This is a genomic window from Ruegeria sp. AB8 (assembly GCF_056542605.1).
The window spans coordinates 1-57,671 of the sequence record NZ_JBQGAB010000013.1 but is presented as its reverse complement, the minus strand read 5'-3'; the positions used below and the strand labels follow the sequence as shown (position 1 = coordinate 57,671).

Here is a 57,671-nt window from a genome sequence, read left to right as displayed (position 1 = left end):
GATTGAGGAAGCCAGAAAGGATGGCCTGATCTTCATTGACGAAAAGGTCCACGAACTTGACAGCCGGCGCTCGAAAAATGCGTTGATTCACGATTCACGCAGCGGATTGAAATCGGCCTACCGCTACACGCCCCGACCCGTTGAAAGTGGTGAGGCATTTGGTGGCAAGCCTGTCGTGCACAGCTCGGTCGTCCAAAAAATCCTGACTGGCCGCGATGGCTATGCGCCAGTGATGATGAACGACGATTTCCAGCCGCACGATCAACCACAACAGGTTTCACTGCACCACAACGCGGAAGTTGCCGAGCAGGTCAAGGCACTGGTCTTGTGGCGCAGGATCGCAAATATCTCGTTCATCAGCCTGCTTTTGTTCGCATTGGTCCTGCCATGGGCGGGCGAGCCCGTCCGGGCCATGTTGCAGCCCGGCCGACCGCCGGTCGGGTCAGATGGCGTCGTGCTGCCCGACGCTATATCGTCCGTCGCACCCGGCATCGTTCAGCCCTGGATACAGTCTCTGTGGAAGCATCCAGTGCTTTCGATACCGCTCATCGTGGCAATTGTGGCGCTGTTTCTGTCCGGCGCGGCGCTTCGGGACCGGATAAAGGATACCGCCCGTCAGGCCTGGACCTCGGATCGCAAAACCAATTTGCAAAAACCGGCAGACCGGTTTCTGGTTCGAACGGGCAATTTGCTGCAATCCAGCCGAACGTTGAATGCGGCTTATGCATTTCTGGGTACCAAGCTGGTGCAGGGCGTCTTGGCTGTGTTGATCTTGCTCGGCGTGTTCAAGCTTTTGCATGTCGTCAGCCTGATGTTCACCACCGTCAGCGGCAGTCTGTGCCCAGACACTGACCCCGGACATGTGATCGAACCGGGAAGCACTTTTGTTCTGCAAGATGAGTTCTCGACCCAATCTGTTTGCTGGCCGACTGGTGTCGATCTTGTCGAAGGGCAAACATACTGGATCAGGCTCGAGGAAACAGAGCCATTCACCGACAGAGGCGCACGCGTTCCGATGACCGGGTTCCAGACCAACAAACGGGTGTATGTACTGGGCAGCCTGATACGACGTTCGAGCGCAAACTGGTTTCAACCGGTCGCGCAAATCGGGGCGAAGGGCCAATCGATTTTACCGCTTTTTGACTACACAGACAAAACCACGGCGTTCATTTCGTGCTTTGATGACATGGCCGCCGAAGACGGACACAAATGCGATCCGATTGATGCACCCAAGGCGATGACGGCGCGTATCCGGGCAGAGAGAAGCGGACCGCTGTTTCTGTACGTGAACGACGCGATCATCTGGCCCTTTGACGGTTTCTATGCAAACAACGGTGGCTCCGCCCGTGTCAGCATCCTTGCAGAGAAACCGCCGCTATAACTCGTGATGCAGCGGAACTGTTTCAAAGCTCTGACCGTCAACATGCGCTCCCTCCGCTTTTGCAGAAGTGCAGCAATCAAGACTGTCGCCTAATGCCTGGGTGCAGTGCAATCAGCCGCGAAAGGCAATGTCCCAACTGAGTTACCGAGAACCCATTGCCTTTACAAACTGGTTCTGGCACCAGCCCGACAACTATGACGGAAACGAGCATTTCGGAAGGTTTCGCCAGTTTTCAGACCAACCAGGGATCAAATGGGATGATGCCCGGCATGTCTCGACCGCGCGAGGGTATCTGGTCGAATTCGAAGGTTCCTCGATCCAGAACTGATGAGTTGGAGTTTTTTCAGCAGAAACTGGTTTTCTGTCTCAGGGAACTTTGACGGCATGCACCATATTTCGAGATCGTCGTAGCACACAGAAATGCGCTCCAGAAGCCTAACCATTGGGGCGACTTCAGTTCTGCTACCGCGCCCGTCTTTGAAACCTCAGGCGCGACTTCGCTCGGGAAACGGACGGATGGTTCTCACGGCTGACTTGCCAGTTCTCCCTCTCAACGAAAATCAACAGGCAACACGTCGCATGGTGCGTTCGCATCGGAGTTTCTGGGTCCAGGTCAGATTGCCGAAGAGAAAAAGTTGAGCACGGATCGGTGGCAGTCGATTCTACATCACACAAGCGTAATTTTTTGCATTAAGCTGTCTGGAGGTCTCCGGCCTTTAGCTCTGACTATTTTCGACTGACCCGGGCCGCTGTCACAAGACTGTAGCCAATACCTTGCAGAAGACCTTCGAAACACGAACCCAACAGGTGTCCCATGACTATGAAAAACACAACGGCCCTTTCTCGCCGTCAGTTTCTTGCCACGACCACGGCTGGCGCAGCGCTTGTCGTGCTGCATCCCTACTCGGCAGCGGCAAGTGGAAATCAGGCGCACCTGCGGATTATGGAAACCACGGATATTCACGTCCACGTGTTCCCATATGATTACTATGCCGATAAGCCCCGCGACACGGTGGGTCTGTCGCGCACCGCTTCGATCATCAATCAGATTCGGTCAGAAGCCACGAACTCCCTCCTGGTCGACAACGGCGATTTTCTCCAAGGCAACCCCATGGGCGACTACATCGCCTATGAGCGTGGAATGAACGAGGGCGACAGCCATCCGATCATAACGGCGTTCAACACCGTCGGCTATGACGCGGCCACCTTAGGCAACCACGAATTCAACTACGGCTTGAGCTTTTTAGAGAAAGCACTTGCAGGCGCGGAATTCCCGGTTGTTCTGGCCAACGTGGCCAAGGAAAAGGGTGCCGGCCCGCTCGGGGACAAGACGTTGGTTCAGCCGTACACCATCCTCGACCGCGAGATTGAGATGGGCGACGGCACCAAACACCCGATCAAGATCGGCGTCATCGGCTTTACCCCGCCGCAGATCATGAACTGGGACCGCAAGCATCTGGATGGCAATGTCGAGACGCGCGACATCGTTGAAACCGCCAAAGCCTACGTCCCCGAAATGCAGGAACAGGGCTGCGATCTGATTATCGCCCTATCGCATTCGGGGATTGGCGAAGCCGACCATACAGACGGTATGGAAAACGCCTCGGTCGCACTCGCAGGGGTTGACGGGATCGACGCACTTGTGACCGGGCACAATCACCTGGTCTTCCCGTCACCGACCTTTGCGGATCGCCCCGGTATCGATGTCGAGAAAGGGACGCTGATGGGGAAACCAGCCGTCATGGGCGGATTTTGGGGCTCGCATCTGGGCATTTTGGACCTGCTGCTGGAACGCGACGGATCCGAATGGCGTGTCGTCACCACCACCTCCGAAGCGCGCCCGATCTCGAAGCGGAACGAAGACCGCTCGATTACGGCTCTTGTCGGTGACGATCAGAAAGTGCTGGATTCGGTTGCCGTAGAACATGAAGAGACGCTGGCCTATGTCCGCCGCGCGGTGGGCAAAACCTCAGCTCCGCTGCACAGTTATTTTGCGCTTGTGGCGGATGACCCTTCGGTCCAGATCGTCTCGATCGCGCAGAAATGGTATATTGATCAGATGTTGAGGGGGACCGAGCACGAAGGGCTGCCGATCCTGTCGGCAGCGGCACCTTTCAAGGCCGGGGGTCGGGGTGGACCAGATTACTACACCGATGTCCCGGTTGGTGATGTCGCAATCAAGAACGTGGCAGACCTGTATCTGTACCCCAACACCGTGCGGGCCGTGCGGGTCAACGGGGCGCAGGTGCGCGGTTGGCTGGAACGGTCGGCAGGCATGTTCAATCAGATCGTGCCCGGTTCCAAGGACGCGATCCTGCTGGACCCAAGCTTCCCGTCCTACAACTTCGACGTCATGGACGGTGTGACGTATCAGATCGACCTGTCTCAACCCTCACGCTTTGGCCCCAAGGGGGAAGAGGTCAATCCCGACGCTGCGCGGATTGTGAACCTTCAGTTCAACGGCGAGCCAGTGACAGACGACATGGAGTTCGTCATCGCCACCAACAACTACCGCGCCTCGGGCGGTGGATCCTTCCCGGGCGCCTTGGGGGACACGGTTGTTTTCGAGGCCCCTGATACAAACCGCGATGTGATCGTTCGCTATATCGTCGAGCAGGGAACAATCGACCCCAAGGCGGACGCCAACTGGTCGTTTGCCCCGCTTGAGGGGACCACCGTCCTGTTCGAAACCGGGCCCAAGGCTCGTGATTATATGAACGATGTCAAAGGTGTAAGCATTGAAGACGCCGGCGACGGTGCCGACGGTTTCGCAGCGTTCCGTATCAAGCTTTGATGCGCAAAAGTTCAATCTCAAGGGCGGCCGATGGGTCGCCCTTTGTTTAATCTCGAAGCCTGCTCCGTCTCCTCGGTAACAGCTGCCTGCGTGAGGTCGTGCCTTGACTTCTCTCTACCTACTGATAGGTAGTTGCTTGTTGATTGATCCGCCCAAAGGGACATGCCTCATGAAATTCTATGACGTTGAAGGTTTCCCAAATCCTGCCTGTGCCTGTATCGCGCTTGCTGATAAACGGGCCAAGGACAGGGTTGAATTCGTCCCCGTGGATATGATGGGCGGCGAGCATTACACGAAGGCGTTCAAGGCCAGGAACCCCGAGGCCGTGGTACCCTGCCCGGAACTGGCGGGTGGCACATACATCTCGCAATGCCATGCGATCACCGAATTTATCGGCGCGGCCTTGGCCGATTTTGCAAAGGTTGACATTTCCGAAAGATTGAAAACCTGCAGTCTTGGCGCGCCAAACTTTCGAACTGCCCACCTGTAGCGGGTTAATCCCCGGGTCGTCGGCATCACACATCGCAGAAGGAATCGGACCAATGGAAATAAACTCGGACTTCTCAGATCGCGTTGTAGTTCACTCCGACCAGCTTGCGTGGCAAGCCTCGCCCATGAAGGGTGTAGAGCGCAGGATGCTGGACCGGATCGGAGACGAGGTGGCACGCGCCACCACAATCGTGCGCTATGCGCCGGGCAGTCATTTTTCCGCCCACACTCATACAGGGGGCGAGGAGTTCATCGTTCTTGATGGCGTGTTTCAGGACGAACACGGCGACTTTCCCGAAGGCACCTACGTTCGCAACCCCCCGACCACGCAACATACGCCGGGGTCGGAGCCCGGGTGCACCATCTTTGTCAAACTCTGGCAATTCGACATGGAGGACCGCAACCAGTTCCGCAAGACAATGGCGGATGAGCTGGCCGCGCCGGAAAACGGCGTCGCCACGGCGGTCCTGCACAAAGACAAGCGCGAGGTTGTCACTTATAGCCATCTGGATGCGGGCGCGACGCTGACCTCGGATGCCACAGGAGGCATCGAGGTTCTGATCATCGACGGCTCGGTCACAGAAAGCGGGGATGAACTGGTCAGGAACGACTGGCTGCGCCTGCCCGAAGGTCAAAGCCTGTCAGCCGTTGCAGGGCCTAGTGGTGCCAAAATCTGGATGAAGACCGGTCATCTGCCGTTTGCCCGGCCACCAGCGGTGTAACCGATGACCCGGCAAAAACCCTTGGCACTTGTCGCCGGAGCGGGAGCTGGCCTTGGCCAATCTCTGGTGTCGCGTTTTCAGGCCGAAGGCATGGAGGCGGTTGGTCTTGGCCGTAGCCGTCCGGAAAACCCCGTCGGCGCGTTTCACGAGGTCGATCTGTCCGACCCGGACCTGACCGCACCAATCATTGCAGACCTGATCGCGGAACACGGGCCGCCAAAGATTGTCGTGCACAACACCGCAGAGCTTGTAGTCGCGCCTTTCACAGAAACGTCTCTGGATGACTTTCAGCGCACATGGACCTCGATGGTACAAACCCTGGTCGTGGTGGCGCAATCGGTGATGCAGCCGATGGTCCGTGGTGGCGGCGGTGCCCTGATCGTATCGGGGGCAACCGCCTCGCGGCGCGGCGGGGCCCGTTTTTCGGCCTTTGCCTCGGCCAAGTTTGCCCTGCGCGGACTGACACAATCGCTGGCGCGCGAATACCAGCCGGCGGGTGTTCACGTCGCGCATGTCCTTCTGGACGGCATCATTGATACAGCCCGGTCGCGCGATCGCCACAGTCTGGATCCTACCAAGATGATGAAGCCTGAAGACATCGCGCAGGCCTATTGGCAACTGGCGCAGCAGCCGCGTTCGACCTGGACCCATGAGCTGGACCTGCGCCCCTTGAGTGAGGCGTTCTGAGGCATGCGCACGGATACGCTTATCATTGGTGCAGGGCTTTCGGGTCTCAGCCTGGCGACGCAACTGATGGATCAGGGGCAGGACGTTCTGGTGGCCGAGGCACGCGCCCGTCTGGGCGGGCGCATCCTGACCGAAGCGCAGGGCGACGGTTATTTCGACCTGGGCCCGTCCTGGTTCTGGCCGGGTCAGCCCCGGATTGCCGCGCTGATCGACCAGCTTGGATTGGATCGGTTCGAACAGTTCAGCACCGGCGCGCTGAGTTTCGAGGATGAGCACGGCCGTGTCGAGCGCGGCCGGGGATTTTCATCGATGGAAGGGTCATTTCGCCTGAAAGGCGGCCTTGCCGCCTTGATCGATGCACTGGCAGCCCGAGTGCCTGCCGGACTGATCCACCTGTCCACCCGGATCACCGCGCTGACGCAAACCGAAAACGGAGTGCTGGCCACCACGCAATCGGGTCAGCAGATCAGCGCACAGCGTGCGGTTCTTGCGTTGCCCCCGCGCGTCGCGGTTGAGCTGACTTATTATCCACCTTTACCCAAGCAAACTCGCTCCGCCATGCGCGAGGTCGCGACCTGGATGGCTGGACAGGCAAAGGCGATTGCCGTGTACGACACACCCTTTTGGCGCGAGGCGGGACTGTCGGGCGACGCCATGAGCAGGCGCGGGCCGATGGTGGAAATCCACGACGCTTCGCCCGCCGGAGGCCGTATTTATGCGCTGTTTGGTTTTATTGGCGTTCCACCACACATGCGCGCGGATGAACAGACGTTGCGCCAGCAGGTTCTTGCACAACTGGTGCGCCTGTTTGGCTCAACGGCGGCAAATCCAAATGCGCTTTACATCAAAGATTGGGCATTCGACCCCTTCACCTCTACCGACCTGGACTTGCAACCTCTGTACACGCATCCGCGATACGGATTGCCGCAAGCCATGCGGGGCGTCTGGAGGGATCGAATCATTTTCAGCGGCACGGAAACAGCCGCGCAATTCGGGGGATATCTTGAAGGCGCGCTGGAAGCGGCAGAAACCGCAGCGGCTTTGGTGCGTAGGGAAAGGGTTTAGACGCCATGGAATCAGATACAAAGACGGCTCTGCTGAATTCTGCCGAGCGTGCCGCCCGCAGCAAAGGGTTTGACGGGTTCAGCTACGCTGACCTTGCCAAAGAGGTGGGCATCCGCAAAGCCTCGGTCCATTACCATTTCCCTACCAAAGACGCGCTGACGATTTCGTTGATGGTCCGCTACCACAGCGACCTGTCCGGCCGCTGTGCCGAGATTGAACGGCTGTATGACACGGCGGGCGAGCGGATAAGCGCGTTGATCGCGCTCTATCGCACAGCATTGAATGGCGGAAAAACCCTGTGCCTGTGTGTCTCGTTGATCAGCAGCCGGGAAAGCCTTTCACATGAAGTCACTGATAAAATTCGTGAATTCCGCATCATGATGGTTTCGTGGATCGAAGGGGTCTTTACGTTGGGCAAGGCAGATGGGTCGATCTCGGGCGTTGGTGAACCAGGGGCGGAAGCGCGTGCCGCATTGGCCTTGCTGGAAGGCGCCCATCTGGCCGCGCGGGCCGAGGAAAGCCTGCAAACCTTTGATGACGCAGTGGCAATACTACAGTCGAGATGCTGACACGGGCCTGGTCCTGATCGCACGGGCGCGGCAACGCTTCAATCAAACCATCCAGATGCGGTCGTCCACTGCCGGTGATCCAAACTAGAAACGACGGATTGTTTGGCCCGCGGGCCAAACTAACGCTTGAAACTCAGTCACCATCCGCGACCCCTTCGGCCCGGGCACGCGCGCGGCGGCGGCGGAAGCTAGGCAGCAACACCAGAAGCACGGCAAGAACCAGAAGACCCAAAGTCATCGGCCGCTGCCAGATAAAACTCATGCCATCATAAAGTTGCATCGCGCGCGAAAAGTTGTTCTCAAGCAAGGGTCCAAGAATGAACCCGATCAACAGAGGTGCCAGAGGATAATCGGCAAAGCGCAGGATCGTCGCGCAAACTCCAAAGCCGACCAGGATCAGCAATTCGGTCGCATTGTTCTGCCCGATATATGCCCCCATGAGCGTGAAGAACAAAATGAACGGGATCAGGAAGTTGCGCGGAACGGCCAGTACCTTGGCGATATAAGGGATCAGCGGCAGGTTCAGGATCAGCAGCACCAGATTTCCAAGATACATCGAAATAATGACGGCCCAGAAAATCTGCGGCTCATCGATCATCAGGCGCGGTCCGGGGCTGACATTCAGCGCGATCAGTGCCCCAAGAAGGATCGCTGTGGTACCCGACCCGGGAATGCCCAGCGTCAGAAGCGGTACAAACGACCCGGTACAGGCGGCGTTGTTTGCGCTTTCCGGCGCGGCGATACCCTTGATCTCGCCTTTGCCAAAACGCTCCTGTTCTTCCTTCGGCGCGATGTTGCGTTCCACCGCATAGCCAAGGAAAGAGGCAATCGTCGCCCCCGCCCCCGGGAGAACGCCGATGAAGAACCCTTGAATGGACTGGCGTCCGATGACCGGGGCTATCTTTCTCGCCTCGCTGCGGTCAATTCTCAGGTTCGTGATTTCACCACTATCGCCATCCCCGGTTTTCGACCGGTTGGGGTCCAGAACAAGGTAGATCGCTTCCGGCAAAGCAAACATTGCCATGGCCAGCGTGATGAAACCAAAGCCCGACTGCAGGTCCATGATGCCCATGGTGAAGCGCGGCGCGTTGAACAACACACCTTCGCCCACTGTCGCCATGATCAGACCCAGGAAGGTCATCAACAGCGCTTTGCTGACCTGCCCCGTTCCGGCAAAGGCGGCAATGGCCGAAAGACCGACGACCATCAGCGCGAAATACTCCGAGGAATGAAACAGCAGTGCCACCGAGGCCAGAGCCGGCGCAAAAACCATCAGCAGCACCGCCCCGATCGTGCCCCCGGCAAAGGACGAGATTGCGGCCACGGTCAGCGCCTTGCCAGCCTGCCCTGAACGGGCCAGCGGGTAGCCGTCGAAACTGGTTGCAACTGTCGAGGCCACCCCTGGCGCGTTGATCAGGATCGATGATGTCGATCCTCCGAAGACAGCACCGTAGTAGACGCCAGCCAGCAGGATCAATGCGGCCGACGGGTCGCCGATGGTAATCGCGATCGGGATCATGATCGCAATGATCGACATCGGCCCCAGACCCGGCAGCATGCCAATGAAGGTACCGATCAGACAACCGCCGATCACCATAAGAATGTTTGTGAACGTAAAGGCCGTCGCGAGGCCCATCATGAGTCCTTCAAGCATGTCAGCCTCCGTTTGCCATCGCGTTCAGAAATCCGGGAAACGGGCTGAGGAAAATGCCAAGTATCACTTCCACCAGATACCAGACCACCCCGGCGGCAATGGCACTGACAATGACCATCAGCACGTACCGGCGCTCGCCGAGACTGAAGCTTCCCACCGTGAGAAAGAGGAAGGTCGAGACCAGAAATCCCAGCGGACGCAGCAGCAGCGCATAACCGACCATCAAGGCCACCAGCAGCAACGCCTGACCCAACTTGTATTCATGCAGCTTCGCCAGATTGATGTCCGCCGCATCTTGTTTCTCAGGTGCTTTTTCCAACCCCAGAATAATGGACACCGACATCAGAATAGCACCTATGGCCAACACCTTGGGAAAGCTCGACGGCCAGATTGGGCTGCGCCGCATGATTGGCGGCAACAGGTCGTCCATGGTGAAATAGGCGGTATAGCCATAGGCCAGACAGATCAGAAGAATGACAAGTGCAATCCAGCGATCCAGTGCCATTTCCATCCCCTCCCCTTTTTTTGTTTGAGGTGTCCGGCACACAGCCGGGCACCCGTTTTTCAGGATATCGCAGACCGCGTCAGAGGAAGCCCAGCTTCTTCATCAGGTCGCCGATTTCCTGTTCCTGCTGCTCCAGGAACGTACGGAAATCATCACCGTTGTTGTGGATATCGACCCAACCGTTACGATCTCGGACTTCCACCCATTCCGGCGTGTCGTACATTTTGGTCAACGCATCCTGATACATCGCCAGCTTGTCTTCCGGCAGTCCGGGTGCGGCAAAGAACCCGCGCCAGTTGACGAACGTGGTGTCATTGCCCTGCTCTTTCATGGTCGGAGCATCGGGATAAGCGTCCACACGCTCGTCAGAGGTCACGCCGATTATGCGCACCTCACCGGCCTTGGCCAACTCCACCGCTTCCGAGAAGCCCGTCGAAACGGCCTGTACCTCACCCGACAGCAAACCGGCCATGGTTGCACCGCCGCCGTCATAGGGGACGTATTTCATGGCCACTGGGTCAGCACCGGCCGCCTGAAAAACCATGGCGGCGACCAGATGATCCATACCGCCAGGTACCGAACCACCACCCACGGCAACGCCGTTCGGGTCGGCGTTGAAGGCCTCGATCAACCCGTTCAGGTCCTGAATCGGGCCATCTGCCGCGACCACAAGCGCCGCGTAATCCCCGATGGTCCCGGCCACAAGGGTCAGATCGCGGAAGTTCTGCGGGAAGATGCCCGTTAACGACCGAATCACGATTGGGGTCGAGTTGACCATAAGCGTGCCGTGGTTGCTGTCGGCGTTTTCGATCAGATAACCGATGGCCTTGCCACCGCCGCCGCCTGACATGTTCTCGTAGCTGGCCGATCCGACCAGCCCAGATTCCGTCAGTGCCTCGCCAGTACCACGCGCGGTGCCATCCCAACCGCCGCCGGCACCGCCGGGGATCAGAAAGTGGATACTTTCAACGACTTGTTCCGCGTGCGCCAGCGTTGGCGCGCCAAGTGAAACCGCCGCCACGGCGGCAGCCGCAAATGTCCTGCGGGTTAGATTGAATTTTGCCATGATTTCCTCCCATTGGCTGGCATTTCCTTGTTTTGTTTAAAGTGGTTCCTTCGCAATCAGGATACCGTCTTCATCGCAGTAGATGTAACTTCCGGGCTCGAAGAGCACGCTGCCAAAGGCAACCGGAACGTCTATTGCGCCGATCCCTGTCTTGGCGGACCGAACCGGAGTTACGCCCAGCGCTTTGATGCCAAGGTCGAGCTGCGCCAGACGCTTGCTGTCTCGGACAGCACCATTGATGACGATCCCGGCCCACCCGTTGGCGATCAACCTCTCCGCCATCATGTCCCCCAACATAGCTGTTCGGAGTGACCCACCGCCATCAACTACGATGACACCGCCATTTCCCTGTAAAGTAAAGAGTTTCTCTTGAATCAGACGGGTATCTTCCGCTGTCACAGCAGTATGAATACGCCCCGAAAAGCTGCGTTTTGCACCGTAATCGTTGAACCGTTGCAGTACAGGGCGCACCTTGTCCGGATGGGCATCACTCAGATCCGTCGTAGGTCGGCTGGTCTGGAAACTGGTCAATGCGCTTCCTCCATCAATTCGGATGGGTAAAGGACGGCCCCTTCCATAATTCGCCTCTGCGTGCGGAAAGTACCGGCCGATATTGCCTCGGGTCCCGACGGGCCTGGCCGGACATCCGCGATGGTTGGCAAGTCACCCGATGGGTTTCCAATGCGTAATTCCTGACCCTCAGGTTGCGCGATCCTTTGCACCAGGCTGCCCGGTATCTGGGCTGCAACGGCGGTGCACATGGCCCCCGTCAGAGTAATCGCGCGATGAAAGTTGCCCATCGACACGAGCCGAACATTGATGTCATGGCTGTCCTTTTTGTGCAGGCTGCCATCCAGCGCCGTGAACTCAGCGGGCGCACCGAGCATCGCCACTTTAGGGCTGGATCGTTTTACGCCCTTGCGCGACGGAGCCATTCCCATTGCAACAGCACCAGCAACGCGAATTTCTTCGACCAGAGCCATAAAGTCCGGATCACCATCCAGATCCTGGGGGCGTTCGGTGGCGGTTTTTTGCAGATCAGCAGCGCGGAAAAACACCACCGGATTGGCCGCGTCGATCAGTGAGACCTCCAGCGCTCCGACCCCACGGATCTGTAGCGTATCCAGCGCATTGCCCGTCGGCAGCAGCTTGCCGGTTCCGGCCCCACCGGGTGCAAGGAAATCTATCGTCACTTTCGCCCCGGTTCCCGCCACACCGGGAATTTCAAGCGTGCCCTGTTCGACGGGCTGACCGTCCCGCACCGGAAAGCGCGCGTGATAAACGCCATTGGTATTGGTGCTGAATATGCGGACCAGCGCCTCACTTTGATCCGCTGCAACCTGCACCATGCCTTCCTCAACCGCGAAAGGGCCGACGCAGGAGGACATGTTTCCGCAGGCCGAGCCGTAATCGGCGACCGGTTCGTCCACGGCGATCTGCACGAAGGTATAATCCACGTCCGCATCGTCACGATCCGAAGGCTCGACGATGACCACCTTGGACAAGGACGACAACCCGCCGCCCATCCCGTTCAGCTGGCGCCCGTTGGGGTCGGGGCTTCCCAGGACATGCAGGAAAATGCGATCGCGCGCGGCCCGGTCCCTGGGCAGATCTGCACCGTTGAACACTACAGCCTTGGATGTACCGCCGCGATAAAACGCGGCCCGTAAACGTTCCGCCATCACGCCGCCCCCGCCAGAAATCCGCGGAACGCACGCGGCAGCAGACCGCCCTCGGCAAAGGTCGCACGCTCACCGTCATTGTACAGACGCAAATCCAGCGGCGTGGTATCCGTGCGACCATCCTTTCTGTGGATGGTCAGCTTGGCCTCGGTCAGATCATCGCTGAAGTCGATGTCAAAAGTCTCGGACCCGTCAAGTTGCAGCGTCCTGCGGTTCACGCCCTCCGGGAAACACAGCGGCGCAATCCCCATGTTTACAAGATTCGAGCGGTGGATCCGCTCAAAGCTCTCACAGATCACGGCGCGTATTCCGGCAAGCCAGGGGGCCTTTGCCGCCGTGTCCCGGGAAGAACCGCAGCCATATTCTTTGCCGCCGATCACCACCAGTTTCTGATCCCGGTCCAGATAGGTCTCAATCGCCTTGAAGACCGATGTAACCTCACCTTCAGGCTCGATCCGGGTCCACGAGCCTTCTTTGTCCGGGGTCATCTCGTTGCGCAGACGGTAATTTGCAAAGGTCGAACGAATAACCACATCCGAACATCCCCGGCGGGTCCCGAACGAGTTGAAGTCGCGTTGGGTGACACCCTTTGCCTGAAGGAACTGCCCGGCCTCAGAATCGGTGGTGATGATACCAGACGGCGATATATGGTCGGTCGTGACACTGTCGCCCAGAATGGCCAGCGGACGCAGGCCGCGCAGCGGTTCGATCCCGGCGTTCTCGGGGCGAATGCCTTTCACAAAGGGTGGAAATGAGACATAGGTCGAAGGCACCCATTCATATGTTCCGGTGCCAACCTCCATCGCGTTCCACTGGTAATTCACATCTCCGATTGCAGCGTAGTTGTCGCGAAACTCGTCAGGTGTGACATAAGTCTCGACAATCCGCGCCACCTCATCCGCCGAGGGCCACAGATCATTCAGCATCACCGGCTTGCCGTCCCGGTCCACCCCCAGGGGCTCGGTCGTAATGTCCTTATGGATCGTACCCATCAGCGCATAGGCCACGACCAGCGGCGGCGAGGCAATCATGTTGCGCGAAGCCAGCGGGTGAATGCGCCCGGCAAAGTTCCGGTTCCCGGAAAGGACCGCGATCCCTTTGACATCATTGTCCTTGATCGCCTTTTCGTGATCTGGATGCAGAGGTCCCGACATGCCGTTGCAGGTCGAACAGGAAAATGCCGCAACTTCGAACCCGAGGGCGTCCAAGGGCGCCTGCAGGCCGCTTTCCGCCAGGTATTTAGCCACGACCCGCGAACCCGGAGCCAGCGAAGTTTTGACATGTGGCTTGACAGTCAGGCCGCGCGCCACGGCGTTTCGGGCCACCAGCCCGGCTAGAACCATGTTGCGCGGGTTGGCGGTGTTGGTGCAGCTGGTGATCGCAGCGATGATCACATCGCCGTCACCGATGTCGTGATCGGCATTCGGGACCGGAACCCGACGGTCCGTTTCGCCCTCAAAAGTCAGACGCTCAGCAGCGGCGGACAGGTCAATCCGCTGTTCCGGCCGGGACGGGCCCGAAACGGACCGGCCAACCTTATCGAGGTTCAATTCAATCACCTGCTCGTATTCAATGGCCGCATCCGTACCATCGACCCACAGGTTTTGCGCCTTGCAGTAGCTCTCGGCCAGTGTGGCACTATCACTGCGGCCGGTCTGGCGCAGATACCCGATGGTGCGCTCGTCAACCGGGCAGAACACCATAGTGGAACCATATTCCGGCGCCATGTTTGCAATGGTGGCGCGGTCGGCGACGCTCAGCGCGGAATAACCGGTGCCAAACAGCTCAACAAAGGTGTCGACCACGCCGATGGCGCGCAGTTTCTCGGCGATGACCAGCGCAATGTCAGTGGCGGTGACATCGTCGGACGGGTTGCCCGTTACCTCAAACCCGATGACGCGGGGCACATTGACCGGGGTGGTCTCACCGAACAGCAGCGCTTCGGCCTCTAGCCCCCCAATGCCCCAGCCCATGATCCCCAACGCGTTGATCATCGGCGTGTGGCTGTCAGTGCCAAGGCTGGAGTCCGGGATCAGAACATCAGGGTTCTCGTTGGACGGCAAAACAGTCTGACCGAGATATTCCAGATTGACCTGATGGCAAATCCCACCCCCCGGCGGAATGACCCGTAGCCGTGGGAACCGTGCTTCACAGGCTTTAAGAAAAGCGAAACGTTCGCGGTTGACCTCAAACTCTCGGTCCATGTTCTTGGCCAGCGCAAACTTGTCCGCCCAATGGTTGATCGACATGGAATGGTCGATCACCAGGTCGACCGGCAGGCTCATATCAACTACGTCCGGATTTCCGCCCACCTCCTCCAGCCGGTTGCGCATGGCCATGATGTCGATCAGCGCCGGAATTCCCAGCATGTCGTGCAACAACAGCCGTGCAGGACGGAACGGCACAGCGTCGCCAGAGCGCCGGAGCACATCCAGCGCCGCCGCGCCTCCTTCGGAATGACGCGCAGCATTTTCCGCCAGAACCCTTAGAGAGTATGGAAGCTTTCGAAATTCGGGGCCCAATAGGGCGCAATAGTCCACGGCCCGCAAAGATGTGTTGGCGATCGGTTTGTAGGTTGCGATTGTCACGGTTGCCTCCTGATTTGCTGACAAGCTAGACACCGGCGCCGGATATCAGCAAGATCGAACCGACTCCATTTCACCTGACAGAATGCTATGCCCGCGAACAGAACCGAAGCCGTCGAACGTGCCATGTCCATCCTCAGTGCCTTTTCGACACAGCGCCCAATCATGTCTCTTGCAGAGTTGGCCGAAGAGACAGGCCTGCACAAAAGCACGATCCTACGGCTGACCAACTCGATGATGATTTATGGCTTCATCCAGCGCGATAGTGACGGTATGTTCAGTGTCGGCCCCAGCGTATGGCGGCTGGGGTTGATATTCCGGCGCGATTTCACCAAGCGCGAACACGTCGCGCCATCGCTAAAAATCCTGGCTGAAGCAACTGGGGAAACCGCCTCGTTCTATGTCCGCTCGGGCAATGAACGTATCTGTTTATACAGGGAAAATTCCCCTAACCTGCTGCGATTCCATGTTGAGGAAGGTATGCGCCTGCAATTGTCCACCGGGGCTTCCGGGCTGGTCTTGAGGCATTTCTCGGGCGAGGATGTCGGTGACCTGGCCAAGTTCAACAAAAACGGCACGGTCAGTTCAGTCGGTCAGACAAATCCCAACATCTCCTCTGTCGCGACCCCTGTTTTTGATGCAAACGGCGATCTCATCGGCGCCCTGACAGTGTCCGGTCTGGCCAACAGGTTCGATGCCGAGGCGCGGGCAAATACGGTCCCGCTGCTGGAGAGTCTTGCGCGCAGTCTGACCACGAGCTGACGGCACTGTTTCGCCTGACAGAACGCAACTCACAGCAACTTGCCTCGTACCGCAGGCTTCGCTAGGCAGGCAGGCAGACCATTGAACCGGAGGGCGCGCCGATGATGAACCATGAGATCAACAAAGCATTCCGTGAACGCCTGAACACGGGCAAAGCCGTTCTGATGCCCGGCGCAGCCAATGCTCTTGCGGCACGCGTGATCGACCAGTTGGGGTTTGAGGCCGTCTATATCTCGGGCGCGGGGCTGACCAACACCTATCTGGGCATGCCCGATCTGGGCTTCATCTCGCTGCCCGAGATCGCCCAGCACACATCGGCCATCCGCAACAGCACCGAACTGCCCATTGTGGTTGATGCGGATACCGGCTTCGGCAATGCCCTGAACGTCCACCATACCGTGCGCACGCTGGAACGCGCCGGCGCCAGCGCCATTCAACTTGAGGATCAGGTTAATCCCAAACGCTGCGGTCACTTCTCCGGCAAGGATGTGGTCGATCTGACAGAGGCGCGCAGCCGTATCAAGGCCGCAGCAGACGCCCGCCACGACCCAAACTTCCTTATTGTCGCGCGCACCGATGCCTGTGCGACCCAAGGGTTCGACGCCGCCATTGAACGCGCGGAAGCCTTCATCGAAGACGGGGCTGACATCACATTTATCGAGGCACCGCGCAGCCTTGACGATATTCGCAGCATTCCCAAGCGGCTTGCAGGCACGCCACAGCTGATCAATCTGGTTGTAGGCGGCAAAACTCCAATCATCGAATTCTCTGATCTGGACGAAATGGGGTTTGGCCTGGTCCTATATGCCAATGTCGCGTTGCAGGGCGCACTGAAGGGCATGAACGACGCGCTGTTGATGCTTCAGGCCAACGGCCGCATGGACGAAAGCGGGCCCGTCGCAAGTTTCGAAATCCGTCAGAACGCAGTTCAGAAAGCACATTACGACGAGATGGAGATGCGCTACTCGGAATAAACCGCAAAAGCGGCGTGCCGTTTCTGATCGGCGTTTTGACCCGGTGCGTTGCCAATCGTGCGAAAGGCTGCATCCGGACAACAATAGTCAAACCAGCACCACCAAGCCCGGCTTTATTCTTCCCAGACGTCTGCGACGAAACCACCATCGGCGCGACCAAAGCGGCTTATCAAATACTCTGACAGTTTTTCCAAACCCTCCCGCAGCACATCGGGGTCATTGGCAAAACCGATACGGACATAACCTTCCATGTCAAAGGCGTCGCCCGGGGTCAGCATCACTCCGGTTGTCTGCACCAAGTCGACACAGAATTCGCGTGAGCTGATCGGTATGTCGAGTTTCAACATCGCGGTTGTCCCGGCGCGGGGTTTGACCCAATCAACGCGCGGCTGCTTGGCAATCCAAGCGTCCAGCACAGCAAGATTCCCCCGCGTGATCCGGTGACTGCGGGCCAGAACCTTATGCTGGTTCTCCAATGCGATGGCAGCAAAATGATCGTTGATCATACCGACCGAGATCGTATCGAAATCACGATGGATCAGGATCTGTTCGGTCACCTCTTTCGGGGCCACCACCCAACCGACGCGCAACCCGGCCAGCGAAAACGCTTTCGATGTACTCGCCGTACTGATCCCCTTTTCGTAGATGTCCACAATTGAAGGCGACATGCCGTCGCCCTCCTGCCCGGTGCCGCGATAGACTTCGTCACACAGGACATATGCGCCGACAGAACGGGCAATCTCGGCGATGCCCTGCAGCATCGGCCGTTCGATCAGCGCACCCGTCGGATTGTTGGGGTTTGTCAGGACAATCAGTCTGGTTTCCGGTGTCACCTGTTCACGTAACCGGTCCAGATCAGGCAGGAACGCGTCTTCCGCGCGCAGTGGCAGAATCTGAACATCGGCTCCGATACTGGCGGGGATCGAATAGTGTTGCTGATAGGTCGGCACAATCGAAACCACCCGGTCCCCGCGCGTAACCACTGCCTTATGCACTAGCATATTGGCCGCAATCGTGCCGTGGGTAATGGTGATATCTTCGACGTTGCGATCGTCATAGAGATTTGAAATAGCCTGACGCAGGCGGATTGACCCTTCGATCGCACCGTAGGTCATTTTCATTGGCAGCAGTTCGGACAAGTCGTTTTGATTAAGTCCGGACAGTTGCAACAGTTGATCGATCGTGATGCTGGCCACGCAGGTTTCGGCAAGATTGTAGGTACAGCGGGTTTCCCACTCATTCATCCAGATTTCGACTTTGAACGGTTCGATGAACATGTGCGCTCTCCTCAGGCTGAAGTCTGGTCAAAAACGGCTTTTGCCACAGCGATGTCCTCCAGCCCCAACCCGACAGAGCGGAAGAAGACCGGAGTTCCTGCAATAGGTCGCTGGCATCTGCCGGTGCAAAGTTCCGCAAGATCGCCAAGGATCGCGGTCTTGCTCCAGTTGTGTCGTTCCACGGCAATCAGCATCTCGCCGGCCGCATCAGGGGTTGTTTCCCGGTAGTCGCAATAGACCTGCGCGGATGCCAAAAAGGCCGGATCAACTTCATGCGCGCGGGCAACATTGGTGCTGATCGATGTCACCAGCGCATCGACCGCTATATCTTCCGTGGAAATGACCGGACTACCCGATGACGTGCACAGCATGACAACATTGGCCTGCGCAATAGCCTGCCTGGAACTCGTGGCCAGCTTAGCGTCAGGGCACAGCGTATTCCATGTCGCCTGAGTATCCGCGTTTTCACCCAAACCCGGCGAGTAGATGCGCACCTCTGCCCAGTCGCGCAGACCGGCCACATGGCGCATGTGCGCCTGTGCGACCTGACCTGTTCCGATGATGGCCAGCGTCAGCGGGCGGCCGGTCGGAGCCAGCTCATCCACCGCCAATGCGGTCGTGGCGGCCGTGCGCTCGGTGGTCAGCACGCCTGCGTCGATCAACGCCAATGGCCGACCATCTTCGATGGACATCAGAACAGTCCAGGCGGTGATGATGGGTCCATTGGCGCGCGGCAGGTAAGGCGACAACTTCGCCCCGAACACACCGGCCCCCTCAAGCGCACCGAGATAGGTTATGAAATCGCCGCCCCCCGGAAACTCGGTCACGGTCTGCGGTGGTTGTACCGCGCGGGCTTCACCAAGATCGGTGAACAGCGTGCGCATCGCTTGGACCACATCCAGCTTGCCCAGGTGTTCTGAAACCGTTGTATTATCAAGGACAATCGGCGGGTTCGGCATATTGATACTCCTTTGCGGAGTTCGGTATCAGCAACATTATGGTAAAACCATCGTCCCAAGGGATGAGACAACGGTAGGAAGAAGGCCGGATTTGCAGTTAAAGGAGTTCAGCCAATCCATTTCTGAAGTGATCGACGGGCAGGCAAAAAGCGATGCCCTGATCCGGGCCGTCGAATACCTATTTCCGTGCGAGGCGGCATTTGCAGTGCTCAACCGACCCTCAGGGCCTCCGGTTTATCTGGCGGATAGCTACCCAAATCCAGCGTCCAAGGCCGCGGTTCAGCTGTATGTCTCCAGAACCTACCTGCTCAACCCGGTGCACAATGCGATCCGGGCAGGTATCGCCGCAGGGGTATACCGGATGGCCGATCTCGCACCGGATAACTGGGTCGCGACAACGCCGGATGTCATCTCAGATGAGAGCGAAGAGATCAAATTCAGGACGCCCGGCTGGCCCTTCGGTCTGCAGGAAGTTTCAGTCCTGGTCGACATGCCCCAGAGGATCATGGGTGAGGTAAGCCTGGCCCGCAAAGCCACGCCGGACGGTATCCCTCAACAGGATCTGGAAGTTTTGCGATCCGTCCTGCCATTGATCCGGCTGGCATTTCTACGGCTGTCCAGAGAGCAGACGCAAGCGCCGGGTCGGCCATCACCTTCAACGGAGTCTTTTGGCCGTGACGTTCTGACCGCGCGAGAGGCTGAAGTTGTCCAGATGATCCTGAAAGGCCATTCAAGTCTTTCGATCAGCAAGACACTGAGCATAGCGATGCCGACCGTGAAATCACATCGTCGAAATGCGTATGCAAAGCTTGGGATCAGCACTCAATCTCAACTATTTCACGCCTTCGTCGATGGCTTGAACCTCGGGTTCAACGAATGAAAGCCATTGGCATTCAGGTGCCATCACAGCGTCAGTTATTGCACCGAAAGTTCCGGGTTTGACGCGGACCGCGGTACTGCATGTATTGCGAGACGGATCAAAGGATGATCGACGACTTGAGACACGGTGCAGCCGCTTCCCTTGGCATTCTAAACTTGAACGTGAGGTTCGAATGCTTGCCTTTTGTCACTCAGATTTTGGAACCAGGCCATTTGTGAATAAATTCTCAAAACGAACTTCGACCTGAATGATCTCAGGGTACCCTATTCGGATGGCGCGTCGCGTTTCAGTCACGCCTGACTGGTCAATCAGAGTAATTTAGCCGACACACAAGAAAATACACTGCAGAGTGGTTCAGTTTTCCAACATTCTTTGAAAGGTTGGCTGCATAAGACCACGATCTGTTTTTGCCCGCATTTGGCGAAATACAGGCTTCAGAGAACCGAGTCGAATTGATCTTTAATTAAACAGCCACTCACCCACCGGCGCCTATTCCGTTGACGGCCAACGCATTTCACCAAACCCAATGCGGTGAACTTCTTCGAAGAACGACAAACGCAACCGACCGCTTCATGCCTTATGGTCTGGGCAAGACGGTTTGATTGATAAATCAGTCGCAGGCAGCGGTGACGATCATCTCGACCTTTAGAACATCGCGCGCCAGTTTGGCTTCGCCGCACGCGCGGGCCGGAGCGTGGCCCGCCGGCACCCAGGCATCCCAGACTTCGTTCATCTCGGCAAAGTCTGCCATGTCCGCCAGCCAGATCGTGCATTGTAGAACTCGCGTCTTGTCACTGCCCGCTTTGGCCAGCAGATCCTCGACCTTGGCCAGGATATCGCGGGTCTGATCCGCCACAGTGGCCGCATCCGAAGTCTGCCCACACAGATAGGCAACTCCATTGTGCTTGACGATCTTGCTCATGCGTTGGCCGGTTTCGATACGGGTGATTGTCATGTCGGATCTCTCCATCAAGGGACCTTGCGGTCAAATCGGTCAATGCCGAAGGGCGATAGAATGAAACGACTTGATCCGCCAGTCACCAAATCCGCCAGAACCTGCCCTACGACAGGAGCCATCTGTAATCCATGCGCTGAAATCCCGAAAGCGTGAAAGGCGCGCGGCCGACCCGATGACCGGCAGGTTGTCAAGCATGCAGGTCTCCAGCCCGGCCCATATCCGGTGCATGCCAAATCTCTGTCGACGCTTTCGACAACGGCCACACCTGACATCAGGAGTATCTGTTATTGTCTCCCACGGGCAAGCGCGCTTTTGTTTTCCTTTGATCGCGAAACAGGTCAGGTGATCGCGCCACCGCTGCCCTTCTTTTTCTTCTTGCCACCCCGGCGAGATGTGATGTGAATTTTGACCCCTGCATCCTTCAAAGCCGCAGCAAAAGGTTCGGGCGGTGCAGCATCGGTCACCAGATCGGTGACCTGGTCGAACCGGCAGGCCACATTGGCCGCTCTCTCTCCGAACTTCGTGTGATCCACCGCAACGATCATGCGCCGGGTGTTGTTATGCAACGCGCGCGTCAGTTCAGCCTCCAGCGGGTTTAGCGCAAGAACCCCTCCGGAAAGCGACAGGGCATCCGCGCCACATATTACCGCGTCATAGCTGTACTGGCAGGCAAGCTGCTCGGCGGCACGGCCAAAACTGCCGCGTTCGGATCGAATGACTTCTCCCCCGGCCAGAACCGCGCGCGTTCCGTTGTGATCAGCCAGCGATGCGACAACTGACAGCGAATTGCTGACCACGGTCAAATTTTTCCGGTCGCGCAATTGCTCGGCGACATGCGTCATGGTTGACCCCACAGTAAGGAACAGCACCATGCCGTCCTCGACAATCTGACTGATTTTTTTCGCGATAAGCGTCTTTTCTTCCGCGTTGAGTTCCAGCGCCCCGGAAAACATTGGTGTATCCTGCGCACGCGACAGAAAGGTCCCGCCGTGCACCCTTTCAACCATGTTTTTCTTTGCCAGGCCTTTGACCAGTCGACGAACAGTTTCTTCCGATACGTCCATGACCTGCGCAATCTGTGTATTGCGCGCCGAACCTCCCAGTCGCGCTAGCACATCAAGCAACTCTCGGCCGCGATGGGGGATGTTTTCGCTGTCGTCAGCCATCATCAAATTTCACCATAGTTTCGCCTAAAGTTCCACGTCGCAGGCAATTGTTCTGTGACAGTTTCCGCCTTTTGGGTCGGGCACCCTCATTTACCAACAAATTCGTTCACTGGGCCGGGCTTTGTTCTTTAGCTACAAGTCGAGTGTCAGCATGACCGACCTTTGGTTCGGCTCTGTTTCGCTGTTACGCGCCTATGAATCCGAAACAAAGTGCGGGGTCCGTTTCAGATCACAACGCGGTGTTGAAGAGGTTTGCGAGGTTCTCTTACGTGTGTTCGATGGCGTTTCCGCTGCAGTGGGGGTCGATGAGGGCGCCCTGGCCGAGGTCGGGGATTGCTACTTCGGTGATACCCAGCTCGGAGAGCTTGCGCCGGATGCCGAGGCTGCTGTTGAGATCCTGTAAAAAGGCGCGGAAGCCGCCATCGACCGGTGCCGTCATCCATCGGCCTCTGTGTCCGCATCCTTTTCCATCCGCGGCATTTCTTCGATCAGGCGCGTTTCAAGCAATTGCCCGTTCCGATACAGGATCGGATAAGCCACGGCCGCGATGTGACTGTTGAACTCCCGGAACGCGCGCAATGTCTCCAGATGGATGTCGCTGGTCTCAAAGCTTTCCGTGCTGCCATGCTGCAAACGTCTGAGGTGGCGTTTGCGGCTGTCACGCTCAGCCCGCTTGATCTCGGTTTTTTCAAGGCTCAACAGGCGGGCGCTTTCCAGGTCGTCCGAGATCAACACATTTGAGGCCAATTTCAGATTGGCCAGGATGCCTTCGTGCATTTCGACCAGTTCCGACCATCCCTCTTTCGAGAATGAGGCCCCCTTTTTGCGCATGTCGGCGGCCAGAACAGTCAACCGCTTGGCAACCACATCGCCGGCGGTTTCCAGACGGATTGCGTATTCCATCAGATCCCGGGCCACCTTGGCGTTTTGCCTGCCGAACTCTTCGGCTGAAATGGCGGCCACGTATTTCCGGATACCCGACAGGCAGTCGTTCACGTCTTCATCCACCAGCCGAACAGCACGTATCTGCTCCTTGTCACCGCTGCGGTACAACTCCAGCGACGGCCTGAACATCGACTCGACCAGATCGCTCATCCGCAACAGCTCGCGCTTGAGACTGGAAAGCGCCTGACTGGGGCTGCCGCTATTGCGCATATCCAGCGCGCTGGTCGGACGGCCCGGCTGGACCATTGCCTCGGCTGATTTCGGTTCCGGAAAAAGCCGCTCGAACGGAGCACGCAAACGTCCGCAGAACGGCAAAGCCAACACCAGCAACGAGGCGTTGAACGCCAGATGCGCATTGACCAGCATCTGCCCGCCTTGCAGATCCCCCAAAACACCCGCACGCAAAGCCGCAGTAGCTGCAAACAGGGTGACCACGGCCCAACTGCCACGCAACGCGAGATTGGCGAACGGAATGCGCCTAGCTGGCAATTCCATCCCTCGCGTCAGCCAAACCGGTATGAAGGCCGAGCCGAAATTGGCCCCCAACACCAGCGACAGTCCGGCGGCAAACGGAATTGCGCCAATCTGAACCAGTGTCACACACATCAGGATCGCCGCGACCGATGAATGCATGACAAATGCCAGCGCTCCGCCGACCAAGAATGCGGTTATGTAATCTCGGGCCAGATATTCTGCGACGGCGGGCAGAAAAGCACTGTCCCGGATCGGATCCATCGCCTCGCGCAGAAAGCGCAATGAGATCAGAATGAACGCAACACCCATCAGGATGCGACCCAGTTGCCGGGGCTTTTTGGACTCGGTCTTGACGAAGAGATACCCGCCAATCGCCAGCAGCAGCGGCACCAGCCAGTCCAACTTGAAGGACAGGACCTGGATAATGAGCGCAGACCCAAGATCGGCCCCCAGAACAATCGCGAGACCGGTTGGAAAAACCAGAAAACCACCAGCTGCAAAACCGGATGTCAGCAATGCGACCGCGGCCGAACTTTGCAGGACCACCGCCATTGCGAGACCGACCATTGATGCCTGCACATAACTGCGCTGGCCCGTCATGACCCGCTGGAAAGAGGCTCCGTAGCTGCGCTCGATCCCGGTGCGCACCATTCGCACCGCATAAAGCAGCAACATCGTGGCTCCGGCCAGACTGATGAGGAAGCTTACAATCGCCATGATCCTATCCGTTCACCATTTCCAGCATTTCCGCATGCAGCTCGGGCGTCGCCGCCGAAATCACACAACCATCCGAATTCAGGTCGAGTGGTTTGCCATCCCAGTCCGTCATCACCCCACCTGCGGCCTCGATCACGGCCAGCACCGGCAGAAAATCATAAGGTTGCAGATCATAGTCTATCACTGCGTCCACATGCCCCGCCGCAAGAAGCGCGTGCGGGTAGCAGTCATAGGCAAACCGTCTGGTCTGACCGGACTGCATCAGCTTGGCGAATAACGCCGGATGATCACGATAGATCTTATCCCCTTCATTCACAAACAGGATGGACTGATCCAACCGCGTCTGGTTCGAAGTTGCGATCTCCTTGCCGTTCATTGTCGCGCCCTGACCGGATACACCAATGAAAACCTCATCTATCGCAGGCATGCCGATCACTCCGATATCCGGCTTACCATCGATCAGATGCCCAAGCAGAAAGCCAAAAAGCGGATGCCCCGAAAGGAAAGACCGGGTGCCGTCGATCGGATCGATTATCCAGACTTCGCGGCGGTTCTGCCCTTCAAACCCATGTTCTTCTCCAAAGATGCCGTGATCCGGAAAGTGTTGTTCCAGGTAGGCCCGAACCTGCGCCTCGACACCCTTGTCGGCCTGCGTCACCGGGCTCTCGTCGGACTTGAACTCAACACCAAGTCTGCCGCGAAAGTACCCCCGTGCCGCCTTGTTGGCCAATTCGGCAATCTTCACCGCGTGTGACACCAATTCGGCCGTTTCGAACGTTTGAGAGTTCTTTGGATTCAGCATCCGTTTCTGTCCTGTTTACTTTTGGAGTCTTGGCTCAGTGAAACAACAACTGCGAAAGAACCCGCCGAAGGCCCCATCCCACGCTACTTGGAACGTTTCTCGCTACCGGACCCGCAGTCTTTTCCCGATTGCTGAAAGGGTCCTGTTGTTCGACGCACCATCTTGTGCCACGCACAACGCCAGACCCTTCGAAGAAATCATGGCTTTGCAGTGATCCGGGCAAGCTAACCCTCCGTTCCTGAAGGTTATGACTATAGCCTATTTGCGGCATCAAAATCCCACATTTCGCGATCAATCTCCACAATAAACCCACAAATTCTCTCCAACACAAGAAAAAAGTACTGATTTTGTTTGTTTTCCCGATAACTGTGTGGGTTTTTGGGGATTGCACAGGCCTCTTTCCAACAGGCTGAAACGGCTTGCGTAGAAAATGGGGTGAAAACAACGCCCGCACCGTCGCAAGCTCCACGCGCCTTTGACGCGTAAGATCCGGCGCTCTTTTCACCCGAAGCCGATCCCCATATTAGCCGGGTCGGACAACTCATTACCGAAAGCGAACGGTATGACAACGCTTCACAGGCCGTGACCGCGCAGATTACGTCGAAAGTGCGCCTACGAGCTGGCGCTAGTTTTACTTTTCAGAGCTCGAATTTGCCGATCTTCTGGCGCCCACGCGCCGGCAGCACGATCTGGGAACAGAGTTGGCCGATAGCGGCATGAAACTCGACCACCCGACCTGCATGTCAAACAGACCTTTTGCTGGTCTCTTCATTGATCATTTCGAGGATCTTGTTTCGCTGGATTTTTCCGGATGGCCCCTTTGGCAGGTCCTGCAAAACATGAACTTCATCGGGCGACTTGAAATGGCCCAGTTGAGCATTGCAAAGCCTGGACAATTCCAGTGGCGTCAAAGAGGAGCCTTCGCGAATTTTCACCGCCGCCTCGACAGTCTCACCATAACTGGCACAAGGTCGGGCGAAGGCGGCGGCTTCGACGACATCGGGATGAGAATAAAGCACCTCGTCAATCTCGCGCGGCGCAATGTTTTCGCCCCCTTTGATGATAAGTTCCTTCAGCCTGCCGGTGACATAGACGTAGCCATCCTCATCCATACGGGCGAGGTCTCCGGTCCGCAGCCAGCCATCGGATGTAAATGTGCCTGCGGTTGCGTCAGGGTTCTGGAGATATTCCAGCATGACATTCGGACCGCGTATGACCAGTTCACCCTCCGCTCCGCGTGGAACGGGCCGGAGGTTCTTGTCAAAGATATCCGCCTCATTTCCAAAGGGGATGCCCGGTGATCCGATTTTGCGAATGCCGGGCGGCAACGGATTGGACAGTATCTGCGCGGCGGTTTCCGTAAGCCCCATGGTCTCGACAATCGGGATTTCGAAACGGTTTTCAAACGCACGCTGCACGTCCGGCGCCAAAGCGGAAGATGCAGAACGGCCAAAACGCACACGATGGCGGGTCGGCGCATCCGGTTTTGTATCGGAATGCAGCAGGTGGGAAATGATGGTCGGAACCACCGAAAACCATGTCGCCTCGGCCTTCCCAAGGTTTTCCCAGAACCGGCTGGCGGAAAATCGTTCACACATGGCCAATGATCCGCCAGAGACAAGCGTTCCCATAACCGTCACGCACAGGCCGTTGATGTGGTAGATTGGCAGAACGCAAAACCCGCGATCAGCTTCGGACAGCTCATGTGCAACCACCGTGGTCCAGCCGCCCGCCAACAGGCTGGAATGGGTGTGAACGACGCCTTTTGGGCGCCCTGTTGTTCCGGACGTGTACATCAGAAGCGCGTGATCGCCCGGCGAAAGGTCGTGCAGATCGCCATCGGCATCTTTCGCATCTGAAATTCTCAACGCGGTTATTTTCGCTGGGTCGGCCGTACGTTCAAACAAATCCACCTGTTCGGCGTGCACAAAACCATAGCGCGCACCGCTGTGGTCCAGCGCATAGGCCACCGCGCTGTCCCCCGCGACGAGGTTTATCATCGTCGCCCGGAACCCGCCGTAAAGGACGCCGAAAAGGACCTCCAGCGCTTCGCGGCAATTGGGATAAAGGATGGCGACGCTCTCTCCTTTTTCGACACCCAATCCGGTCAACATGACCGCAATTCTTTGCGCTGTTTCGCGCAGCTCGGGCCAGCTCAGGTCGCTCGCGCCATCCGGAAAAACGAAACCGGTTCCGCCCTCGGCTGCCCGTTTGTCCAGCCAGTCACGGACGGTTCCTTTGGGCGGGTCGATCATTGCCCGGCCTCCGACCAGTACTTTCCGAAAATCTCTTCCAGCGCGGGCTCCCGCGGCGGAGTTTCACGCACGACTTTGGTGGTCTGGATGAAATGCCGCCAATGCAGGTTTGTGTCGATGGAGTTTCCCCCCCAGCTGCCACAGCCCATCGACAGGGAAAAAGGCATCCCGTTGGTAAAGCTACCGCCGGTGGCAAAGGTATGCGCCTGGTTTACGATAACACGACAGGTCGGCAGATCCCGGCTCAACCCGATCGCGCGCGCGTCGTCCTTTGTATGAATGCCAACCGAATGCCCTGCCCCCTGATGTGCCAGAATGCGGGCGGTGATTGTCCGGGCCTCTTCGAAATCTGCCGCGCGATAGAGCGCGAGTACCCGGCTAAGCTTTTCTCCGGAAAGGGGATGATCCGGGCCGATCCCGGCAGTCTCAACTGCCAAATATCGGGTTCCCTCGGGCACCTTGCCCGCCATGCCCAGCGCTTCAAGCATCTTGTCCGCGTCCTGCGCGATGACGGAACGGCTGAGATGACCATCGGGCCAGAGCCGGGCGATGATATCACCTGCTTCCGAGGAACGGACCAGGGCACCACCCTCGGCGGCCATCGCCGCAACGAAAGCGTCGTAGACTGCATCCACCACGACCACCGCATTCTCGGAGGAACAGGAGGTCGCGTTGTCGAAACACTTTGAGGCGGTAATTTTTGCCGCTGCGGCCTGCAGATCGGCAGTCTCGTCGACAATCACCGTGACATTGCCAGCCCCAACGGCCACCGCCGGCGTACCGCAGGATTGTGCGCGATGAACGTTGTTTTGGCTTCCGGTGCAGATCACCCGGTCTACAGCCTCCATCAACCGTTGTGTCTTGGCCTTTGACCCGGGCGCAGGCAGCATCTGCACCAGATCGCGATTAAGCCCAAGCTTGTCGAATTCGGCATGTATGTAGCCAAGCAGCAATTCACAGGACGCAACACCTTTGGGGGACGGCGCCACCACGATGGCATTGCCGCCCTTGAGTGCGTTGATGATGTTGTTGGCCGGCGTCGCGGCAGGGTTGGTCGACGGCACAACCGCACCAATCACGCCGATGGCGCGCGCGATCTCGGTGATACCTGTTGCCGGATCATCGCTGATAATCCCGTGCGTATTGGCGTCGGCTATATCGCGCAGCAACCCGAGCGTCTTGCGGTGGTTCTTGGTGATCTTGTCGGGCACGTTACCCAGGCCGGTGGTTTCCACGGCCAGTTCGGCAAGGGCCCGGTTGCGTTCCGGTTCCATGATCGCCCATCCCGCTGCAAGTGCCGCTTTGTCATATAGCGCCTGACTACCACTGGCTTCGAAAGCAGACTGAGCGGCACGCGCCCGTTCGACGATCCGGTCCACTTCGGCAATTTCGGGGGCAATCCCGTCCTGAGCGTTCATCTTGGTCCTCGATAGATTGACCGGGGCGGACCTGTTCCGCCCCATTTTAGAATGTCCGGGTCAGAGACCGGCCAGCAGTTCGTTCAGTGTTTGTTGACGCTGGCCCCACATCTCGATCACCTCGTCACGGGTCATGATGTGCATGGGCGACCCGCCGGCCTCCATCTTCTTGGCGACACGCGAATTGGCAAACATCTCAGGTACTGTCGCGGCCAGCTTTTCAATCACTTCGGGCGGTGTTCCTTTTGGCACCATCACACCCCGGAAATTGACCGACGAGTTGTCCACGTCCAGCCCCTGTTCCATCATCGTTGGAACATCCGACAGAAACGCGTTGCGCTCAAGATCGGCGACACCCAGAATTTTGACATTGCCCGCTTCCTGCGCGCGGAATGCATCGGACAGGTTGTTGATGCCGCCCATGACCTCACCGGCAATCACGGCCTTCATGGCCGCCGCGCCGCCACCCTTGGTCGGGATATAAGCCATCTTGGTTCCGGCTGCCTTGTCGATTTGCAGCGCCGCGATGTGGTGGCCCACAAACAATCCGGCACCGGATACCGTCAGCTTGCCCGGGTTTTCCTTGGCATAGGCAATGACATCCTGCATCGAGTTGAACGGGCTGTCGGCGCCCACGACAAATACCGCCGGATCCGCACCCCAGTTCGCGATAGGTTCGAAACTGTCGGTCGAATACTCCACGCCACCCTTGATCGACTGGGCGATGAAATGCGGAACATTGTAGGCCGCCAGCGTATAGCCGTCTGCATCCGCCTGCGTGGCGAACCAGTTCCAGCCCACGCGGCCACCCGCGCCGGGCTTGTTGATGATGGCGATGGGCATTCCCAGCGCGTCCTCGTTTCCGGCGGTCATGGTCACGATCCGCGCCTGAAAGTCTGTCGCGCCGCCAGCCCCGTAGCTGACCATCATCATGATCGGCCGTTCGGGATAGTCCTCGGCCGCCGCCGCACCCGTCAGGCTCATGAGGGCCAAAGCCGCCCCGGCAATCAATCGTTTCATTTTGCGTTTCCTCCCTGATTTGGTTCTTCCGCTGTTTGCGCGGTCAGAACAGAATTTCCCTTGGCGTGTGGACGTTCAGAAGCATGGAAAAGAGGCCGTACATCACCGCCACGAAGACGCCCGTGATGATCCCGCGCCGGATCCAGCTTTTGACGTCCGAATGCGGCGCCGGGTCATAGATCGACAGCAGGATGAAGAAGGCGATTGTTGTCGCGGTGTAAAAACCCAGCGACTTGGCCGCCCAGAACACATAGATCAGCGTCACGATCAGACCCGGCAGCATGTTGACAAACATCGTGCGCGTGACGCCGTTGCCAACCTTGGACAATCCCATGACTGCCTTGCCAAACGTCCATCCGGCCAGAACCACAAAAACGGTTGCGATCAGACGCGGGAACAGGAACGCCTCGGCCGGTTGCTGGGTGTAGCTGACCCAGGTCACCCAAAGGCCGACCGAAAAGACAAGACCTGATCCGAATACATGCTGCGAACGGTTCATGCCTGTGCCTCCTCTTTGGTGGTGTAGCGACGGTGGCGCAATTCCATCCAAACCGAATAAGCGACCGACGCCAGCACAATGGCGATCAGGAACAGGTTCAAACCGCCACTCAGGAAGTATGCGGCCTTGCCCACGGTGGCGTCAGCAATCATTCCGCCCTGAATGAAGTTGGCTTCGGCGATGGGTCCCAGGATCAGGCCCAAAACCAGTGGCGCCGCCGAAAAACCAAACCGTTCCAGAAAGAACATGCCTATCCCCAGGCAAGCCATGACATAGACGTCACCCATCGAACCCTGAACCGAGTATGCTCCGAAAACGGACAGCGCCAGGACGATTGCAGCCATCACCGATTGCGGCACCTGCGCGACACGGGCTGCAAGACCGGCAACGTAAAGGCCAAAGATGCACATCAGCACCTGCCCGATCAGCATCGAGTTGATGAAGGTCCATGCCACGTCCGGGTGGTTGTCGAACAGGTCCGACCCCGGGAAGATGCCGTGGATCAGCAATCCGCCCAGCAGAACCGCAGCGGTGGGGCTTCCGGGGATCGAAAGGGTCAGCAGCGGCACCAGAGACGGGCCGACCATGGCATTGTTGGCGGATTCCGCGGCAATGACGCCCTCGGAATGACCGGTGCCGAACTTGTCTTTTTCGGATGAGAACTTCTTGGTCTGGTCATAGGCCACAAGGCCCGCGATCTGCCCACCGACACCCGGGATCAGGCCGATGATCGAACCTGTCAGGGTTCCGATGCTTAGGGCCCGCGTGCGGCTGAACAGCTCCCGGAAGGCGGCCATTATCGAGTGGCGCTGCACCTCGATGACCTCGGCTCCGGCATTGTGGCGCCCTTTGGCGAACATCGTCAGAACCTGCGGGATTGCGAAAAGTCCGATCAGGGCGGCAATGATGTTGATGCCGCCACCCAAGGCGGGATGAAAAATGAACCTCTGCGCGCCCATGATGTCGTCGAAGCCGATGGTCGCAAGCCACAGCCCGATGCAACCCGACAGCAACCCTTTGACAACCGACGCGGAATCCAGCGTTCCGATCACCGTGACACCCAGAATGGCCAGCCAGAACAGGTGTGACGGACCAAAGGCCAGCGCCCATTTCGCCAGAACCGGGGTCAGGAAGATCAGAAGCAAAACGCCAAATATCCCGCCCACGGCCGAGGCCAGAAAGGACAATTGCAGCGCCCGCGCACCCTGTCCCTGTTTCGCCATGGTGTGCCCGTCCAGCGTTGTGGCGATATTGGCAGGCGCTCCGGGGATTTTCAGCAAAATGGCGCTGACCGCGCCGCCCGCAACAGTCGAGGTATAGGCAGCGCCCAGCAGGATCAGGCCCTGCGCGGCCTCAAGCTGGAAGGTGAACGGGATCAGCAACGCAACCGCCATCGTGGGTGACAGGCCCGGCGTCGCCCCAAGGATCAACCCGCCTATCGTGCCACCCAAAAGCAACAGGAACGAGAGCGGCGTGAACACATCTCCGAAGTAGTAAATGAATTCCATTCAGGGCCTCCCAACCCGTCGGTTCACACTTTTACTTTTGTTGACAAATCAGGTTAGGCGATGAAAATAGTATTGCAAATGTTTTCATAAAATCGACTGTGAGAGAGGGTTTTATGACTAAATTTAAAAAAGATAAGGTGGATATCGTGGCCGTTGCAAAGGCCGCAAAAGTTTCACCCTCGACCGTTTCCCGCACCTTCAACCACCCCAGTCTGGTCAACCCTGCGACTCGGAAAAAGATCAACCGGGCCGTTCAGCGATTGGGCTACATCCGCAACCGCGCGGCTCAGACGATGCATGGAAAACGGTCGGGCACGATCGGCCTGGTGGTGCCAACAATCAACCACGCCATTTTTGCCGAAGTCATTCAGGCTTTTTCGGATTCAATCGACAAGGCCGGCTTCAGTCTCTTGCTGGCGTCGCACGGGTATGACCTGGATCGGGAATACGCCATGGTTCGCAAGCTGCTGGAACATCGCGTCGACGGCGTGGCACTGGTTGGGTTGGAACATTCCGATGCCACCGCCCGACTGATCGAACAGCAGAAAATCCCGGCGCTTGCGATCTGGAACTATTCCGAGGATTCCGCCCTTCCCTGTGTTGGGGCAGACAATCGACTGGCAGGACGTCTTGCGACCGAGCACCTGCTGGCCTTGGGGCACCGGGACATTGGATTGATCTTCCCCAAAACGACCGGCAATGACCGTGCGCAAAACCGGCTGTCCGCCGTGCATGATGCACTTGAGGAAATGGGCGTATCCATCCCGAGCGAGCATGAGTCGGAAGCTCCGTACAGTGTGTCTCAGGCCAAACAGGCCGCCCTGACGCTTTTGACGGAACATTCTCGTCCCACGGCCCTGCTTTGCGGAAATGACGTCATCGCGCAGGGCGCTTTGTTTGCGGCCCAGAGCCTAGGTTTGAAGGTTCCTGATGACCTCTCGATCATCGGTATCGGGGATTTCAAGGGATCCGCAGATGTCGAACCGGGGCTCACCACCATTCGAATCCCCGCCGAAACCATCGGCAAGCTCGCCGGTGAAAGGTTCACCGACTACATAACCTCGGATGAACCAGAGCCTTTCAGACTCTGCTGTGAACTGGAATGCATTGTCAGGGGAACAACTGCCAGCACTCGTTTTTCCCGAACTGTTTGAATGGTTCTTGCCCAGTAAGACAAGACGACCTCGTGATCCCAGGCGGGCCTTGCTCAATCTGCCTTCGGCATGGGCAAGCAGCCTGTCAATCCCGCAGGCAGCACCATCCAGGCCCCCGACCGATACAATAGTGGCACGAAGCCATCCTGCTCGGACGTGAGTGTAACGCTGACAGCTGAAGCTGAGATCATCGATATTTCGTTCGGAAGGGACTTCAGAAACCCGTCTGTCGGGAACAAGATGACATAGGCCGGGGCCTCGTCCGTCAACAGGGCCGTCACCAGCATGACGACCAGCCAGCCGATCAGCATTGAAGGGATTGCAATCAGGACAGACCTAGTAGTCATGGATATGCTCCAGCTTCTGCTCTCCTAAATCTAATGCACGGATCCGGTCGGCCAATTCGGAAACCTTCACCACCATCAGATGCCGGTAATCGCCAGACCCTTGCCGTGACCGACTGTAGATCGCGCCGTCCATGTCCGGATCACCGGACAGAACTGTGAACAGGATGCCGTCATTCCCTGCGATCTCTACGAAATCCACTCCCTCACGCGCCCAGCGTTGCAGCAGAAGGGTCAACGCGCGGTATCGGGGAGTTTCCACTTCGATCCCCTGCGGATGCTCCGCCAGAACATAAACACCCTCCTCTGCGTCCAGCAGGGAACGGTCCGCATTTTCAACAATCATCCGCAGGGTCGGTTCATCCTGGCCCACCTGCGCCACCGCATCGGCGATCACATCCGCATAGGCGGCCTTGACCCCGTATTCGATCCCCAGGGCGATCCGCCGCTCACGGTCCCGCAAATTGTACGTGGCCTGTTCGTTCAAATCAGCCCGATCCTCGCGAAACCGCCATTTGTACCACGGAACCTGCTGCAAAAACCTGGCATAGCCGGCGGCTTGGCTGGCCGAGAGATCATCCAAAGGCGCCCGTGTCTGTCCGCGCAGCGCCGCGAAAACCCGGCCAAAGGTTTCCTCATAGGCGGCTTTGAGCAGCAATTCGGCGGTAAAACTGACCCCGATCACATAGACCATTTGCTTGGTCGCGCCATCAACCGCGCCATGGGAACTTGCAGCAGCACTCAGCGCGCAAAGCGAAGACCAGAATCCTCCGACAGCGCGAAAATATCCGTACTCATGCGGATCACCGGATTGGATGACCGTGGCGTAATCCTCGTAAGCATGAACGATGTGCCATTCCGGATAGGTCATCAGGGTCCGGGTTTCGGGTCGTTGAAAGGCGGGATCGATCAGCGCCTCATAGGCGGCAGGCTGGCCCGACCCCCGGCACATGATTTCCACATAGGCAATCGGCGACAGCAATCCCGCAACGCAGATCACCACCACCAGCAACAGCCATTTGCAGTATCGCCACAGCCGTCTCACCCGTGCTCGGCTCCGCCGCGAAACCCGGCCCAGACGCCGATTCCGCCCAATGCCAGATGCGGCAGGTTCGCAAGGAACCGCGGCAGCGACCAATCGGTGCCCAGCGATGCGTTGGTGAATATTCCAAGATCAAGGAACCCGTAGCCGGTGAAGATGCCGAATATCCCATCCCCAAGATAGGCCAGCCCGAACAGGATCAGGAATGTCCGCGCCGCCCGATGTGAAAGTAGCCCCGCGATCAGCGCCCACAGGGCCGAAGCCACATGCAGTGCATCGTCGTAGATATCCAGCGCAAAGATGCCAAAAACCAGCCCATCTTCATCCGTCAGGCCCGGGACATAGTTCAACGACGCCGCGATCATGAGCGCCACGAAATACACCAAACACAGTTTTTGCAGATTGCTCATAGTTGCCCCAGATACTGATCCCAAAGATTGTTGCGCAGCACCAGATCGGGGTCCAGTTCCCGCTTGGCTTTCGCAAATTCCTCTGCCCGTGGGTAGGCACCGGTCAACTGTTCGATTGTGGCGTGCGGGCGGTAAGGCAGGTAATAGGCTCCACCGATCTCGACGATCCGGTCAATCAGCGCGCGGGTCATGCGCGCCATATCCGCTTCACCGCGTTGGGTCAGCTCCTGACTGAAGGACATGACGGCAGCAATCCGCGGTACACGGGCAAAGGACAGCACAGATTGATCGTCCTGCGCCACATACCGAAGGGTCACATTCAGGAACTCCTGATACGAGGCCGGGATCACCTCGCGGCAGGCCTCGACAAAGCTGTCGAAGGCGTCAAACCCGACGAAATGCTCGTGCAAAATGTCCGTCCGGTCGGGGTTGCGATCATCCAGTGTCACCACCGGTTCATTGATCAGCGAGTTGCGCGTCACCGCACCCGACCCCAGAGCCGGGCCAACTCTGGTTTCATTCCACCAGCGGAAGGATTTGAATGTCTCATTGCCAAGCTGGGCGCGATAGATCCGGCTGGCCGCATGTGCCATCCATCCGGAACCGGAGGCCGCCGGCAGATCGTCTTGATCTTCTGTCTCGCGATAGGTGATCAACAGCGCCTTTTGAAAGAACGACTCGCGTTCCACATTCAGCCGCCCATAGGCCATTGTCACTGTCGGATCCATGATTGCCGCCTTGAAACGGTCGGCAAATTCGCCGGTTTCCATCACCTCAAATGCCGGAGACAGCCGGGCATTCCTGACCATCTCGATCTCCATGTCCACAATGACCCCGATAAGGCCGTATCCCCCCATCGCAAGGTTGAACAACTCCATGTTTTCGGTTGGTGAACAGGTCACCAGATCGCCGGACGGCAACACCATCCGCAGGGACCGCACAGTGGATCCCATCGGTCCGAACGGCACCGGCCAACCATGCGCATTGACCGAATAGGTCGCAGCGAGGCCGAAGTCATTGTTGGATTGCATCACTTTGGGCGACCATCCCTGGGGGTCGAGCGCCGCAATGACATCCGACCACCGCGCGCCCGCATGGGCCTGATAGCTTTGATTGGCCGTGTCCAGTTCGACACGCGCATTGTCAAAAGTCATGGCCGTACCATCACGCGGGATCGCTTGCCCCCCCATGGAATGACGCGCTGCGCCGACGTTCAGGGGCCGTCCTTCCGCACGCGCCTGTGACATTTCTCGCCGGATCACCGCAACCAGTTCCTGATCGCCCTCTGAAATCCGCAGATGCCTGTGGATCGGCGTCGCCGACAGACCGCTTGCATCGTTCAGGTAGTTCTCCCCGGTCGGCGCAACGATGCGGTTTGCACCAGCATAGGTGGGCAACTCCGCCCGAAACAGGCCTGCCAATCCCCATCCCGCCAAACCACCGGCACCGACCAGCGCGGCACGGCGTGTAAAATTCTTCATTATGTCTTCCTCCCACAGTCGGTGCGGAAACCCAAAACAATACTGAAATCAGCTGAGCTAATACCGTTTTTTGGAAGAGTTATCTCACAAAGTCATGGCCGCAGGGAAGGCACCGCAGAGAAATGAAACCAAGTGGCAATTTCCGTGTGCGAAATGCCTGGAAGGAAACACGCCATTCCGCCCGATGACAGGAAACTCTGCATCGGTCTCTCACGTTTTCGAACCCGCCGGTGGCGGCTTTCTGCGCGGATATTCAGACCGCCTTGGAACCAGTGATCAAAGCCGACCGACGAACATCACGACAGCTTCATGCAAGTGACGAACAATATCCGCTCTGCTTGGTTCAGGCGTCGAAGTTCCAGATGTCGCGCTGAACCTCCCAGCCGTCTTTGCCTTTCTGGAAGTAGAGAATGTACTTCCCTGAGAGGTCCTGCCCTCCCATCGAGCCCGTCAACGTTCCCATGGTGACGGCAAAATCTCCGCTGACATGCGCCCCGGTCGGGTTGGCCACGACGTTGCTTAGACCTCCGTCGATTGCGGCCTGCCAGTACTCGCGGATCGCAGTGTGACCTGACATGGTCGGTGCGCCCGGCGGCATGATCGCGCCGTCTTCGGCATAGGGTGCGGTTGCCTTGCCGGCATCCTTTGCGTTGATCCCTTCAATGATTGCCGCATCGAGCGCTTTAACGGTGTCCAGAACTGACATCTTCTCCTCCCGAGTTTTCCCGCAGATGATCACAGACTACCACAGTTGCCCGAGTCGCTTCACATCTGCGATGCCAGGACTAGGTAAGCCCCGGGAAAAGCGGAAGGCGACGAAAGCCAATCGGCTCAGCTTAGGTCGCTTTGCCTCCGGTCCTCCATCGCCCGATTGGCGGCGGCAAACAAGCCCACGCCAATCTCAATCCGTTGCCAGTTCCGTGATCTCGCGGCGGAAGGGCAAGGCGTCCCCAATATCCGGCCCGTCCAGCTCGCGGGCGTATCGATGCCCGGCATAGGTCGCCCATGCAATCGGCCCCGGTGCATTGGCGTCTCCGATCAGCTTGACGGACTTGATGCCTGCGTCGGCCCAATCGGTCTCTTTCGCCTTCAGGGCGTTGTAGACGCCGTTGTTCTCAAGCCGGGATGCGACCATTACGACGGCATCGGCTTCGATCTTCCAGGTGCGGTCCGTATACACACAGTTCGATACCACATGATCGGTGTGGATTTCCGCTACACCCTGATTGAGCACGATTTCGACCCCGGCTTCGACCAGTCGCGGGTGGATTGCGATCTGTTCCAGCGTGTTGTTCGTCCAGTCGCTGACATAGGCTGACGGCGTGACGAGCGTCACCTGCGCCCCGTTTCTCGCCAGCAACTCGGCCAGCACGCCGCCCATGTAGTAGTGGTCGTCGTCATACACCACCACGCGGCCCGAAGGGATCGTACCATCCATCAGGTCGTCAGGCGTATAGACCTTGGCGCCATCTGCAATCGGCATTGGCACGACATGCTGACGGGCAACACCGTCGCGACGCCATGTGGATCCGGTCGCGATACAGACGTTTTCGAATCCGAACTCAAGAATGCTGTCGGCATCCAGTTCACTCTCGCGGTAGATTTCCACGTTCGGCCGCTGTTGCAACTGATATTCCCGGTAGTCCACGACACGCCCCCAGGCGCTGAGCCCCGGCAACGCGCGTTCGCGGGTGACACGTCCTCCGATCACGTCCCGCGCTTCGGCCACGGCCACATCGTAGCCGCGGCGGCACAGCGCCCAGGCCGCTTCAAGTCCCGCAGGACCAGAGCCGACAATCAGCACGTTCGAGCTGTCGCCCTTTTCGTTCATCTTCTCGGGGTGCCAGCCCTTGCGCCATTCCTCCATGAAGGTCGGGTTCTGGGTGCAGCGGCTGATCGACATGGTCATGTCGCCGGTGATGCAGATATTGCAGCCGATGCATTCGCGAATGTCGTCGATCCGGCCTTCCTCGATCTTCTTCGGCAGGAACGGGTCGGCAATGGATGGGCGGGCGCAGCCGATGAAATCCAGCGTTCCGGACTTGATCATCCTGGCCATCACATCCGGTGAAGTGAACCGCCCTACCCCGACAATGGGCTTGTCGGTGAGTTCATGAATGCCGCGCACAAGATGTTCCTGCGCCGCCTCTTCCTTGAACCGCGACGGGCCCGAGCAATCTTCCCAGGTGCCCTGCGCCAGATCCCAGAGATCGGGTAGATCCTTGTTCATCTCGACATAGTCACGCACCTCGGCGTTCGAGAAGCCAAGTTCGCCGATGGTTTCGTCCAGCGACACCCGCAGCGTGATCGCCATCTTGTCGCCCACAGCGTCGCGCATGTCAGCGATGACTTCCTGACTGAACCGGGCCCGGTTTTCCAGAGACCCGCCATATTCATCGCTGCGCTGGTTGGTGGCCCGGCTCAGGAAGTGCTGAAAAATCCCGAACCCGTGTGCGCCATACAGACAGATCAGGTCAAATCCGGCATCCTGCGACCGTTTGGCCGCATTCACGAACCAACGGCGCAGGTCCCGGATGTCCTGCTTGTCCAGTGCGCGCGCCTGAACCGGATCGTTGGTGAACGTACGGATTGGCAATGCGGTCGGTGCCAGCGGTACCTCTTTCGTGTAAAGGTTCGGCCCGTTGATGCCCGAATAGGCCAATTGGATCCCGGCCAGCGCGCCATGTTCTTTCATTTTCTCGGACATCTTGCGCAGTTGCGGAATGTCCTTGTCTTCCCACAAACGCAATTCGATGAACGGCGTGATCTCCGAGGTATGGTGCATCTCGCACTGTTCGGTAAAGATCACGCCCCAGCCGCCCTCGGCTTTGATACCTCGCATCGCAGCAGCAGCCGAAGGATCACGATAGCCGCCGCCATTGCAGTGCGGCACCTGATAGAAGCGGTTCTTGGCGGTTAGCGGGCCAATCTTCATCGGTTCGAACAGAACATCATAGCGTGGATCGCGCATTGCTGGATCTCCCTTAGGCATCTGGCGGTATCGCCCTGTGGCGGGCCGAAATTCTGATGGTCAGAGCGTATTTCGCGCTGGATATACCCCCTTATTTCGACAATCATGGTAGGTCATGGATCATGAGGGGGTATATACCCCCAAAGAGGTATAGCGCCGTGGACCACATGCCCAAGCCAGAGCTTCTGGCAGACACAATCCTGTCCATAGGTACCACCGGGTTTGCCCAGCGATTGCAAAACTGGCTCGGCGCCTGCCTGCGTATCGATAACATGACCATCGTCGCTTTCTTCAAAAGCCAACAACCAGAGGTCTTTCTGACCCAAGCCAGCGAGAAGCGCGTTTTTGAACGTATGAACAGCCACTATGTAACAGGCGCTTACCTGCTGGACCCGTTCTATTCCCTGCACGCGGCAGACGCGGCAGATGGGATGTACCGACTAAGCGACATTGCCCCGGACCAGTTTCATCGCAACGAGTACTACAAATCCTATTATCAACGCACCACGCTCGCCGATGAGATCGCATTCTTCTCGTCTCCGACGCAGGGCGTGTCGATGACCGTCTGTCTGGGGCGGGATGCGACCACCGCATCACGGTTTTCATCCCGTGATCTTGAGCAGGCAAGGCAATTGGCCCCGGTTGTAAATGCGCTGGTCAGGCAGAACTGGTCGGACCTCAGACCGCAGGGCTCAGACACGCCGGAAGATGTCGTCGATCTTTTGCGTCACCGACTGTCCTCGGAACTCGAGATCAGTTTGAGCGCAAGGCAAGCTGAGATCGCACTTTTGATCCTGCAGGGGCATTCGTCGGTTTCCATCGGCCTCACGCTTGGGATCAGCCCGCAAACCGTCAAAGTCATACGCAAGCAGCTATACAGGAAATGCCAGATCTCTTCGCAGGGAGAGCTGTTTTATCTGATCGCACCGTACCTGTCCGATCACAGCCAACTGCAATCAAAACAAGCGTAAATCCTTCCAGATTAGCCAAAACCTAACTAAGGGTAAGCTAGACAGTAATTTCGCCCAATTCCAACTTGTGGGACGTTCCTCACGAAACGCGCAAGGCGTGCTGGATCGGCACGGAAAGCTGTAATCGCGAAGTGACCGTCGCCCGAACAATGGTCACTTTGACGACTGCACGCCGTCCTCCGAAATCGGTGACTACAGGGGCCTCCATAATTGGAACCGTCTGTCAGACCCTATCCAGTTCAGCCAGGAGTTTGCCCGGCCATTTGTGTCGGACCGAGATACAGTCAAAGGGAAACGAAACATGCCCATCGAGAAAACGGACACACTGGTTGTTGGTGGCGGTCAAGCCGGTATCGCGCTCAGCGAGCATCTGGGAAACAACAATGTTCCGCATATCATTCTGGAAAAGAACCGGACTGCCGAGGCGTGGCGTACCGGTCGCTGGGATGCTCTGGTCGCCAACGGCCCGGCCTGGCACGATCGTTTCCCGAGCCTGCTGTTCAAGGGCGACGATCCGGATGCCTTTGTCTCGAAAGACCGGGTGGCCAACTATCTTGTCGAATATGCCGAAATGGTGAACGCGCCCATCCGCGAAGGTGTCGAGGCGCTCAGGGCCGAGCGTATGCCCGGCGAGGGCGGCTTCCGTGTCGAAACTTCGGCCGGTGAAATCCATGCCAAGCGCATTGTTGCCGCTACCGGCGCTTTCCAGCATCCGGTGATCCCGCCGATTGTGCCGAAAACGGAAGGTGTCGACCAGATTCACTCGTTTTTCTACAAGAACCCCGGCCAGTTGGCCGAAGGTGCCGTGATGGTCGTCGGTGCCGGATCATCCGGCGCACAGATCGCGGATGAGCTGAACCGGGCTGGCCGCAAGGTGTTTCTGTCGGTAGGACCGCATGACCGCCCGCCGCGCCGCTATCGAGGCCGGGATTTCGTCTGGTGGTTGGGCGTTCTGGGCCTGTGGGACGTGTCCGCGATGAAGCCGGGAACCGAACACGTGACCATCTCGGTCAGCGGCGCCTATGGCGGGCACACAATGGATTTCCGTCGTCTTGGCAACGAAGGCGTCACCCTGGTTGGCATGACAAAAAGCTTCGAGAACGGCATTCTGAGCTTCGCCGACGATTTGCGGCGCAATGTGGCCGCTGGCGATGCCAATTATCACGAAATGCTGGATTTGGCGGACGCCTATGTGGACCGTACCGGCCTTGATCTTCCGGAAGAACCCGAGGCGCGAGAAGCCTTCGCCGATCCCGACAGCCTGACCAATCCGCTCGGTTCGGTCGATTTCACCAAGGAAGGCATTACCACGATCATCTGGGCCACGGGCTTCCGTCAGGATTTCAGCTGGATCAAGGCCAATGCCTTCGACAACAAAGGCGCGCCGATCCATCAGCGCGGGGTTTCGGTTGAACCGGACGTGTATTTCCTTGGCCTGCCCTGGCAGTCGCGCCGCGGCTCGACCTTCCTGTGGGGCGTCTGGCACGATGCGAAATACATTGCCGATCAGATCGCGATCCAGCGGGCCTATGCCGATTATGACGGCGAAGCAGCGATCATTGCCCCCGCAGCAGAGTAAGAAGACAGGATCCCGACATGGCGCATACACGTATCCGCAAATTCAATACCTCTGACACCTACCCTGAACAAAACCTCGACAACGACCTGTGTCAGGCCGTTGTGACTCAGGGTGGCAAAACCGTCTACCTGCGTGGCCAGTGCCCGCAGAACCTGGACGATGCGGTCAACATCGACAGTCACGACCCGGTCGAGCAGACCCACAAGGTGATGCAGAACATCAAGCAGCTGATCGAGGAATGCGGCGGCTCGATGGAGCATCTGGTCAAGGTCGTCGTCTACATCACCGATGTCCGCCACCGCGAGGCCGTCTATCGCACCATGGGCGAATACATCAAAGGCGTTCATCCGGTCTCGACCGGTCTGGTGGTTCAGGCGCTGGCACGTCCGGAATGGCTGGTCGAAATCGACGGCACCGCCGTTATCCCTGACTGATCGTTTCGATCAGTCGACAGACCGGACCGCGTCCCTTTCTTGCTCTCACGCGCGGTCCGGTTCCTGTGTTTCAAGGAGACCTGAATGACTTTTTCATTGGTTGCCCGCTGCGCTGAAACTGGAATGTTCGGCTTAGCGATTTCCTCCTCGTCGCCCGCCGTGGCGGCCCGCTGTTCCTTTGCCCGCGCCGGAGTCGGGGCGGTCGCAACGCAGAACGTGACCGACCCCAGCCTTGGTCCGCTGACGCTGGACCTGATGGAACAGGGCAAGACCGCACCCGAGGCTATCGAGGCCATGAAGACCGACGCAAAATTCATCGAATACCGTCAGGTTCTGGCTGTGGACACGGCCGGGCGCACCGCAATCCATTCTGGGCCAAACAGCCTTGGAATCTGGACACAGGCGCAGGCCGAGAACGTCGCATCGGGCGGGAACCTGCTGGACAATGACGGCATTCCGCAGGCCATCGTCGACGGATTCCTTTCCGCCTCGGGCCATATCGGCGACCGCCTGATTGCCGCGATGCGCGCGGGTCTTGCTGCGGGTGGCGAGGCCGGTCCGGTGCATTCCGCAGGCCTGAAGATTGTCGACAAAGTTAGCTGGCCGGTGGCCGATCTGCGTTGCGACTGGACCGAAGATTGTCCCATCGAGGCTGTTGCAACCGCTTGGGACATCTACAAGCCACAACTGGACGCCTACATCCAGCGCGCACTCGACCCGCGCGAGGCGCCCTCCTACGGCGTGCCCGGCGACCAGTAATCAGGGAGAGACAAAATGTTGGACTATTCACACGAAGACTGGAAAGCCCGTGCCGCCGGTTTGTCGTTTCGGGGGCAGGCCTTCATCAATGGCTCGTTCGTCGATGCCGCCTCTGGCAAGACCTTTGACAGCGTCAATCCGGCCACCGGCGCGGTTCTGACCAAAGTTGCGGAATGTGACGAAGAGGACGTCAACCGGGCCGTGGCCGCGGGACGCGCTGCGTTCGAAGATGGCCGCTGGTCACGCATGGCACCGGGGGACCGCAAGGCGGTGATGCTGAAACTGGCCGATCTGATCCGGGACAATCTGGAAGAGATGGCGCTGCTGGACAGCCTCGACATGGGCAAGCTGGTCACTGATGCCGCCACCATCGACGCGCCGGGGTCCGCGCATTTCTTCCAGTGGTATGCCGAGGCCATCGACAAGGTCTATGACGAGGTTGCCCCCACCAGTCCCGGCGATCTGGCACTGGTCCGCCGCGTCCCCCTTGGTGTCGTTGGCGCCGTTACCCCATGGAACTTCCCACTGGACATGGCCACGTGGAAAGCCGCCGCCGCGCTGGCCGCAGGAAACTCGGTTGTGTTGAAACCGGCCGAGCAATCGCCACTTTCGGCATTGCGCCTGGCCGAACTGGCCGCCGAGGCCGGCGTCCCGGACGGGGTCTTCAACGTCGTGCCGGGCTTTGGCGCGACGGCCGGTCGCGCGCTGGGTCTGCATATGGATGTGGATTGCCTGGCCTTTACCGGCTCGACCGCCATCGGCAAGATGTTCATGCAGTATTCGGGGCAGTCGAACCTGAAACAGGTCTGGCCGGAAACCGGCGGCAAAAGCCCCAATCTTGTCTTTGCCGATTGCGAGGATCTGGACACCGCCGCCGACATGGCCGCCTTTGGAATATTCTTCAATCAGGGCGAGGTCTGCTCGGCCAACTCGCGGCTTTATGTCGAACGCTCGATCAAGGATGCCTTCGTCGAAAAGCTGATTGCGCGGGCGCGGGCAACCCAACCGGGCGATCCGCTGGACCCGGCCTCGAAAATGGGCGCCATCGTCGACGAAAAGCAGACGCAAGGCATTATCCGTTTCGTCGAAGAAGGCAAGAAATCGGCCAATCTGGTGACAGGTGGCGAGCGTGTCACTGTCGACGGCAAGGGCTGCTTTGTTCAGCCCACCATCTTTGACGACGTGAACCACGACAACCCTCTGGCCCGCGATGAAATCTTCGGTCCCGTCCTGTCGGTCATTCCTTTTGACAGCGAGGATGAGGTCGTCGCCATGGCGAATGACTCGATCTACGGTCTGGCGGCCTCGGTCTGGACCGACAACCTCAGCCGTGCCTGCCGGGTATCGGACAAGTTGATGGTCGGCACCGTTTCGGTCAACACCGTTGACGCCCTGTCTGCCCAAACGCCGTTTGGCGGCATGAAACAATCGGGCTTCGGACGGGATTTGTCATTGCACTCGCTTGAAAAGTATACTGCTTTGAAGACCACGTGGATCAAGTACACGGCTTGATCCGCAACCACGCGGGGATGCGCCATTGCCTTTCAGATACACGCTGCGGCAGCTGGAATACTTTGTGGCCGTTGGAAAGGCAGGCAGCATCGCTGCTGCCAGCGATAAACTGAATGTTTCGTCGCCGTCGATCTCGGCGGCGATCACCCAGCTTGAGCTTGAGTTCGGTGTCAATCTGTTCGTGCGCGAACACGCGCGGGGCCTGTCACTGACCAAGGCCGGGCACAAGTTCATGGAACGCACCGAATTCGTTCTGCGCGAGGCCGAACTTCTGGCGACGCTGGCAGGTGAAATCACCGGCAAGGTTCAGGGCATCCTTTCTGTGGGTTGTCTAATGACCTTTGCGCAGATCGTCCTGCCCGGATTGCGGCGGGAATTCGAGATCACATACCCCGACGTTCGCATCGAGCAGCGCGAACTCAATCAGGCGGAAATCTTCAGCCAGTTGCGCCGGGCAGAACTGGATATCGCGCTGACATATGATCTGGATATCCCTGCCGATCTGGAATTCCGGCCCCTTCACAAGCTGCCGCCCTATGTTGTCCTGGGTGAAGGCCACCCGCTGGCCGACCGGACAGAACTGACGATCCCCGATCTTCAGGACAGCCCGATGGTGCTATTGGACCTGCCGTTCAGTGGTGAGTATTTCCTGTCTTTCTTCCGGGATGCCAATATCAAACCGAATATCGGGGAACGCACTGCCGACATGTCCGTGATGCGGTCCCTGGTGGCCAATGGCTTCGGATTTTCGATCGCAAATATCCGCCCCCTGAATGTGCTGTCGCCCGATGGCAAAAAGCTGATCTTCGTTCCTTTGGCAGGGGATCTCAGACCGATGCATCTTGGGTTGCTCACAGCGCGCGCCGAGAATGAGACCAATACGGTGAAGGCCTTTGTCGAGCATTGTGAACAAGCCGAGAAGTCCGGCACGCTCCCGGGTCTCTGCAATCAGAAAGCGGGCTGATATCAGCTTCGTTTTATCCTAACCTCTGGTTCGCCAATCCCGGATTTATGTTTTTTGCAGGTCGTATAGGCTGTGCACAACACGGGTATTTTCATCCAAATCACAGGCACAAAGAGTATGACGTCCTCGCTGGAAATTCTGGAAAAGCTGGTCAGCTTCGATACGGTCAGCAAGAACTCGAACCTTGAGCTGGCCAGCTATGTCGAAGCGTTTCTTGAGGCGCGCGGTTTTGCTGTTCACCGCATCACCGACCCCGGCGGAGAAAAAACCGGGCTTTATGCCGAAAAGGGACCGGACGGAGATGGCGTTTTGCTGTCCGCGCACACTGATGTCGTTCCGGTCGAAGGGCAAAGCTGGACCAGGGATCCCTTCCGGCTGACCCGCGAAGGTGACCGGCTTTACGGGCGCGGAACAACTGACATGAAGGGTTATGTGGCCTCGGTCATGGCTTTGGCCGACCGCACGGGCACTTCGAACCTGCGCGAGCCGCTCAGGATTGCATTGTCTTATGACGAAGAAGTCGGCTGCGTTGGCATTCAGCACATGCTGGATCGGCTGGCGCCGATGCTGGGTCAGCCCCGCGCCTGCTTTGTGGGCGAGCCCACCGAGATGCAGGTCGCTGTCGGTCACAAGGGAAAAGCCGCATTGCGGGCTGTATGCCACGGGCAAAGTGGTCATTCGGCGTTGGCGCCGAAATTCGTCAACGCGCTGCACCTGGCGACTGATTTCGTGAATGAGTTGCGCGCCCTGCAAAAAACCTATGCCGCAAGTGGAAACATCGACCCGGAATACTCCGTTCCCTACACAACCTTTCACGTCGGCATGATGTCCGGCGGCAAGGCTTTGAACATCGTGGCGGACCGCGCCGAGCTGACCTTTGAATACCGGCATCTGGCATCGGACCGCGGCAAAGATATCCTCGACCAGATACAGGATGCGGCCCACAGAGTTGGTGCGGCGTATCAAAACCTATGCCCCGAGGCGCGCGTCGAGGTCGAACAATATAACGCCTATCCCGGTCTGGACGTGCCCGACACGGATGCCGTCATCGGCTATGCCCTGAAGCTGTCGCAAAGCAACGCGACCACGAAGGTCGCGTTTGGCACCGAGGCCGGGTTTTTCAGCGAGCTGGGCATTCCCACCGTCGTTTGCGGGCCGGGATCAATGGAAAGGCAAGGACACAAGCCGGACGAATATCTGGACCTCGGGCAACTCAGCGCCTGTGACGCGATGATGGACCGTATCCTGGCCGATATCAGCCACTGAGACCGGATATGGAATTGCTGCAGGACCTCACTCTTGTTGACGGAATCGGCCTGTTGGGGTCGGCAATTATCGTGTGCGTCTACTATCTGGCGACATGCAATGTCCTTCCCGCAAACAAGATACCCTTCAATGCCTGGAACATTCTGGGCGGATCACTGGTCATGATTTCCCTTATCCATCGGCCAAATCCGGGCGCAATCGTGATCGAGGTCATGTTCATTTTCATCGCCGTTCTGGCGGTCTTGCGAAACTTGCGCGGCGCACGGTAACCCGCGCCGCGCGCCTGTCATTCCGCAATCATGTAAAACTTGCGCAATGTCTTCGTGATTTCCCACGTACAGGGCGTGCCTTTGGGTACAAAAAAGGTGTCTCCGGCCCCAAAAACCTGCGCCACCCCGTCCGATCCGGTCAGCGTGACCGAACCCGAGATCACGGTCATCATCTCATCCACCGGATAAGCCTCGATATCCTCGCGACAGGGCGCGCATTCCCATACCCCTACCGAAATCTTTTCATCCCGGCTTTCGAAAAAGCTGCTTATGGTCTCGGTCTTGTCCGAGGTGGTGAAATCACCGTCAGCCACTAGGGAAGACGGGACAAAGCCGGTTTCGGGGTGGCCATCGGCCAGCAAGCGGATAGGTTTGGTCATGTTTTCCTCCTTTTTTAACTCAGTGGCATCGGCAGAAATTTCGGCACCGGCCTCTCGCTGCTATCCAGGTCCCGCGCCCAGCGGTGCCCGGCATGGACGGCTGCCGCAAAGACCGACGGGGCCTCGCAATCGCCGATCCGGCTGACGGATTTGACGCCTGCGTCCTCCCACTCGTCCCCGCACACAATCAGGTTCTGATAGACGTGATCTTCGGTTTTTTTTGACGTCAGCACAACAGCCGCACCAACTGCAGCGCCAAACCTGCACCACGATGGATGCAGCGTCGCGCACGGTCAAAAAGCGCCTATCGCAAGCTGGACATCACCATCGAGCGTGCGCTTTTCCTGCTGCTGCTCAAACTCGTCGCAGTACCGATGGAATAAAAGACCGGGCGGCCTGGCCGCCCGGTAAATTGGTGCTTATTGCACGGGGAGAGTTTACTTCTTCAGATTTGTCCAGATCTGGTCATAGACGGCCTGAACTTCCTGCGAACAAACCTCGATAAAGACACCGGGGCCGACCTTGTCGTGCGGGTTCTTTTCCGGTTGCGTCGCAAGCGCGGGGTCCAGGAACTCTTCGACGCCTGCGACCCCCGCGTTATAGCGGGCAAAGTTGGTGACAGCGGCGATGTTTTCCGGCTCCAGCAGGAAGTCCATGAATTTCAGCGCGTTGTCACGGTTCGGCGCGTCTTTCAGCAGAACGACATTGTCCATCCACGCGATATAGCCCTGCGTCGGGTACGCATATTCGACATTTGCGCCTTCCTCGCGCGCTTTGGCCGAGAACCCGTCATAGATCTGGCCGACCGCCGCGTCGCCCGAGACCAAAACCTCTTTGGCGGTGTCCGAGTTGAAGGACGACCAGTGCTGCTTGGCCTCTTGCAACATGGCGTTCAGCGCCTTGAGCTGTTCGCGGTCGGTGGAACACTGCGGGATGCCCATGTGCAGCGCCGCCATGGCCATGACCTCACCCTGGCTGTCCAGCATGTTGATCCGCCCCTGCAACTCGGCCGGCGGGTTGAACAGGATGTCGGTGGTCTGGATGTCGCCGGAATAGACGTCGCGGTTCACGGCAAAGCTGGTCGAGCCCCATTGATACGGGATCGAATGTTTGCGACCCGGGTCAAAGCTGGGATCGGCCCATTCGGGTTCGATATTGCCCTTGTTCTTCAGTTCGCCGTCTTCGATCGTGTCCAGCATGCCCTCGCCTGCCATGATCGACACCATGTAATCGCCCGGTACCGAAACGTCATAGGTTCCGATCCCGCCAGCCTTGAGCGAGGCGAGCATCGCCTCGTTTGAATCGTAGGTGTCCATGGTCACCTCGATGCCGGTTTCCTCGGAGAATTTGTCGATCAGCTCCTGCGGGATGTATTCGAACCAGTGATAGACAACCAGTTCGCCTTCGGCTGCCGCTGCATTTGCGCCCAAAGTCAGGGCCAGCGCGGCGACGCCGCTTTTCATCATATGTTTCATTGTGTTTTCCCTCTGTTGGTTATTTCGTGTTGTCAGTTTTGCTGACGAAGTAGCTGATCGTGACCATGATGACGGACACGGCCAGCAGCATGGTCGAAATCGCCATGATATTGGGTTTGAGACCCTGTTTGACCGAACCGAAGATCGCCGTCGGCAGGGTTTCAACACCCGCGCCTTTGACAAAGTTGGTGATGATGAAGTCATCCAGGCTGACGATGAAGGCCAACAGGAAGCCCGAGATGATACCGGGCATCATCAGCGGCAGCAGAATCTTGGTAAATGCCTGCCGCTTGGTGGCATAAAGGTCCTGCGCGGCCTGTTCATAGCTGTCCTCGATCCCCTGCATCCGGGCCGAGATCGGCAAATAGGCAAAGGGAATGCAAAACGCGATATGAGCCAGCAGGATGGTCATGATGCCGCGTTCAAATCCGATCGAATTGAAGAAGATCAGGGTTGCAACGGCCGTCACGATCTCGGGCACCATCAGTGGCAGGCTGATCAGGCCGAATGACAGGGTGCGCAGTTTGAACCTGCCGCCCCGGACCATTCCGGTCGCCGCCAGTGTCGCAATTGACGTCGACACCGTGGCTGCAACAATGGCGATGATAAAACTGTTCTTGGCGGCCTGCTTGAACTTATCGCTTTCCGGTCCGGTGAACACGTCCGCATACCAGCGCAGCGACAGACCTTCCCAGTTTGTCAGTGATTGCGAGGCATTGAAGCTGTAGATCGTCACGACCAGCAGCGGCGCATACAAAACGATCAGACACAACAGGGTGATACCTTTGAAGCCGCGATAGGACTTGATGTCGAATTGCTTGCTTGCCATCGGTCAGCCCTCCGCTTTCTCGGCTTTGGCCTGTTGCCGTGCAAACAGCATCAGCAGGATCAGAACCATGGTCAGCAGGATCATCGACGCAGCCGCGCCAAACGGCCAGTTGCCGGCATTGCCCTTGAACTGTTCCTCGATCAGCGAGCCGATCATAAAGTTCTTGGCGCCGCCCAGCAGGTCGGGGGCAAGGAAGGAACCCATCGAGGGAACGAAAACAAGGATGCATCCGGCGATCACACCGGGTTTCACCGCCGGAAGGAGAATGCGCCGCAAAGTCGTCCACTTGGTTGCATACAGATCCGCTGCCGCTTCGCTCAGCGCGAAGTTGTAGCGTTCCACCGCCGCGTAGATCGGCAGCACCATGAAGGGCAGATAGGAATAGAACAGGCCCAGTTGCACCGCGAAGTTGGTATTGACGATATGCAGGGGGCTGTCGATCAGGCCGATGCTGATCAGAAAGTCATTCAGCGGACCCTGGTCGCGCAGCAGGAATTTCATCGACACGGTCCGGATCAGCAGGTTCACCCAGTACGGGATCGTGATCAGGAACACCCAGACGGGCCGCATGTTTTCGGGCCGGGTGGCAATGAAATAGGCCGTCGGAAAGCCGATCACCAGGCTAAGCACCGTCGCCGCGCCCGCCTGCCAGATCGAACGCCAGAAGATGGTGAGGTAGGTCCATTCGATCTTGGGCGGTTCATCCCCGAACAGACCACGGTCAAAGAAGAACTGATCATAAGCGGCCAGCGAAAACTCCCAGATCACGCCGCCGCGGAACTCTTTCGTCAGGAACGAGTAGACCAGCATCATGAACACCGGTGCCAGGACCAAAATGCTCAGCGTCACCCATGCAGGCAACAGCAGCCAAGTGCGGGCCTCCTTATAGGTGTCGGTCGTTGCGCTGCCGCCGCTTGCTGCACCGGCGGCCATCAGTCCACCAGGAGGCGCGCGGCCCCCAGCTCCATGTTGACGAACATCTCGGTGCCCGGCTCGAAGATGCGCTTGTTGCCGCGATCAGAGTTCGACGTGCGCACCACGAAATCGGGTCCGTCCTGCAGATCCACGATCGTGGTGATGTCGGTGCCGACAAATATGTTGTCCTTCACGCGCCCCTTGAGGCTTTCGCTTTCGACCGGTTTGTCGGACATGTACAGACGCTCGGGTCGGATCGACATGTGAACCTTTGACCCCACCCCGACACCTTCGACCTGATCACAGGTCAGTTCGTGCCCGCCGCCCAGATGACAGATCGCGCGACCGTCCCGGAGCCCGTCGACGGATACTTCCAGCAGGTTCGTCTCGCCGATGAAATCGGCAACAAACATGTTGCGCGGTCGCTCATAGATATCCGTCGGCGCGCCCAGTTGCTGCATTTCACCTGCTGACATCACCGCAATGCGATCGGACATGGTCAGCGCCTCTTCCTGATCGTGCGTCACGAAGATAAAGGTAATCCCGGTTTCCCGCTGCAGGTGCTTCAGTTCAAGCTGCATGGCCTTGCGCAGTTTAAGGTCCAGGGCGGATAGCGGCTCGTCCAGCAACAGCACTTTGGGCTGTGGCGCCAATGCACGCGCCAACGCGACCCGCTGTTGCTGGCCGCCCGAAAGCTGGCTTGGTTTGCGCGCCGAAAACTGGCTGAGCTGCACCAGTTCCAGCATTTCACCGGCTTTCGTGCGCGCCTGAGACTTCGACGCACCGCGCATCTCAAGCCCAAAAGCCACGTTGTCCAGAATGGTCATATGCGGAAACAGCGCATAGTTCTGGAACACCGTATTCACCGGGCGCTTGTTCGGTGGCAGGTTTTCAATCTCATCGCCATACAGGAAAATGGCGCCTTCGGTCACGTCCTCGAACCCGGCAATCATCCGCAGCAAAGTGGTCTTGCCGCAGCCCGACGGCCCCAGAAGCGTAAAGAACTCATTGTCCATGATCGACAGTGAGATCCTTTTCAGCGCCGTAAAGTCGCCGTAGCGCTTGACCGCATCCCGCACGTCAATCGCGACATTTCCACTGTCAGACACATCCGCCTCCCTAAGCACCGCGAAATTTGGCACAGGTATATACGGAGCGGCGAAACCTCTGAAGAATTGAGTTCCTCACCAAACATTAGGCTAAACCTAATCAATTATTGTTTCCTGATGCGACGCAGGCATTTACCAATGGAATGCCTGGTCGTTGCCCCGTGGTTCGCGTGGCCCCTCACCTGCCAGAAATGCACCTTGGATTGCCGCTTGGTTTGGTACAGCCCAGGGCGGAAGACCCTGATCGCGTGTGGGGAAGATGAATTGCGACACAGCGTTGCACAAGACACCAACTAAATGGCCAAGACCGTTTTTCTCACGAGTACAAGGAACCGTTGACCACCGGGCACACGGCCATCGCCTTGAAGACAACGCCCGACATTTTCTTCGCGTAGTATCGTGACGGAAGCCGGCCATTTGGATCAACTGTAAAAAGTAGAAAAGTCCGGCGTGATTTGGCCATCTTGGACCATGTTGGCTGAGACGGGCCACGTACTACGGAACTTCCAGGTCTTTCCGGAAACATGCGTTACAGCTTCAGTCAGATACTGATACGCAAAAATCAGGCATTTTGCGCACCACCCATATTTGATTACATCTCCTCAAATGCTCAGCATCGCAACCGCGATGTTCAGAAAACCTTCGTTTGGCGCAATCAGAGGCGACGCCGGTGACCCGTATGGTTATCAGCTGGTCTTGCCTGCCCTCGCCGCCTTATTCCGCAGCGTCGATCCGCAGGGTTCGGACAGAAGGGTCCACACGCGCATACGCGGCCAAAACGCGGGTTGTCCATTTTTGCGAAATGTAATCCGCCATGAAACGGCTGGGCGCAATCAGGGTGGCCACCCCCCCTGCCCTGCCAGCCTCGACCAGATGCTGGAACCAACTGGACCAAAGCTCTGGGTCGCGTTCATACAGAAACGCCTGGACCGACCGCCAGACGTCATCGTCGCCTGTTTCCGGAGCCGGAGGTTTGGATTTGAACGGTATGATGTTGGTTTCTTCGGCCGGGGCCTGCCCCATCCTGTCCTGAAAATCCCTGCCAATAGTGGGCCAGATCTCTTCGGTGTCGATCATGATCCGCTTCAGATCCAGTTCATAGACCGCAACCCGCCCCCGTGCTGCCGGTCGTTTGACTGAAATCCACCCTCTGCCGCGCAGCTTGGCCATCTCGCGTTTGACGGTTCGTTCATCCACGGACCACAGGCGCGCAATTTCCTCGCGCCCGATTGACAGTTCGTTGTTGCGCCAGTTGTAGCGGGTGGTGATCAGAACCATTATGCGAAGAATACTGCGCTGGCGATGCTTGTCGCCAGACAGCGCGTGGACAGACAGCGCCGACAGAATGTCGTATTTCAGGGCCGAGGCATTGCGCCCGACCGGTTTTGCAACCTGCATTTGTCCCTCACCGCTCTATCTGCCTCACGCGGTTGCTTACCGCCTCGCGCTTTTCCAACGCTTTTCGTGATGATGTCCCAATTAGCGTCCAGCTCATCGATTCTGTCAAGAGCTGTCTTGTTTTGGGCGGCTGCGGATCCAAATCCAGCATTCAAAAAGAAAAGAAATTGGTGAAATATTGGTGATGGGGGACACCCTGTATGTCCCCTTATTTGGGCACTTTGTCCCCCTAAATGCTGTATACCCGAACGTAGTGACCCCCTAATTCTGGAGCGTTCCCCCTAGCGAGTGCCTTCCCTCGTCAGCGTCGCGAATCGAATCGGCCCACGTGCCGATGGCCCTTGTTTTCTTACCCGTGGGTAAGATTGTCATCCCATCATAATTTCTTTTGCCAAAGCTGCAAATCAAGCGTAAATATGAAAACCACAAAATTTAACGTCCTAAGAAACGAGACCCGAGGCATGTACACGCACGAAGACCTGAATGCATTGCGTAATCAGTCGCTCAAATTGCAGGGCTGGATTCGCCAGCAGACCTTTAGCCCTGAGATGGAGAAGACCCTCCGCCGGTTCTCAAGCTGGGAAGTGTCGGAGCTGATCTTTAAGGTCAACCAATCCACTTTTCGGGGCAAGTTGGCCTCGGACCCGACCCTGCCCAGTGGTGAGGTGGAGCCGGATGGCCGGCAGAGATGGTTCAGCCTGGAAGAAGTCAATGAACTGCGTCGTCGATTGAAGGTGAACCGCAAGACCCTGATGCCGCCCCGCCCGGCCGGCAAGCGTGCCATCCGTGCCGCTGTAGCCAACTTCAAGGGTGGCGCGGGCAAGTCAACGGTGGCGTTGCATCTGGCCCATGCCGCGGCACTGGATGGCTACCGGGTGCTGGTGGTGGATTTCGACCCTCAGGCGACACTGAGCCATTCGATGGGCCTGACGGATGTTGCCGAAGACTTTACGGTCTGGGGCATTATGGCGCGTGATCTTATCCGCGAGACCCAACGGATGAACAACCGCCCCGCCGCCGCCGAATCCGGGACCGCCCTGCCCCGCCGCGAGTTGCCGCCATCGATCACGGACATGGGGCTCGGTGATCTGCGGATCGGTGACTTTATCAAGCAGACGTCCTGGTCCAGCATCGACGCCATCCCGTCCTGCGCCAACGCCGCTTTTGTCGAGTTTGCCTCGGCTCAGTACCGGCACTTGAATCCTGAATGGTCGTTCTTTGCGGCAGTATCGCGTTATCTGGACCAGATCCCCGATGACTCTTACGACCTGATCCTGTTCGACTGCCCGCCTGCCATTGGCTACCAGTCGATGAACGCAGTGTTTGCGGCGGACATGCTGTATGTCCCATCCGGCCCGGGTTACTGGGAATACGACTCCACGACCTCGTTCATTGGCCAGCTTGCTGAAGCTCTGGAAGACCTCGCTTATGGGTTCGACAAAACATTACCCACGGGTAAGATCGGGCTTCCCAAGACCTTCTGTGAGTTGCGCTTTCTGCTGACGCGATATGAGCCCGGCAACGCCCTGCACCACGCCATGTTCGACGCATTTCGAAAAGTGTTCGGGGAACACGTGGCCGAGCACCCGGTCGAGATGACCCGCGCGGTCGAACAATCCGGTCGTTTCCTCAGTTCGGTCTACGAGATGGATTACCGAGAGATGACCCGGGAAACCTGGCGCCGCGCACGATCGACCTTTGACAACGTATATGAAGAGTTTCGGGGCGTCATGCTGTCGGCCTGGGATAAGCTGGAGGATGACGCATGACCCGCAAACGCAGAATGTTCGACATTGATATGCCCGCCATGGAAGACATACCCGTGGGTAAGGTTCCGGACCAAGTTCTGGAGAAGCGGCGGGGTCCGATGGCCGCAGCAATCTCGGAGAATGCTGGTGCTCTGCGCGATCAGCAATCGACCGAGGATGCCATTCGCGCAGAAAACGACAGGCTTGCGCATGAGCTGGTGAGCCTGCGGGCCGAAGGGCTGGTGACGGAACGTGTAGACCTGTCAGACGTCGTTACAGAAAAACTGACGCGCGATCGCAAACCCGGTCCGGATCCGGAATTGGAGGAGTTGAAAGCGTCGATCAGGGAAATCGGTCTTTCCAACCCGATCCGGCTGGAGCGTCGCGCGGACGGGCGATTTGACCTGATTCAGGGGATGCGCCGCCTTTCTGCTTATCGTTTGTTGCTGGAAGAAACCGGCGATTCCATCTACGCAAAAATTCCGGCAGGCATTTCGGACGCCGCTGATCTGGACAGCAGCTATCGGCGTATGGTGGATGAAAACCTGATCCGAAAGGACATCTCCTTTGCGGAAATGGGTGCGTTGGCCCGGGCCTACGCAGAGGATCCGGCCAATGACTGTGCGGATGTGGACAAGGCGGTTTCGATTCTTTTCAAATCAGCAAGCTACACAAAGCGAAGTTATATTCGGGCATTCGCGAGCCTGCTGACCAGGCTGGACAAGGTTCTGAACCACCCAAATGAAATCCCGCGAAATGTGGGGGTCGAACTGAAGCGCAAGCTTGATTCCGATCCGGGTTTGATCCGCGCAGTCAGCACTGCGTTGATGAGCGAACCCGACAGGGACAACGCACGAGAGGTGGCGATTCTCCGGTCTTTTTTGGGACAGGCCTCGGAAGCTGTTGCCAGGCCGAAACCGGACAGTCCCGGAAAGCCGCGTCGGGCGAAGACGACGTTTCAGGTGTCTGGCCGCGCGGGGATTGCAAAGTGTTCGGCCTCGAGTGGACGGTTGGAGATCAGGCACGATCTGGATTTTACGCGTGTTGATCGTGCGAGGCTGGAGGCCGCCATTGCAACGATGATTGAATACCTGCGAGAGGAGGATGATCTTACCCACGGGTAAGAACCTACAGAAAACATGTGAAGCTTCCGTGGGGTGCTGGATTTGAAGCCAGCACCCTTTTTCGTGTTAACCCAAAAGGTCCGTAGCGGGATTTTCTGCGATATCGACGTCGTCGTAATACTTCTGCGCCTGCGCGACTGAGCGGTGCAGGGACAGTCGCATGGCTGCCTGAATCGGGGCGCCGTCCAATGCGGCCTGGGTCAGGAAGCCCGAACGAAGACCGTGGGCAGAGGCAAAGTCTTCGGGCAGACCGGCCAGCTTCAATCGATGTTTGACGATCTGCGCTACCGCGTCGGGGGAAAGGCGGCGGTTCAGCACCCGATCAGCTTTCGAGATCGGGCGGAAGAGGGGGCCGTCCTTGATCTGCCCAACTTCGATCCAATGCACTAAAGCCTGCGCTGCTCGGCCTTTCAGCACCAGTCTGGGGGTTTCTCCCTTCTGGGTGGTCTTGGTTTCCAGCAGGGACAGCCAGATGACACCGCTCTTGCCGAATTCCTTAAGGGATACATCCTCGCGCATCAACGCCGTGATTTCCGAGCGGCGGCGCCCGCCGCTGGCCCAGCCCAGCATCAGGATCGCCCGGTCGCGGCAATCGCGACGACTGCCACGGCAGGTCGCCAACAGTTGCTCGAGCACATCGCGGGTGATGGGGTGGGCGGATTTTGGGGCAGGGGGACGGGCTGCGGCGCGGCGTGCTTTGGCCCGTGCTTGCTTCACCTGCGGCGCCTCAAACGGGCTGGGAAGGTTCTTCATCCGGTGGAAGGCCAGCCAGGAGGCGATACGCCGGTCCAGCGTTGAGGGGGCCGGGCAGGCCAGTGACTTGCGCAACCCTTGTGCAATCAGCGCTTCTGCCGTCTGGCGGGCGACATCCGTTTTCGGCGCGTCGTTCAGATCCCGGGCATGATCGAGGATGAAGGCGAGGGCGGTTTCTTCATTCTCGGGCCAGTTTAGGATCGAGCCAATCCGAGCGGCCTTCCAGGCCGTGATGTAGACCAGGTCACGCTCGTACGCTCGTAACGTGTTCTCCGGCGTGCCGCGGACATAGAGATCGGTCAGCGCGTCCTGATATGCTGAGGACAGTGCAGGAGAAGAGGCTGGGAGATATGGGGCAGGGGTACTCATAGCGCGTATTCTGCGTCAATTCAGTTCGCTTTTCAATTGACTCGATAAGCGATACTTATCATATATAATGTCAAATTGACAGTATGCCAAAAGTAACGCGCAAAAATGTTAGATTATGAGCGTAAAGAGGGCAGGGCACCTAAGATCACTACAAAACCCGCTTCGGCTCTAAAGAAAGCCCGAGATCGCCTTCAACACTGTTTCCGGGACCTCTAGGCGGAGAAAGTGGCCCACGCCCTCCATCGCCTCAAACCGATTTTGACCGACAAGATCGTGCAGTGCTTTTCCTCGTTCGATTGGGATTCAGGGAGGTTGTGTCGCAAACTTTGGGTCTGGATTGACGAGCCTACAGATTCCGAAGTTTGTTGTCCGCGTATTGTTTTCCAACAGATTTCAGCATGATTTCCTTGAAAGGCTGCTATTTTTCCCAAAGATGCGGTTCTAAAGGTTGTGAAGGTGTAGACGCCCCCGCTGGCCTCGATGCAACGTTCGGCCTTGTGAAACCCAATACGGATCTGTTGCAAACTTTTGGCTGTTGACGAGGTCAGATGCTGCGGGTGAATGACTTTCGGTAAAATCAGTCGAAAGTCAGTTCATGATTT

Annotated in this window: 54 protein-coding genes (1 of these 54 running past the window's edge); 23 read left to right on the top strand and 31 right to left on the bottom strand. The window is 58.0% G+C overall.

The annotated features are described in order from the left end of the window. The 8 genes from ACR0CG_RS14580 to ACR0CG_RS14545 form a co-directional block, all read left to right on the top strand. On the top strand, positions 1-1,381 hold the 3' portion of the coding sequence (locus tag ACR0CG_RS14580) for a DUF2235 domain-containing protein (protein WP_480525815.1). The gene continues 1,016 nt to the left of window position 1, outside the view; the window shows 1,381 of its 2,397 coding nt (coding positions 1,017-2,397); its start codon lies off the left edge, out of view; the stop codon is at positions 1,379-1,381. Positions 1,382-1,508: 127 nt separating this feature from the next. Further along, complete coding sequence (locus tag ACR0CG_RS14575) at positions 1,509-1,709, top strand: hypothetical protein (RefSeq protein WP_480525814.1); 201 nt, start codon at positions 1,509-1,511, stop codon at positions 1,707-1,709. A gap of 486 nt (positions 1,710-2,195) precedes the next feature. Continuing rightward, complete coding sequence (locus ACR0CG_RS14570; RefSeq protein WP_480525813.1) at positions 2,196-4,175, top strand: bifunctional 2',3'-cyclic-nucleotide 2'-phosphodiesterase/3'-nucleotidase; 1,980 nt, start codon at positions 2,196-2,198, stop codon at positions 4,173-4,175. A gap of 169 nt (positions 4,176-4,344) precedes the next feature. Next, positions 4,345-4,665, top strand: coding sequence for a thioredoxin domain-containing protein (locus tag ACR0CG_RS14565; RefSeq protein ID WP_480525811.1), 321 nt, complete (start codon positions 4,345-4,347; stop codon positions 4,663-4,665). Positions 4,666-4,717: 52 nt separating this feature from the next. Further along, entirely contained in the window at positions 4,718-5,386 is a 669-nt protein-coding gene (locus tag ACR0CG_RS14560; RefSeq protein ID WP_170611633.1) for a cupin domain-containing protein, read from the top strand. Between the two features lie 3 nt (positions 5,387-5,389). After that, positions 5,390-6,073 (top strand): SDR family NAD(P)-dependent oxidoreductase, encoded by a 684-nt coding sequence (locus ACR0CG_RS14555; protein ID WP_480525809.1) that lies wholly within the window; start codon positions 5,390-5,392, stop codon positions 6,071-6,073. 3 nt (positions 6,074-6,076) lie between these two features. Next, a complete protein-coding gene (locus ACR0CG_RS14550) occupies positions 6,077-7,138 on the top strand; it encodes a flavin monoamine oxidase family protein (protein ID WP_480525808.1) in 1,062 nt (353 codons plus the stop codon). 5 nt (positions 7,139-7,143) lie between these two features. Then, on the top strand, positions 7,144-7,707 hold the full coding sequence (locus tag ACR0CG_RS14545) for a TetR/AcrR family transcriptional regulator (RefSeq protein ID WP_480525806.1): 564 nt from the start codon (positions 7,144-7,146) through the stop codon (positions 7,705-7,707). 133 nt (positions 7,708-7,840) lie between these two features. Here the strand turns inward: ACR0CG_RS14545 and ACR0CG_RS14540 are convergent, their stop codons facing one another. The 6 genes from ACR0CG_RS14540 to acnA form a co-directional block, all read right to left on the bottom strand. Then, positions 7,841-9,361 (bottom strand): tripartite tricarboxylate transporter permease, encoded by a 1,521-nt coding sequence (locus ACR0CG_RS14540; protein ID WP_170679147.1) that lies wholly within the window; start codon positions 9,359-9,361, stop codon positions 7,841-7,843. Position 9,362: 1 nt separating this feature from the next. Next, the gene (locus tag ACR0CG_RS14535) at positions 9,363-9,866 is read right to left on the bottom strand and encodes a tripartite tricarboxylate transporter TctB family protein (protein ID WP_480525804.1); all 504 of its coding nucleotides are present in this window, start codon (positions 9,864-9,866) and stop codon (positions 9,363-9,365) included. Positions 9,867-9,945: 79 nt separating this feature from the next. Then, positions 9,946-10,932 carry a tripartite tricarboxylate transporter substrate binding protein gene (locus tag ACR0CG_RS14530; protein WP_480525802.1) on the bottom strand — a complete coding sequence of 329 codons (987 nt, stop codon included), beginning with the start codon at positions 10,930-10,932 and terminating at the stop codon, positions 9,946-9,948. A 36-nt stretch (positions 10,933-10,968) separates the two neighbouring features. Beyond that, positions 10,969-11,463, bottom strand: coding sequence for a ribonuclease E activity regulator RraA (gene rraA / locus ACR0CG_RS14525; RefSeq protein WP_170679153.1), 495 nt, complete (start codon positions 11,461-11,463; stop codon positions 10,969-10,971). Then, a complete protein-coding gene (locus tag ACR0CG_RS14520) occupies positions 11,460-12,614 on the bottom strand; it encodes a PrpF domain-containing protein (protein WP_480525800.1) in 1,155 nt (384 codons plus the stop codon). Before ACR0CG_RS14520 ends, rraA begins: the two co-directional genes overlap by 4 nt. Further along, positions 12,614-15,202 carry an aconitate hydratase AcnA gene (gene acnA, locus ACR0CG_RS14515; protein ID WP_480525798.1) on the bottom strand — a complete coding sequence of 863 codons (2,589 nt, stop codon included), beginning with the start codon at positions 15,200-15,202 and terminating at the stop codon, positions 12,614-12,616. Before acnA ends, ACR0CG_RS14520 begins: the two co-directional genes overlap by 1 nt. An 87-nt stretch (positions 15,203-15,289) precedes the next feature. Between acnA and ACR0CG_RS14510 the strand changes: the two genes are divergently transcribed. Both ACR0CG_RS14510 and ACR0CG_RS14505 read left to right on the top strand, forming a co-directional pair. Next, a complete protein-coding gene (locus ACR0CG_RS14510; protein WP_480525796.1) occupies positions 15,290-15,961 on the top strand; it encodes an IclR family transcriptional regulator in 672 nt (223 codons plus the stop codon). 101 nt (positions 15,962-16,062) lie between these two features. Next, entirely contained in the window at positions 16,063-16,935 is an 873-nt protein-coding gene (locus ACR0CG_RS14505; RefSeq protein WP_480525794.1) for an isocitrate lyase/PEP mutase family protein, read from the top strand. 113 nt (positions 16,936-17,048) lie between these two features. On the opposite strand, the gene ACR0CG_RS14500 is transcribed toward ACR0CG_RS14505, so the two are convergent. Both ACR0CG_RS14500 and ACR0CG_RS14495 read right to left on the bottom strand, forming a co-directional pair. Beyond that, positions 17,049-18,212: an aminotransferase gene (locus ACR0CG_RS14500; protein ID WP_480525792.1), complete on the bottom strand. Its 1,164-nt coding sequence runs from the start codon at positions 18,210-18,212 to the stop codon at positions 17,049-17,051. Between the two features lie 11 nt (positions 18,213-18,223). Next, positions 18,224-19,171, bottom strand: a complete 948-nt coding sequence (locus ACR0CG_RS14495) for an ornithine cyclodeaminase family protein (RefSeq protein WP_480525791.1) — start codon at positions 19,169-19,171, stop codon at positions 18,224-18,226. A 91-nt stretch (positions 19,172-19,262) separates the two neighbouring features. Here ACR0CG_RS14495 and ACR0CG_RS14490 point away from each other — a divergent pair, with 91 nt between their 5' ends. Further along, positions 19,263-20,051, top strand: coding sequence for a helix-turn-helix transcriptional regulator (locus ACR0CG_RS14490; RefSeq protein ID WP_480525789.1), 789 nt, complete (start codon positions 19,263-19,265; stop codon positions 20,049-20,051). 610 nt (positions 20,052-20,661) lie between these two features. Here ACR0CG_RS14490 and ACR0CG_RS14485 read toward each other — a convergent pair. Together ACR0CG_RS14485 and ACR0CG_RS14480 are read right to left on the bottom strand one after the other, a co-directional pair. Further along, entirely contained in the window at positions 20,662-21,006 is a 345-nt protein-coding gene (locus tag ACR0CG_RS14485; protein ID WP_480525787.1) for a RidA family protein, read from the bottom strand. 341 nt (positions 21,007-21,347) lie between these two features. Further along, positions 21,348-22,178 (bottom strand): DeoR/GlpR family DNA-binding transcription regulator, encoded by an 831-nt coding sequence (locus ACR0CG_RS14480; RefSeq protein WP_480525785.1) that lies wholly within the window; start codon positions 22,176-22,178, stop codon positions 21,348-21,350. Between the two features lie 148 nt (positions 22,179-22,326). Between ACR0CG_RS14480 and ACR0CG_RS14475 the strand changes: the two genes are divergently transcribed. After that, the gene (locus ACR0CG_RS14475; protein WP_480525783.1) at positions 22,327-22,578 is read left to right on the top strand and encodes a hypothetical protein; all 252 of its coding nucleotides are present in this window, start codon (positions 22,327-22,329) and stop codon (positions 22,576-22,578) included. 32 nt (positions 22,579-22,610) lie between these two features. Here the strand turns inward: ACR0CG_RS14475 and ACR0CG_RS14470 are convergent, their stop codons facing one another. The 7 genes from ACR0CG_RS14470 to ACR0CG_RS14440 all read right to left on the bottom strand — a co-directional run bounded on the left by ACR0CG_RS14470 (position 22,611) and on the right by ACR0CG_RS14440 (position 31,813). After that, positions 22,611-24,311 carry a Na/Pi cotransporter family protein gene (locus ACR0CG_RS14470; RefSeq protein ID WP_170806787.1) on the bottom strand — a complete coding sequence of 567 codons (1,701 nt, stop codon included), beginning with the start codon at positions 24,309-24,311 and terminating at the stop codon, positions 22,611-22,613. Between the two features lie 4 nt (positions 24,312-24,315). Continuing rightward, entirely contained in the window at positions 24,316-25,113 is a 798-nt protein-coding gene (locus ACR0CG_RS14465) for an inositol monophosphatase family protein (RefSeq protein ID WP_170611596.1), read from the bottom strand. Between the two features lie 743 nt (positions 25,114-25,856). After that, the gene (locus ACR0CG_RS14460) at positions 25,857-27,368 is read right to left on the bottom strand and encodes a class I adenylate-forming enzyme family protein (RefSeq protein WP_480525780.1); all 1,512 of its coding nucleotides are present in this window, start codon (positions 27,366-27,368) and stop codon (positions 25,857-25,859) included. Then, on the bottom strand, positions 27,365-28,786 hold the full coding sequence (sauS, locus tag ACR0CG_RS14455; protein WP_480525778.1) for an acylating sulfoacetaldehyde dehydrogenase: 1,422 nt from the start codon (positions 28,784-28,786) through the stop codon (positions 27,365-27,367). Before sauS ends, ACR0CG_RS14460 begins: the two co-directional genes overlap by 4 nt. A 60-nt stretch (positions 28,787-28,846) precedes the next feature. Then, complete coding sequence (locus ACR0CG_RS14450) at positions 28,847-29,806, bottom strand: Bug family tripartite tricarboxylate transporter substrate binding protein (RefSeq protein ID WP_480525776.1); 960 nt, start codon at positions 29,804-29,806, stop codon at positions 28,847-28,849. A gap of 43 nt (positions 29,807-29,849) precedes the next feature. Continuing rightward, positions 29,850-30,305 (bottom strand): tripartite tricarboxylate transporter TctB family protein, encoded by a 456-nt coding sequence (locus ACR0CG_RS14445; protein WP_170611589.1) that lies wholly within the window; start codon positions 30,303-30,305, stop codon positions 29,850-29,852. Then, positions 30,302-31,813, bottom strand: coding sequence for a tripartite tricarboxylate transporter permease (locus tag ACR0CG_RS14440; protein ID WP_152459976.1), 1,512 nt, complete (start codon positions 31,811-31,813; stop codon positions 30,302-30,304). The genes ACR0CG_RS14445 and ACR0CG_RS14440 overlap by 4 nt, the downstream gene beginning before the upstream one ends. A 113-nt stretch (positions 31,814-31,926) precedes the next feature. On the opposite strand from ACR0CG_RS14440, the gene ACR0CG_RS14435 reads away from it, so the two are divergent. Continuing rightward, positions 31,927-32,967, top strand: a complete 1,041-nt coding sequence (locus ACR0CG_RS14435) for a LacI family DNA-binding transcriptional regulator (RefSeq protein ID WP_480525773.1) — start codon at positions 31,927-31,929, stop codon at positions 32,965-32,967. A gap of 53 nt (positions 32,968-33,020) precedes the next feature. On the opposite strand, the gene ACR0CG_RS14430 is transcribed toward ACR0CG_RS14435, so the two are convergent. The 6 genes from ACR0CG_RS14430 to ACR0CG_RS14405 form a co-directional block, all read right to left on the bottom strand. Next, complete coding sequence (locus tag ACR0CG_RS14430; RefSeq protein ID WP_480525771.1) at positions 33,021-33,314, bottom strand: hypothetical protein; 294 nt, start codon at positions 33,312-33,314, stop codon at positions 33,021-33,023. After that, positions 33,304-34,356 (bottom strand): hypothetical protein, encoded by a 1,053-nt coding sequence (locus ACR0CG_RS14425; RefSeq protein ID WP_480525769.1) that lies wholly within the window; start codon positions 34,354-34,356, stop codon positions 33,304-33,306. The genes ACR0CG_RS14430 and ACR0CG_RS14425 overlap by 11 nt, the downstream gene beginning before the upstream one ends. Then, positions 34,353-34,763: a DUF4383 domain-containing protein gene (locus ACR0CG_RS14420; RefSeq protein ID WP_480525767.1), complete on the bottom strand. Its 411-nt coding sequence runs from the start codon at positions 34,761-34,763 to the stop codon at positions 34,353-34,355. The genes ACR0CG_RS14425 and ACR0CG_RS14420 overlap by 4 nt, the downstream gene beginning before the upstream one ends. After that, positions 34,760-36,244 carry an FAD-binding oxidoreductase gene (locus tag ACR0CG_RS14415; protein WP_480525766.1) on the bottom strand — a complete coding sequence of 495 codons (1,485 nt, stop codon included), beginning with the start codon at positions 36,242-36,244 and terminating at the stop codon, positions 34,760-34,762. Before ACR0CG_RS14415 ends, ACR0CG_RS14420 begins: the two co-directional genes overlap by 4 nt. A gap of 343 nt (positions 36,245-36,587) precedes the next feature. After that, complete coding sequence (locus ACR0CG_RS14410; RefSeq protein WP_480525765.1) at positions 36,588-36,950, bottom strand: YybH family protein; 363 nt, start codon at positions 36,948-36,950, stop codon at positions 36,588-36,590. 195 nt (positions 36,951-37,145) lie between these two features. Further along, positions 37,146-39,215, bottom strand: coding sequence for an oxidoreductase (locus ACR0CG_RS14405; protein WP_480525763.1), 2,070 nt, complete (start codon positions 39,213-39,215; stop codon positions 37,146-37,148). A gap of 167 nt (positions 39,216-39,382) precedes the next feature. On the opposite strand from ACR0CG_RS14405, the gene ACR0CG_RS14400 reads away from it, so the two are divergent. The 8 genes from ACR0CG_RS14400 to ACR0CG_RS14365 all read left to right on the top strand — a co-directional run bounded on the left by ACR0CG_RS14400 (position 39,383) and on the right by ACR0CG_RS14365 (position 46,969). Next, a complete protein-coding gene (locus ACR0CG_RS14400) occupies positions 39,383-40,186 on the top strand; it encodes a helix-turn-helix transcriptional regulator (protein WP_480525761.1) in 804 nt (267 codons plus the stop codon). Between the two features lie 301 nt (positions 40,187-40,487). Further along, positions 40,488-41,765, top strand: a complete 1,278-nt coding sequence (locus ACR0CG_RS14395) for a flavin-containing monooxygenase (RefSeq protein WP_480525759.1) — start codon at positions 40,488-40,490, stop codon at positions 41,763-41,765. Between the two features lie 17 nt (positions 41,766-41,782). After that, positions 41,783-42,199: a RidA family protein gene (locus ACR0CG_RS14390; RefSeq protein ID WP_480525758.1), complete on the top strand. Its 417-nt coding sequence runs from the start codon at positions 41,783-41,785 to the stop codon at positions 42,197-42,199. An 84-nt stretch (positions 42,200-42,283) separates the two neighbouring features. Continuing rightward, positions 42,284-42,958, top strand: a complete 675-nt coding sequence (locus ACR0CG_RS14385; protein WP_480525757.1) for a DUF1028 domain-containing protein — start codon at positions 42,284-42,286, stop codon at positions 42,956-42,958. Positions 42,959-42,973: 15 nt separating this feature from the next. Beyond that, on the top strand, positions 42,974-44,470 hold the full coding sequence (locus tag ACR0CG_RS14380; protein ID WP_480525755.1) for an aldehyde dehydrogenase: 1,497 nt from the start codon (positions 42,974-42,976) through the stop codon (positions 44,468-44,470). Positions 44,471-44,495: 25 nt separating this feature from the next. After that, the gene (locus tag ACR0CG_RS14375) at positions 44,496-45,434 is read left to right on the top strand and encodes a LysR substrate-binding domain-containing protein (RefSeq protein ID WP_170611565.1); all 939 of its coding nucleotides are present in this window, start codon (positions 44,496-44,498) and stop codon (positions 45,432-45,434) included. Positions 45,435-45,551: 117 nt separating this feature from the next. Then, on the top strand, positions 45,552-46,700 hold the full coding sequence (argE, locus tag ACR0CG_RS14370) for an acetylornithine deacetylase (protein WP_480525753.1): 1,149 nt from the start codon (positions 45,552-45,554) through the stop codon (positions 46,698-46,700). 8 nt (positions 46,701-46,708) lie between these two features. Then, entirely contained in the window at positions 46,709-46,969 is a 261-nt protein-coding gene (locus ACR0CG_RS14365; protein ID WP_170611560.1) for a CBU_0592 family membrane protein, read from the top strand. Between the two features lie 17 nt (positions 46,970-46,986). On the opposite strand, the gene ACR0CG_RS14360 is transcribed toward ACR0CG_RS14365, so the two are convergent. The 7 genes from ACR0CG_RS14360 to ACR0CG_RS14330 form a co-directional block, all read right to left on the bottom strand. Continuing rightward, complete coding sequence (locus ACR0CG_RS14360) at positions 46,987-47,349, bottom strand: cupin domain-containing protein (RefSeq protein ID WP_480525751.1); 363 nt, start codon at positions 47,347-47,349, stop codon at positions 46,987-46,989. 14 nt (positions 47,350-47,363) lie between these two features. Continuing rightward, a complete protein-coding gene (locus ACR0CG_RS14355; protein ID WP_480525750.1) occupies positions 47,364-47,582 on the bottom strand; it encodes a hypothetical protein in 219 nt (72 codons plus the stop codon). Positions 47,583-47,786: 204 nt separating this feature from the next. Then, positions 47,787-48,824, bottom strand: a complete 1,038-nt coding sequence (locus ACR0CG_RS14350) for an extracellular solute-binding protein (RefSeq protein WP_170679207.1) — start codon at positions 48,822-48,824, stop codon at positions 47,787-47,789. Positions 48,825-48,843: 19 nt separating this feature from the next. Next, positions 48,844-49,653 (bottom strand): ABC transporter permease, encoded by an 810-nt coding sequence (locus ACR0CG_RS14345; protein ID WP_170611552.1) that lies wholly within the window; start codon positions 49,651-49,653, stop codon positions 48,844-48,846. A 3-nt stretch (positions 49,654-49,656) separates the two neighbouring features. After that, positions 49,657-50,586, bottom strand: a complete 930-nt coding sequence (locus tag ACR0CG_RS14340) for an ABC transporter permease (protein WP_170611550.1) — start codon at positions 50,584-50,586, stop codon at positions 49,657-49,659. Beyond that, positions 50,586-51,677, bottom strand: a complete 1,092-nt coding sequence (locus ACR0CG_RS14335; protein WP_170611548.1) for an ABC transporter ATP-binding protein — start codon at positions 51,675-51,677, stop codon at positions 50,586-50,588. The genes ACR0CG_RS14340 and ACR0CG_RS14335 overlap by 1 nt, the downstream gene beginning before the upstream one ends. A gap of 714 nt (positions 51,678-52,391) precedes the next feature. After that, on the bottom strand, positions 52,392-53,075 hold the full coding sequence (locus tag ACR0CG_RS14330) for a DnaA N-terminal domain-containing protein (RefSeq protein ID WP_480525746.1): 684 nt from the start codon (positions 53,073-53,075) through the stop codon (positions 52,392-52,394). A 461-nt stretch (positions 53,076-53,536) separates the two neighbouring features. Here ACR0CG_RS14330 and ACR0CG_RS14325 point away from each other — a divergent pair, with 461 nt between their 5' ends. Both ACR0CG_RS14325 and ACR0CG_RS14320 read left to right on the top strand, forming a co-directional pair. Then, positions 53,537-54,844 (top strand): AAA family ATPase, encoded by a 1,308-nt coding sequence (locus ACR0CG_RS14325; RefSeq protein ID WP_170611545.1) that lies wholly within the window; start codon positions 53,537-53,539, stop codon positions 54,842-54,844. Beyond that, entirely contained in the window at positions 54,841-55,947 is a 1,107-nt protein-coding gene (locus ACR0CG_RS14320; protein ID WP_480525744.1) for a ParB/RepB/Spo0J family partition protein, read from the top strand. The genes ACR0CG_RS14325 and ACR0CG_RS14320 overlap by 4 nt, the downstream gene beginning before the upstream one ends. 66 nt (positions 55,948-56,013) lie before the next feature. On the opposite strand, the gene ACR0CG_RS14315 is transcribed toward ACR0CG_RS14320, so the two are convergent. After that, a complete protein-coding gene (locus ACR0CG_RS14315; protein ID WP_480525743.1) occupies positions 56,014-57,069 on the bottom strand; it encodes a tyrosine-type recombinase/integrase in 1,056 nt (351 codons plus the stop codon). Positions 57,070-57,671 lie beyond the last annotated feature (602 nt).

Coding starts and splice junctions, on each gene's coding strand:
- ACR0CG_RS14325 (WP_170611545.1), top strand. CDS start 53,537: ATGTACACGCACGAAGACCTGAATGCATTGCGTAATCAGTCGCTCAAA.
- ACR0CG_RS14520 (WP_480525800.1), bottom strand. CDS start 12,614: ATGGCGGAACGTTTACGGGCCGCGTTTTATCGCGGCGGTACATCCAAG.
- ACR0CG_RS14365 (WP_170611560.1), top strand. CDS start 46,709: ATGGAATTGCTGCAGGACCTCACTCTTGTTGACGGAATCGGCCTGTTG.
- ACR0CG_RS14575 (WP_480525814.1), top strand. CDS start 1,509: ATGTCCCAACTGAGTTACCGAGAACCCATTGCCTTTACAAACTGGTTC.
- ACR0CG_RS14550 (WP_480525808.1), top strand. CDS start 6,077: ATGCGCACGGATACGCTTATCATTGGTGCAGGGCTTTCGGGTCTCAGC.
- ACR0CG_RS14340 (WP_170611550.1), bottom strand. CDS start 50,586: ATGGCCGCCGGTGCAGCAAGCGGCGGCAGCGCAACGACCGACACCTAT.
- ACR0CG_RS14400 (WP_480525761.1), top strand. CDS start 39,383: ATGCCCAAGCCAGAGCTTCTGGCAGACACAATCCTGTCCATAGGTACC.
- ACR0CG_RS14545 (WP_480525806.1), top strand. CDS start 7,144: ATGGAATCAGATACAAAGACGGCTCTGCTGAATTCTGCCGAGCGTGCC.
- ACR0CG_RS14570 (WP_480525813.1), top strand. CDS start 2,196: ATGACTATGAAAAACACAACGGCCCTTTCTCGCCGTCAGTTTCTTGCC.
- ACR0CG_RS14505 (WP_480525794.1), top strand. CDS start 16,063: ATGATGAACCATGAGATCAACAAAGCATTCCGTGAACGCCTGAACACG.
- ACR0CG_RS14320 (WP_480525744.1), top strand. CDS start 54,841: ATGACCCGCAAACGCAGAATGTTCGACATTGATATGCCCGCCATGGAA.
- ACR0CG_RS14430 (WP_480525771.1), bottom strand. CDS start 33,314: ATGACTACTAGGTCTGTCCTGATTGCAATCCCTTCAATGCTGATCGGC.
- ACR0CG_RS14410 (WP_480525765.1), bottom strand. CDS start 36,950: ATGTCAGTTCTGGACACCGTTAAAGCGCTCGATGCGGCAATCATTGAA.
- ACR0CG_RS14350 (WP_170679207.1), bottom strand. CDS start 48,824: ATGAAACATATGATGAAAAGCGGCGTCGCCGCGCTGGCCCTGACTTTG.
- ACR0CG_RS14485 (WP_480525787.1), bottom strand. CDS start 21,006: ATGACAATCACCCGTATCGAAACCGGCCAACGCATGAGCAAGATCGTC.
- ACR0CG_RS14330 (WP_480525746.1), bottom strand. CDS start 53,075: ATGCAGGTTGCAAAACCGGTCGGGCGCAATGCCTCGGCCCTGAAATAC.
- ACR0CG_RS14450 (WP_480525776.1), bottom strand. CDS start 29,806: ATGAAACGATTGATTGCCGGGGCGGCTTTGGCCCTCATGAGCCTGACG.
- ACR0CG_RS14565 (WP_480525811.1), top strand. CDS start 4,345: ATGAAATTCTATGACGTTGAAGGTTTCCCAAATCCTGCCTGTGCCTGT.
- ACR0CG_RS14395 (WP_480525759.1), top strand. CDS start 40,488: ATGCCCATCGAGAAAACGGACACACTGGTTGTTGGTGGCGGTCAAGCC.
- ACR0CG_RS14475 (WP_480525783.1), top strand. CDS start 22,327: ATGACCGACCTTTGGTTCGGCTCTGTTTCGCTGTTACGCGCCTATGAA.
- ACR0CG_RS14315 (WP_480525743.1), bottom strand. CDS start 57,069: ATGAGTACCCCTGCCCCATATCTCCCAGCCTCTTCTCCTGCACTGTCC.
- ACR0CG_RS14500 (WP_480525792.1), bottom strand. CDS start 18,212: ATGTTCATCGAACCGTTCAAAGTCGAAATCTGGATGAATGAGTGGGAA.
- ACR0CG_RS14495 (WP_480525791.1), bottom strand. CDS start 19,171: ATGCCGAACCCGCCGATTGTCCTTGATAATACAACGGTTTCAGAACAC.
- ACR0CG_RS14420 (WP_480525767.1), bottom strand. CDS start 34,763: ATGAGCAATCTGCAAAAACTGTGTTTGGTGTATTTCGTGGCGCTCATG.
- ACR0CG_RS14445 (WP_170611589.1), bottom strand. CDS start 30,305: ATGAACCGTTCGCAGCATGTATTCGGATCAGGTCTTGTCTTTTCGGTC.
- ACR0CG_RS14440 (WP_152459976.1), bottom strand. CDS start 31,813: ATGGAATTCATTTACTACTTCGGAGATGTGTTCACGCCGCTCTCGTTC.
- ACR0CG_RS14480 (WP_480525785.1), bottom strand. CDS start 22,178: ATGATGGCTGACGACAGCGAAAACATCCCCCATCGCGGCCGAGAGTTG.
- ACR0CG_RS14540 (WP_170679147.1), bottom strand. CDS start 9,361: ATGCTTGAAGGACTCATGATGGGCCTCGCGACGGCCTTTACGTTCACA.
- ACR0CG_RS14360 (WP_480525751.1), bottom strand. CDS start 47,349: ATGACCAAACCTATCCGCTTGCTGGCCGATGGCCACCCCGAAACCGGC.
- ACR0CG_RS14530 (WP_480525802.1), bottom strand. CDS start 10,932: ATGGCAAAATTCAATCTAACCCGCAGGACATTTGCGGCTGCCGCCGTG.
- sauS (WP_480525778.1), bottom strand. CDS start 28,786: ATGAACGCTCAGGACGGGATTGCCCCCGAAATTGCCGAAGTGGACCGG.
- ACR0CG_RS14385 (WP_480525757.1), top strand. CDS start 42,284: ATGACTTTTTCATTGGTTGCCCGCTGCGCTGAAACTGGAATGTTCGGC.
- ACR0CG_RS14405 (WP_480525763.1), bottom strand. CDS start 39,215: ATGCGCGATCCACGCTATGATGTTCTGTTCGAACCGATGAAGATTGGC.
- ACR0CG_RS14435 (WP_480525773.1), top strand. CDS start 31,927: ATGACTAAATTTAAAAAAGATAAGGTGGATATCGTGGCCGTTGCAAAG.
- ACR0CG_RS14345 (WP_170611552.1), bottom strand. CDS start 49,653: ATGGCAAGCAAGCAATTCGACATCAAGTCCTATCGCGGCTTCAAAGGT.
- ACR0CG_RS14535 (WP_480525804.1), bottom strand. CDS start 9,866: ATGGCACTGGATCGCTGGATTGCACTTGTCATTCTTCTGATCTGTCTG.
- ACR0CG_RS14380 (WP_480525755.1), top strand. CDS start 42,974: ATGTTGGACTATTCACACGAAGACTGGAAAGCCCGTGCCGCCGGTTTG.
- ACR0CG_RS14560 (WP_170611633.1), top strand. CDS start 4,718: ATGGAAATAAACTCGGACTTCTCAGATCGCGTTGTAGTTCACTCCGAC.
- ACR0CG_RS14415 (WP_480525766.1), bottom strand. CDS start 36,244: ATGAAGAATTTTACACGCCGTGCCGCGCTGGTCGGTGCCGGTGGTTTG.
- ACR0CG_RS14470 (WP_170806787.1), bottom strand. CDS start 24,311: ATGGCGATTGTAAGCTTCCTCATCAGTCTGGCCGGAGCCACGATGTTG.
- ACR0CG_RS14390 (WP_480525758.1), top strand. CDS start 41,783: ATGGCGCATACACGTATCCGCAAATTCAATACCTCTGACACCTACCCT.
- ACR0CG_RS14465 (WP_170611596.1), bottom strand. CDS start 25,113: ATGCTGAATCCAAAGAACTCTCAAACGTTCGAAACGGCCGAATTGGTG.
- ACR0CG_RS14555 (WP_480525809.1), top strand. CDS start 5,390: ATGACCCGGCAAAAACCCTTGGCACTTGTCGCCGGAGCGGGAGCTGGC.
- ACR0CG_RS14460 (WP_480525780.1), bottom strand. CDS start 27,368: ATGATCGACCCGCCCAAAGGAACCGTCCGTGACTGGCTGGACAAACGG.
- ACR0CG_RS14510 (WP_480525796.1), top strand. CDS start 15,290: ATGCCCGCGAACAGAACCGAAGCCGTCGAACGTGCCATGTCCATCCTC.
- argE (WP_480525753.1), top strand. CDS start 45,552: ATGACGTCCTCGCTGGAAATTCTGGAAAAGCTGGTCAGCTTCGATACG.